55 protein-coding genes and 1 pseudogene (2 of these 56 cut by a window edge) are annotated in these 57,671 nt (G+C 43.5%); 24 read left to right on the plus strand and 32 right to left on the minus strand.

The window, feature by feature from the left end:
• From ABTQ23_RS13330 to ABTQ23_RS13355, 6 genes are all read right to left on the minus strand, one after another.
• Positions 1-135 carry the start of an NADH:ubiquinone reductase (Na(+)-transporting) subunit D gene (locus tag ABTQ23_RS13330; protein ID WP_408616230.1) on the minus strand. 498 nt of this gene lie to the left of the window's left edge, so the window shows 135 of its 633 coding nt (coding positions 1-135); the start codon lies at positions 133-135; the stop codon falls past the left edge of the window.
• Positions 128-913: a Na(+)-translocating NADH-quinone reductase subunit C gene (locus tag ABTQ23_RS13335; RefSeq protein ID WP_408616231.1), complete on the minus strand. Its 786-nt coding sequence runs from the start codon at positions 911-913 to the stop codon at positions 128-130. The genes ABTQ23_RS13330 and ABTQ23_RS13335 overlap by 8 nt, the downstream gene beginning before the upstream one ends.
• A complete protein-coding gene (locus tag ABTQ23_RS13340) occupies positions 903-2,114 on the minus strand; it encodes an NADH:ubiquinone reductase (Na(+)-transporting) subunit B (RefSeq protein ID WP_408616232.1) in 1,212 nt (403 codons plus the stop codon). The genes ABTQ23_RS13335 and ABTQ23_RS13340 overlap by 11 nt, the downstream gene beginning before the upstream one ends.
• A gap of 2 nt (positions 2,115-2,116) precedes the next feature.
• Complete coding sequence (locus tag ABTQ23_RS13345; protein ID WP_408616233.1) at positions 2,117-3,463, minus strand: Na(+)-translocating NADH-quinone reductase subunit A; 1,347 nt, start codon at positions 3,461-3,463, stop codon at positions 2,117-2,119.
• 310 nt (positions 3,464-3,773) lie between these two features.
• Positions 3,774-4,082, minus strand: a complete 309-nt coding sequence (locus ABTQ23_RS13350) for a BolA family protein (RefSeq protein ID WP_408616234.1) — start codon at positions 4,080-4,082, stop codon at positions 3,774-3,776.
• 47 nt (positions 4,083-4,129) lie between these two features.
• Entirely contained in the window at positions 4,130-4,762 is a 633-nt protein-coding gene (locus ABTQ23_RS13355) for an alpha-ketoglutarate-dependent dioxygenase AlkB family protein (RefSeq protein WP_408616235.1), read from the minus strand.
• Between the two features lie 78 nt (positions 4,763-4,840).
• On the opposite strand from ABTQ23_RS13355, the gene ABTQ23_RS13360 reads away from it, so the two are divergent.
• From ABTQ23_RS13360 to ABTQ23_RS13390, 7 genes are all read left to right on the plus strand, one after another.
• Positions 4,841-5,956, plus strand: a complete 1,116-nt coding sequence (locus ABTQ23_RS13360) for a methyltransferase (protein WP_408616236.1) — start codon at positions 4,841-4,843, stop codon at positions 5,954-5,956.
• Between the two features lie 14 nt (positions 5,957-5,970).
• Complete coding sequence (locus ABTQ23_RS13365) at positions 5,971-6,660, plus strand: YajG family lipoprotein (protein ID WP_408616237.1); 690 nt, start codon at positions 5,971-5,973, stop codon at positions 6,658-6,660.
• Positions 6,657-7,226 (plus strand): peptidylprolyl isomerase, encoded by a 570-nt coding sequence (locus ABTQ23_RS13370; RefSeq protein ID WP_408616238.1) that lies wholly within the window; start codon positions 6,657-6,659, stop codon positions 7,224-7,226. The genes ABTQ23_RS13365 and ABTQ23_RS13370 overlap by 4 nt, the downstream gene beginning before the upstream one ends.
• The gene (locus tag ABTQ23_RS13375) at positions 7,210-8,586 is read left to right on the plus strand and encodes an AmpG family muropeptide MFS transporter (protein ID WP_408616239.1); all 1,377 of its coding nucleotides are present in this window, start codon (positions 7,210-7,212) and stop codon (positions 8,584-8,586) included. The genes ABTQ23_RS13370 and ABTQ23_RS13375 overlap by 17 nt, the downstream gene beginning before the upstream one ends.
• A gap of 97 nt (positions 8,587-8,683) precedes the next feature.
• Positions 8,684-9,250 (plus strand): sugar O-acetyltransferase, encoded by a 567-nt coding sequence (locus ABTQ23_RS13380; RefSeq protein WP_408616240.1) that lies wholly within the window; start codon positions 8,684-8,686, stop codon positions 9,248-9,250.
• A gap of 103 nt (positions 9,251-9,353) precedes the next feature.
• Positions 9,354-10,241: a ketopantoate reductase family protein gene (locus ABTQ23_RS13385; RefSeq protein ID WP_408616241.1), complete on the plus strand. Its 888-nt coding sequence runs from the start codon at positions 9,354-9,356 to the stop codon at positions 10,239-10,241.
• Complete coding sequence (locus tag ABTQ23_RS13390; protein WP_408616242.1) at positions 10,241-10,801, plus strand: DJ-1 family glyoxalase III; 561 nt, start codon at positions 10,241-10,243, stop codon at positions 10,799-10,801. Before ABTQ23_RS13385 ends, ABTQ23_RS13390 begins: the two co-directional genes overlap by 1 nt.
• Before the next feature lie 4 nt (positions 10,802-10,805).
• On the opposite strand, the gene thiI is transcribed toward ABTQ23_RS13390, so the two are convergent.
• The 3 genes from thiI to pomA all read right to left on the minus strand — a co-directional run bounded on the left by thiI (position 10,806) and on the right by pomA (position 14,063).
• Positions 10,806-12,257 carry a tRNA uracil 4-sulfurtransferase ThiI gene (thiI, locus tag ABTQ23_RS13395; RefSeq protein ID WP_408616243.1) on the minus strand — a complete coding sequence of 484 codons (1,452 nt, stop codon included), beginning with the start codon at positions 12,255-12,257 and terminating at the stop codon, positions 10,806-10,808.
• A 105-nt stretch (positions 12,258-12,362) separates the two neighbouring features.
• On the minus strand, positions 12,363-13,292 hold the full coding sequence (locus ABTQ23_RS13400; RefSeq protein WP_408616244.1) for a flagellar motor protein MotB: 930 nt from the start codon (positions 13,290-13,292) through the stop codon (positions 12,363-12,365).
• A gap of 12 nt (positions 13,293-13,304) precedes the next feature.
• Positions 13,305-14,063, minus strand: coding sequence for a flagellar motor protein PomA (pomA, locus tag ABTQ23_RS13405; protein WP_408616245.1), 759 nt, complete (start codon positions 14,061-14,063; stop codon positions 13,305-13,307).
• Positions 14,064-14,335: 272 nt separating this feature from the next.
• Here pomA and xseB point away from each other — a divergent pair, with 272 nt between their 5' ends.
• Genes xseB through dxs form a run of 3 tightly spaced genes read left to right on the plus strand, consistent with a single transcriptional unit; the run spans position 14,336 to position 17,333 of the window.
• Positions 14,336-14,581: an exodeoxyribonuclease VII small subunit gene (gene xseB, locus ABTQ23_RS13410; RefSeq protein WP_408616246.1), complete on the plus strand. Its 246-nt coding sequence runs from the start codon at positions 14,336-14,338 to the stop codon at positions 14,579-14,581.
• A complete protein-coding gene (ispA, locus tag ABTQ23_RS13415; protein WP_408616247.1) occupies positions 14,578-15,468 on the plus strand; it encodes a (2E,6E)-farnesyl diphosphate synthase in 891 nt (296 codons plus the stop codon). Before xseB ends, ispA begins: the two co-directional genes overlap by 4 nt.
• Before the next feature lie 20 nt (positions 15,469-15,488).
• On the plus strand, positions 15,489-17,333 hold the full coding sequence (gene dxs / locus ABTQ23_RS13420; RefSeq protein ID WP_408616248.1) for a 1-deoxy-D-xylulose-5-phosphate synthase: 1,845 nt from the start codon (positions 15,489-15,491) through the stop codon (positions 17,331-17,333).
• Between the two features lie 36 nt (positions 17,334-17,369).
• Here dxs and ABTQ23_RS13425 read toward each other — a convergent pair whose 3' ends face one another.
• The 14 genes from ABTQ23_RS13425 to nrdR form a co-directional block, all read right to left on the minus strand.
• The gene (locus tag ABTQ23_RS13425; protein ID WP_408616249.1) at positions 17,370-18,785 is read right to left on the minus strand and encodes an ABC transporter substrate-binding protein; all 1,416 of its coding nucleotides are present in this window, start codon (positions 18,783-18,785) and stop codon (positions 17,370-17,372) included.
• A 208-nt stretch (positions 18,786-18,993) separates the two neighbouring features.
• On the minus strand, positions 18,994-19,980 hold the full coding sequence (locus ABTQ23_RS13430; protein ID WP_408616250.1) for a peptide ABC transporter ATP-binding protein: 987 nt from the start codon (positions 19,978-19,980) through the stop codon (positions 18,994-18,996).
• On the minus strand, positions 19,977-20,960 hold the full coding sequence (gene dppD / locus ABTQ23_RS13435) for a dipeptide ABC transporter ATP-binding protein (RefSeq protein WP_408616251.1): 984 nt from the start codon (positions 20,958-20,960) through the stop codon (positions 19,977-19,979). Before dppD ends, ABTQ23_RS13430 begins: the two co-directional genes overlap by 4 nt.
• Positions 20,961-20,977: 17 nt before the next feature.
• Entirely contained in the window at positions 20,978-21,880 is a 903-nt protein-coding gene (dppC, locus tag ABTQ23_RS13440; protein WP_408616252.1) for a dipeptide ABC transporter permease DppC, read from the minus strand.
• 15 nt (positions 21,881-21,895) lie between these two features.
• Complete coding sequence (locus ABTQ23_RS13445; protein WP_408616253.1) at positions 21,896-22,909, minus strand: ABC transporter permease subunit; 1,014 nt, start codon at positions 22,907-22,909, stop codon at positions 21,896-21,898.
• A gap of 72 nt (positions 22,910-22,981) precedes the next feature.
• Entirely contained in the window at positions 22,982-24,577 is a 1,596-nt protein-coding gene (locus ABTQ23_RS13450) for an ABC transporter substrate-binding protein (RefSeq protein WP_408616254.1), read from the minus strand.
• Positions 24,578-24,959: 382 nt separating this feature from the next.
• Entirely contained in the window at positions 24,960-25,439 is a 480-nt protein-coding gene (locus tag ABTQ23_RS13455) for a phosphatidylglycerophosphatase A family protein (RefSeq protein WP_408616255.1), read from the minus strand.
• A 9-nt stretch (positions 25,440-25,448) separates the two neighbouring features.
• Complete coding sequence (gene thiL / locus ABTQ23_RS13460; RefSeq protein ID WP_408616256.1) at positions 25,449-26,417, minus strand: thiamine-phosphate kinase; 969 nt, start codon at positions 26,415-26,417, stop codon at positions 25,449-25,451.
• 6 nt (positions 26,418-26,423) lie between these two features.
• Entirely contained in the window at positions 26,424-26,840 is a 417-nt protein-coding gene (gene nusB / locus ABTQ23_RS13465) for a transcription antitermination factor NusB (RefSeq protein ID WP_408616257.1), read from the minus strand.
• Between the two features lie 11 nt (positions 26,841-26,851).
• Complete coding sequence (gene ribH, locus ABTQ23_RS13470) at positions 26,852-27,319, minus strand: 6,7-dimethyl-8-ribityllumazine synthase (protein ID WP_408616258.1); 468 nt, start codon at positions 27,317-27,319, stop codon at positions 26,852-26,854.
• Between the two features lie 69 nt (positions 27,320-27,388).
• Complete coding sequence (gene ribB, locus ABTQ23_RS13475) at positions 27,389-28,498, minus strand: 3,4-dihydroxy-2-butanone-4-phosphate synthase (RefSeq protein WP_408616259.1); 1,110 nt, start codon at positions 28,496-28,498, stop codon at positions 27,389-27,391.
• Between the two features lie 4 nt (positions 28,499-28,502).
• Positions 28,503-29,177, minus strand: coding sequence for a riboflavin synthase (locus tag ABTQ23_RS13480; RefSeq protein WP_408616260.1), 675 nt, complete (start codon positions 29,175-29,177; stop codon positions 28,503-28,505).
• A complete protein-coding gene (gene ribD, locus ABTQ23_RS13485) occupies positions 29,177-30,295 on the minus strand; it encodes a bifunctional diaminohydroxyphosphoribosylaminopyrimidine deaminase/5-amino-6-(5-phosphoribosylamino)uracil reductase RibD (RefSeq protein WP_408616261.1) in 1,119 nt (372 codons plus the stop codon). The genes ABTQ23_RS13480 and ribD overlap by 1 nt, the downstream gene beginning before the upstream one ends.
• Positions 30,296-30,307: 12 nt before the next feature.
• A complete protein-coding gene (nrdR, locus tag ABTQ23_RS13490; RefSeq protein ID WP_408616262.1) occupies positions 30,308-30,760 on the minus strand; it encodes a transcriptional regulator NrdR in 453 nt (150 codons plus the stop codon).
• Between the two features lie 298 nt (positions 30,761-31,058).
• On the opposite strand from nrdR, the gene ABTQ23_RS13495 reads away from it, so the two are divergent.
• Positions 31,059-31,490 (plus strand): DoxX family protein, encoded by a 432-nt coding sequence (locus ABTQ23_RS13495; RefSeq protein ID WP_408616263.1) that lies wholly within the window; start codon positions 31,059-31,061, stop codon positions 31,488-31,490.
• Positions 31,491-31,575: 85 nt separating this feature from the next.
• Here ABTQ23_RS13495 and glyA read toward each other — a convergent pair whose 3' ends face one another.
• A complete protein-coding gene (gene glyA / locus ABTQ23_RS13500) occupies positions 31,576-32,829 on the minus strand; it encodes a serine hydroxymethyltransferase (protein ID WP_408616264.1) in 1,254 nt (417 codons plus the stop codon).
• A gap of 642 nt (positions 32,830-33,471) precedes the next feature.
• Between glyA and ABTQ23_RS13505 the strand changes: the two genes are divergently transcribed.
• Together ABTQ23_RS13505 and ABTQ23_RS13510 are read left to right on the plus strand one after the other, a co-directional pair.
• Entirely contained in the window at positions 33,472-35,709 is a 2,238-nt protein-coding gene (locus ABTQ23_RS13505; protein ID WP_408616265.1) for a hypothetical protein, read from the plus strand.
• A gap of 9 nt (positions 35,710-35,718) precedes the next feature.
• The gene (locus ABTQ23_RS13510) at positions 35,719-37,440 is read left to right on the plus strand and encodes a toxin-antitoxin system YwqK family antitoxin (RefSeq protein ID WP_408616266.1); all 1,722 of its coding nucleotides are present in this window, start codon (positions 35,719-35,721) and stop codon (positions 37,438-37,440) included.
• Between the two features lie 41 nt (positions 37,441-37,481).
• Here the strand turns inward: ABTQ23_RS13510 and metE are convergent, their stop codons facing one another.
• The gene (gene metE, locus ABTQ23_RS13515) at positions 37,482-39,767 is read right to left on the minus strand and encodes a 5-methyltetrahydropteroyltriglutamate--homocysteine S-methyltransferase (RefSeq protein ID WP_408616267.1); all 2,286 of its coding nucleotides are present in this window, start codon (positions 39,765-39,767) and stop codon (positions 37,482-37,484) included.
• A 102-nt stretch (positions 39,768-39,869) separates the two neighbouring features.
• Here metE and ABTQ23_RS13520 point away from each other — a divergent pair, with 102 nt between their 5' ends.
• Positions 39,870-40,778, plus strand: coding sequence for a LysR substrate-binding domain-containing protein (locus ABTQ23_RS13520; RefSeq protein ID WP_408616268.1), 909 nt, complete (start codon positions 39,870-39,872; stop codon positions 40,776-40,778).
• A 141-nt stretch (positions 40,779-40,919) separates the two neighbouring features.
• The gene (locus tag ABTQ23_RS13525) at positions 40,920-42,092 is read left to right on the plus strand and encodes a GGDEF domain-containing protein (protein ID WP_408616269.1); all 1,173 of its coding nucleotides are present in this window, start codon (positions 40,920-40,922) and stop codon (positions 42,090-42,092) included.
• Here ABTQ23_RS13525 and ABTQ23_RS13530 read toward each other — a convergent pair.
• The 5 genes from ABTQ23_RS13530 to bamC form a co-directional block, all read right to left on the minus strand.
• The gene (locus ABTQ23_RS13530) at positions 42,077-42,532 is read right to left on the minus strand and encodes a macro domain-containing protein (protein ID WP_408616270.1); all 456 of its coding nucleotides are present in this window, start codon (positions 42,530-42,532) and stop codon (positions 42,077-42,079) included. The two genes, ABTQ23_RS13525 and ABTQ23_RS13530, sit on opposite strands and share 16 nt — an antisense overlap.
• A 151-nt stretch (positions 42,533-42,683) precedes the next feature.
• On the minus strand, positions 42,684-44,192 hold the full coding sequence (lysS, locus tag ABTQ23_RS13535; RefSeq protein ID WP_408616271.1) for a lysine--tRNA ligase: 1,509 nt from the start codon (positions 44,190-44,192) through the stop codon (positions 42,684-42,686).
• Between the two features lie 21 nt (positions 44,193-44,213).
• Positions 44,214-45,312 (minus strand): peptide chain release factor 2 gene (gene prfB / locus ABTQ23_RS13540; RefSeq protein ID WP_408616272.1). Its coding sequence is split into 2 segments (ribosomal slippage): positions 44,214-45,236 and positions 45,238-45,312, totalling 1,098 coding nucleotides; the frame shifts between segments, so codons are not numbered across the junction.
• Between the two features lie 94 nt (positions 45,313-45,406).
• Complete coding sequence (recJ, locus tag ABTQ23_RS13545; RefSeq protein ID WP_408616273.1) at positions 45,407-47,149, minus strand: single-stranded-DNA-specific exonuclease RecJ; 1,743 nt, start codon at positions 47,147-47,149, stop codon at positions 45,407-45,409.
• Positions 47,150-47,215: 66 nt separating this feature from the next.
• Positions 47,216-48,337 (minus strand): NlpB/DapX family lipoprotein, encoded by a 1,122-nt coding sequence (gene bamC, locus ABTQ23_RS13550; protein ID WP_408616274.1) that lies wholly within the window; start codon positions 48,335-48,337, stop codon positions 47,216-47,218.
• 211 nt (positions 48,338-48,548) lie between these two features.
• On the opposite strand from bamC, the gene ABTQ23_RS13555 reads away from it, so the two are divergent.
• From ABTQ23_RS13555 to ABTQ23_RS13565, 3 genes are all read left to right on the plus strand, one after another.
• Positions 48,549-49,070, plus strand: coding sequence for a glycine cleavage system transcriptional repressor (locus ABTQ23_RS13555; protein ID WP_408616275.1), 522 nt, complete (start codon positions 48,549-48,551; stop codon positions 49,068-49,070).
• A 32-nt stretch (positions 49,071-49,102) separates the two neighbouring features.
• A complete protein-coding gene (bcp, locus tag ABTQ23_RS13560; protein ID WP_408616276.1) occupies positions 49,103-49,567 on the plus strand; it encodes a thioredoxin-dependent thiol peroxidase in 465 nt (154 codons plus the stop codon).
• Between the two features lie 95 nt (positions 49,568-49,662).
• A protein-coding gene (locus tag ABTQ23_RS13565) for an IS3 family transposase (protein WP_408616277.1) occupies positions 49,663-50,891 on the plus strand; the annotation gives its coding sequence in 2 pieces (ribosomal slippage) (positions 49,663-50,014 and positions 50,014-50,891; 1,230 coding nt in all).
• A 404-nt stretch (positions 50,892-51,295) separates the two neighbouring features.
• Here the strand turns inward: ABTQ23_RS13565 and ABTQ23_RS13570 are convergent.
• Positions 51,296-52,189, minus strand: coding sequence for an SDR family oxidoreductase (locus ABTQ23_RS13570; protein ID WP_408616278.1), 894 nt, complete (start codon positions 52,187-52,189; stop codon positions 51,296-51,298).
• A 123-nt stretch (positions 52,190-52,312) separates the two neighbouring features.
• Between ABTQ23_RS13570 and ABTQ23_RS13575 the strand changes: the two genes are divergently transcribed.
• The 6 genes and pseudogenes from ABTQ23_RS13575 to ABTQ23_RS13600 all read left to right on the plus strand — a co-directional run.
• The gene (locus tag ABTQ23_RS13575; RefSeq protein WP_093270382.1) at positions 52,313-53,203 is read left to right on the plus strand and encodes a LysR family transcriptional regulator; all 891 of its coding nucleotides are present in this window, start codon (positions 52,313-52,315) and stop codon (positions 53,201-53,203) included.
• A 221-nt stretch (positions 53,204-53,424) separates the two neighbouring features.
• A complete protein-coding gene (locus tag ABTQ23_RS13580) occupies positions 53,425-54,018 on the plus strand; it encodes a TetR/AcrR family transcriptional regulator (RefSeq protein ID WP_408616279.1) in 594 nt (197 codons plus the stop codon).
• Positions 54,019-54,134: 116 nt separating this feature from the next.
• Complete coding sequence (locus tag ABTQ23_RS13585; protein WP_408616280.1) at positions 54,135-55,034, plus strand: alpha/beta fold hydrolase; 900 nt, start codon at positions 54,135-54,137, stop codon at positions 55,032-55,034.
• Positions 55,031-55,468 (plus strand): DMT family transporter, encoded by a 438-nt coding sequence (locus ABTQ23_RS13590; protein ID WP_408616281.1) that lies wholly within the window; start codon positions 55,031-55,033, stop codon positions 55,466-55,468. The genes ABTQ23_RS13585 and ABTQ23_RS13590 overlap by 4 nt, the downstream gene beginning before the upstream one ends.
• Before the next feature lie 438 nt (positions 55,469-55,906).
• Positions 55,907-56,506 carry an FMN-binding negative transcriptional regulator gene (locus tag ABTQ23_RS13595; RefSeq protein ID WP_408616282.1) on the plus strand — a complete coding sequence of 200 codons (600 nt, stop codon included), beginning with the start codon at positions 55,907-55,909 and terminating at the stop codon, positions 56,504-56,506.
• Positions 56,507-56,859: 353 nt separating this feature from the next.
• A pseudogene (locus ABTQ23_RS13600) lies at positions 56,860-56,991 on the plus strand (thioredoxin-dependent thiol peroxidase); the annotation flags it as partial.
• Between the two features lie 57 nt (positions 56,992-57,048).
• Here the strand turns inward: ABTQ23_RS13600 and ABTQ23_RS13605 are convergent.
• Positions 57,049-57,671: the 3' portion of an AI-2E family transporter gene (locus tag ABTQ23_RS13605; RefSeq protein WP_408616283.1), read on the minus strand. The gene runs 454 nt beyond the window's last position; 623 of the gene's 1,077 nt are visible here — the last part of the coding sequence; its start codon lies beyond the right edge, outside the window; it ends in the stop codon at positions 57,049-57,051.

Below are 57,671 nucleotides of genomic sequence, written 5' to 3' on the forward strand. Positions count from 1 at the left end.
TGCCATCACAAAGGCATTTTGCATTTTACTGGTCACAGCCAAAGCCGAACAAACCCCCAACACCTGCAAGGTAATCGGGTTATTAGCAATAATCGGTCCAAAGAGAATCTTTTTGGTTTCTTTTGCATTAGCCATTGTTCAGTTCTCCTTGACGTAATTTGGCCAGATATTTGGAGTAACCCAAAGAGCCTAGCCAGAATTTCAGAGTATTTCTGACACCATTACTGGTCAACGTCGCCCCCGCAAGTGCATCGACCTGCGACGGTGCATTTGGATTTGCGCCACCTTTAATCAAGGTTAAAGCAGGCTTGTAATTAGCATCATAGAGCTTTTTACCCGGAAACTCAGCTCGCCACCCAGGATTTTCAACCTGCGCACCAAGTCCTGGAGTTTCGCCTTGTTCATAATAGATAATGCCTTTAACTGTATTGCCATCAGGTGCTACAGCTAAGAAAGCATACATCATTGACCACAAACCGCGCCCATGAATTGGTAAAATTACCCGATCGAGTTTGCCATTATCATCATGCACTAAATAAACAGTCGCATAATTTGAACGACGTTTAATCCCTGCGCCATCTTGATCCTGGCTTAAAGCCATGCTCATTGATGGCTCTTCAGCTGCTGCACGTTGATCAAACGTCACCGGATTAATTTTACTGGTCGGAACATATTCGCCGGTGTTGAGGTTAACAACTTTCGGTTCAATCCGTTTGTCATACACATCAGTGATTGATTTACCTTTATAATCAACACCTGAAACCTGCAAAATATTGGTCTGTTTATTGACCTTTTTATTGTGATCCTGCATTCCTTTGAGCCCAACTGCAGCTCCTGAGACCACAATCGAACAGATCAGGCTAATACCAATCACAACTGAAAGTGTTTTTCCTAGTGAGTCATTACCCGACATTACGTGCCATCCTCCGCTTAATATTGGCCTGAACAACGAAATGGTCAAACAGTGGTGCAAATAGGTTCGAGAACAGAATCGCCAGCATCATCCCTTCAGGGAAGGCAGGGTTAACAACTCGAATAAAGACCACCATGGCACCAATTAAAATGCCATACCACCAACGTCCTTTGTTCGTAAAGGATGCCGAAACCGGATCTGTTGCCATAAAGAACATGCCTAAAGCAAATCCGCCCATGACCAAATGCCAATATGCTGGAACTGCAAACATATAGTTAGTAGTTGAACCGATAAGATTAAACATTGTACTAATGGCCGTCATGCCAATAATGACCCCAAGCACGATTCGCCATGAAGCGATTCGCGTATACATAATGACCAAGCCACCAAGCAGCAACAAGAACGTAGATGTTTCCCCTACAGAACCTTGCATGAAGCCAAAAAATGCATCTTGCCAAGTGATTCCTGCATGCGCCAGAGCAGATACCCCACCGTTAGCGGCGACGCTTAACGAAGTCGCACCAGAAAAGCCATCAACAGCTGTCCAAACAGCATCTCCCGACATATTTATTGGATATGCGAAGAACAAAAATGCGCGGCCAGCAAGAGCAGGGTTAAGGAAGTTTTTACCGGTGCCACCAAAGACTTCTTTAGCAATCACAACGCCGAATGTGACCCCTAAAGCGACTTCCCACAAAGGAATAGTCGGAGGTAATGTCATCGTGAACAGAATCGAAGTAACAAAGAAACCTTCATTCACCTCGTGATTTCTGACCATTGAAAATAAAACTTCCCAGAAACCACCAACAATGAAAGTAACGGCATAAATTGGCACAACAAAGCAAGCGCCATAGAGCGTATTAGCGACCCAACCAGCATTAGCTCCCATCGGAACGCCAAATAGGTTCAATAACCAAGTATGCCAATCGGCAAAAGGCGACATCCCTGCGGCTATCGCATGGTTTGCTTGAGCACCAACGTTATACATGCCAAAAAACAATGCTGGAAGCAGCGCTGCCCAAACGATAATCATCATTCGTTTAAGATCAAGATTATCGCGAACGTGAGTTAAGCCTTTGGTAACTGTCCCAGGAGAATATAAAAACGTTGCCGTTGCTTCATACAACGCAAACCATTTTTCATATTTCCCACCCGGTAGGAAATTAGGTTCAATTTTCTCAAGATAATGCTTCAGACTCATGCTTAACCCTCCGCTTCAATTTTGGCTAAACACTGGCGAAGCACAGGACCGTACTCGTACTTGCCCGGACAAACAAATGAACATAAGGCCAAATCTTCTTCTTCAAGTTCCAGACAACCGAGTTGCTGAGCACTATCAGTATCGCCACTTAGCAAATCACGCAACAACATGGTTGCTAAGATATCAAGCGGCATCACCCGTTCATATAAACCAATCGGCACCATCGCTCTTTCACTACCACCGGTTGTGGTGGTCATTGCGAATTTTTTGGCGCGATTAAGATGCGAAGAAAAGACGCGAGCTAAAGAGAATTTATTACTTCCCGGTACAGCCCAACCTAAGAATTCTTTATCGATGCCCTCTTTAAGCACACTCACCTGATGGTGATAGCGACCTAAATAAGCATGAGGTCCTTCGGCTGTCATCCCGCACAAAACGCTGCCAGAGATAATACGCAGTGGGCCATCTTCACTTTTAAGCTCACCTTCGCATATTTCATCTAAAGCGGCTCCGAGCTCAGTAATAACTAAGCGCGGCTCTTTAACCTCTGGGCCAGCTAGCGAAATGACTCGTTCGGCGTCAATTTTACCGGTGGTAAACAATTTACCGAAGGCAATCACATCCTGATAATTAATCGTCCAGACTCGCCGTGCGAGGCTCACCGGTTTTAAGAAGTGAATATGTGTTCCTGCCAGACCTGCCGGATGCGGGCCGACAAAGGTTTCTTCGCGAATATTGCCAGCCTTAGCCGATGGCAATGATTGCTCGCCTTTACAGACAAATACTTCACCCTCAGTTAATTTACTAAGAATGAGCAATCCATCGGTATAGGCTTTCGCATTACGCTCAATAATCGGTTTTGCATCGGCCGCTAATGGATTGGTATCCATTGCTGTCACAAAAATGGCAGCTGGCTTAGCATCAATGGCTGGAATATGGCTAAATGGACGGCTTTTAAATGCACTCCACTGACCAGACTGAACCAGTTTATCGACAATTTGTTGCCGAGAAATTGATTCCAACTGATCCATTGTGATGGCACCGAAGTCTTTGCCAGGTTGCTCATTTTTCTTAATCACAACCGATTGTAAAACACGCCGGGCACCACGGTTAATCGCAACGATTTCTCCTGAAGCTGGTGCTGTAAAAATAATGCCGGGGTTCTTTTTGTCTTCAAATAAGACGTCGCCTTGGATAACTTGATCGCCGACTTTGACTTTCATTGTCGGACGCATACCGACATATTCTTCGCCAAGAACAGCAACGTGAGCACAAGAGACTTTATCCGTAATCTGCTGCTTTGGAGCACCAGTGATTGGTACATCCAATCCTTTTTTTATTGAAATCATACTCTCTTACACAGTTAATTGAGTCGGAAGATGAGTGATTGTTTAATGCTGGTAACAAATTCGTGACAGCCGTTAGCTATTACGATACTTAGCTTACAACCTTTTATAAAACCGCATTATGTTAGCATCAATTATCAACATTCGGCTATTATAAATCATTCATTTTAAGGGCATATTATCGTTTTAACGCTAACAAACTCCAAGAATGATTAAATAATAAACAGCTATCAACCTATTAACAATCTAATCGATTGATATCCCTGCTAAGTCTAGACTGATTAAATGAATAGTCCAGTTGATGTAAATAGGATTATTTTCCACCCACACAATTTGGTGTTTGCGGAGTTTGCTCTTGGCGTTTTTGCCACTCTTCACTGGTATAAGTATGAAGCGCTAGCGCATGGATTGGCCCTTCAAGAAGTTCTTTTAAACATTCATTGACTAACCGATGACGCGCAATTAATTTTTGGTCTGCAAAAGCCTCTGAAACAAGTGTCACTTTAAAGTGGCTTTCACTACCGCGTGGCACATGGTGGCGATGACTTTCATTTACAACCTGCAAGTAGCTAATCGCAAATTGCTCACGCAGTTTATTTTCAAGAAGTTGCGCAACAGACATAAATGTCTCCAAAGATGAATATTGAATGCATTATAAATATAGAACCCTTATTTGTCAGGAATGAGCCCTACCTCAGTAGAAGAAATATTGATCTGCCGAAATGTTAAATTGATGCGCTCACCAACGACTTTTTTAGTCCGAGCTATAGCGTGTTCATAATATTGCTGAGTCTTTGCGGCCATAATGAGCAAAGTGCCATGGCCCAAAGCCCATTCACCAACTTTAGCTTTAGAGCCCTTTTCGCGTAATAAAAAACGTCTTTCACAGCCCACACTCAGTGAGGCAATGGAGGCATCTTTTACTAATTCTTTTTCATCGTCACTATGCCAGCCCATCGCATCATTGCCATCACGATAGAGATTGGCCAACACACTATTAAAGTGAGTATCAAATTCGCGATTAAGCTGTTCTCGAATAGTACTAAGTGGCTCGCTCCAAGGCATTGGCAAACGCAGCTGTTGGCTGTAGCGATATGAACATTGCGGGTCACCAATCCAAGCAGATAACCGAGGCTCGTTAATTTCTCTGCCAAATATGCGAATACTATGTTGTTGCCAAGCAATACTGTCATGAAGACTTTGATACGGCACTTGCAACCAATTTGGATAAATAAGAAGATAACTTTCGTGATTAAGCGCTATCCGCTGTGGTTGATCCTCACTGAGACTGAGTTGTTTCATTACTTATTCCCACGCTTTTTATATTCGCATTATCAAACAGGTTCAGCTAAAATTTGCAAAAAATTTTAGACGCTCCTGATGCACCAGACCGATAACCAACAGTTCACCCCAACCATTCACATTTCACGCTACCCAAAGCAACGCAACGACACTCTTAAAGGGTACAATGGTGCCGATACGCTGCTGGTTGAGCATGTCACCCAACACATTGAACCATCACAAACGATCAGTATTTTTAATGATGATTTTGGTGCTCTCAGTTGTGCTCTTAGTGACTACCCACAAGTTTGGTACAGTGACTCCTATCTTGCCCATCAAGGCGTTCAAGCAAACCGTGCTGATAATCAACTAGCCCCAATTGCTACTCATTCGAGTATCGCAGTGCAACAACACAGTGAGGTTTGGTTGGTGAAAGTGCCAAAATCACTATCGCATCTGGAACATCAGCTGGCTAATATCTCTGAGCATGCCAAACCAGGACAACCAATTATCCTTGCGGCAATGGTCAAATATTTAAATAAAGGCGTTTTTAAATTAATCGAGCGCTATTTAGGCCCTCTTTCAACATCTTTGGCTAAATACAAAGCTCGCTTGATTTTCACTCAACTGAGTAACAAACCGACAGCAAGTCCTTATCCTAAAAAATGGCAAGCAGCGCCTTACCCTTGGCAATTAAGCGATCACGCTAATGTTTTTTGCCTTGGCAAACTCGATATTGGCACTCGCTTTTTATTAGAACACTTACCTACAGGCGAATTTAAGCAGATTATCGATTTAGGCTGTGGCAATGGTCTTTTGAGCCTAGCAGCGCTTGAGCAATGGCCACAAGCGCAGATTACCAGTTGTGATGAATCATTAATGGCAGTTGAAAGCACCAAAACAAACCTTGAGTGCAACTATCCAGGCCAACAAACACGCTATCAAGTTTTAGCGGATCACTGTCTAAGTCAACAACCAAACGAATTTGCCGATCTGGTTTTATGTAATCCACCTTTTCATCAGCAGCAAACCATCTCAACAGCCATCGCAAGAGCGATGTTTAAAGATGCGAAACGCTGTTTAATTCCAAAAGGACAACTTTGCGTGATAGCGAATCGTCATTTACCTTATTGGTCAATGCTAAAAAATAGCTTCCAGACGGTGAAGATCCTCGCTTCCAATGCAAAATTTGTTATCCTGATAGCAACTAAATAATATTTGAGGTTCTCATGTCTTTGTCAAAAATTTCCGTCATTTGGATTATGGCTGCTGGTTTCAGTTTGCTGTTATCAGGCTGTAGTATGCCCGGACAAAGTCACTCCAGTGCCCCAGTACAGGAAACGACTCATAAAAAAGAGCCAACGAGTACGAGCAAAGCAAAAGAAAAATCAAAACAAGGCAAGGAGTCTGAGCCGACTCAAATTTATTTAGACCCAAATCCTTCAGCGGGAAGCGCGCGAGCAATGCCTGGGGTGACTTTGCACTTGAGCGTAAATGATCTTCGTGCACAGCGTTTTTTACTTTCGATTCATCAAGAAGGTAAAGAGCAAGCCAAGCTTATCACCAGTGCCAATAATGTTCGCCAAGCTATCTATAAAGCGGTAGAAACCAACCTTAAAGATCGCGGCATCACTTTAAGCGATGATGCGCCAAACGACTTGATTATCGACATTGTGGCGCTTAGAAGCCAAGCCGAGCAAAAAACGCTCAGCTATGTCGCTATCGATCAGGTGATTTTAAAAGCGACATTTAAATCAGAACATCGCAAAGTTGTTCGCCAATATACAGCGAGTCGCCGTAGCACCGGAAGTCTTAAAGTTGATATTAGTCAGCAGCAGAATCAGTTAAATCAAACACTCAATGCTGTTTTAACTGGCCTATTAACCGACCACAAATTGCTTGATCAGGATAAATCATGAAACTTATCTATTTAACTTTGGCCCTTGCGCTGGCCAGTTTAAATGTTCAAGCACAAACGGTGCAGTTTGTAACCACTAAGGGCGACTTTGATGTTGCTCTGAATTGTGAAAAAGCGCCTCTAACTTGCCGAAACTTTTTGAGATATGTAAAAAATGGCAGTTATGATGACAGCATTTTTCATCGAGTGATTAAAAACTTTATGATTCAAGGCGGAGGATTTAACAAACAGGGAGAAAAGCTCAGTGAGTTTGCCCCCATTGCCAATGAATCCAATAATGGTCTGTCAAATCTTACCGGCACCATTGCGATGGCTCGCACCAGTGCCCCAGATTCAGCCACTCGGCAGTTTTACATCAATGTACATGACAATACATTTTTAGATAATCAAGATGGTCAACCCGGTTATGCCGTTTTTGGTCAAGTCACTAAAGGGCTTGATGTTGTCATGGATATTTCACAAACTCCCACCCATTTTGATGAAAAACTAGGCATGAAAGATGTGCCAGTTAAACCAATGGTGATCAAATCGATTAAGATCCTAAAGTCTGATGGATCAAACGAATAAGCAGAGCTGGACAGACAGTTTAAAACTGTACACTCAGCGACCAGTTTTACTGATGCTAAGCTTTGGCTTTTCATCAGGACTGCCCTATTTGCTAGTTTTCAGCACTTTTTCATTCTGGTTAAGAGAAGCGGGAGTGAATCGTGCTGAAATCGGGCTTATCAGCTGGGTGACACTGTTTTATGGCCTTAAGTGGCTTTGGTCTCCTTTGGTGGATCGTCTGCCATTACCATGGCTCAGTCAGCATTTAGGCCGTCGCCGCAGTTGGATGTTGCTCGCTCAAACGGGCATCGTTATCGGCCTCGTTGGCATGTCCACCCTCAACCCACAAAATTCACTCATTGCGGTGAGTTTATTTGCTTTAGTGGTTTCATTTAGCGCTGCAACCCAAGACATTGTCATTGATGCATTTCGTATTGAGTCGGCTCCCGAGCATCTGCAAGCGGCGATGGCCGCAGCTTACATGACGGGCTATCGCCTCGCGATGATCGTCTCTGGCGCAGGCGCCTTATGGTTGGCAGCTATATTTAGCTCCGCCCAAAGTTATCAGGCTCACGCTTGGCAGCTCACCTATTTGTGTATGGCGGGACTGATGGCCGTTGGCATATTAAGTTGCCTTTTCGCCAAAGAGCCTAATGTGGCCCGTCGCGGATTAACGTCCATCACCCTCGTTCGTCAGTTTCACCGCCGTGGCATGCCTCTTAGACTCGCGGGGTTCTTAGCTTGGAGCTACAGTGCTCTGTGTGAGCCATTTATTGATTTCTGGCGCCGCTATCGCTGGGTGGCTGTATTAATTTTAGCGCTTATCAGCGTCTATCGGATTGCCGATGTCGTCATGGGCGTCATGGCCAGTGCTTTTTACGTCGATATGGGTTTTAGCAAAGAGCAAGTTGCGAGCATCACCAAAGTCTTTGGTGTCATTATGACCCTACTAGGCACTGGCATTGGCGGTATCTTGGTCAACCGACTAGGAACAATGCGTATTCTCTTTATCGGTGCACTACTCACAGCTGGCACGAACTTGCTCTACAGTTACATGGCAACGCAACCCGCATCACTGGGCTTGCTGACACTTGTCATAAGTGCCGATAACCTAGGCGCGGGGATAGCCACCGCCGCGTTTATTACTTATTTATCCTCTTTAACCAATGTCGCATTTTCAGCAACCCAATATGCTTTACTCAGTTCTATCATGTTGTTATTTCCTAAATTCATCGCAGGGTTTTCTGGGTATTTGGTAAACTGGATGGGTTACAATCATTTTTTCACCTTTACCGCAATACTGGGCATTCCCGCTCTTATCCTTATCGTGCTATTAGCCAGATTAAACCTGTCGAGCTCAGTCACAAACGACAAGCGCTAACCAATTCACCCTATTTGATAGCACATACCTCCATAGACATAGCGCTTAGAACGCTTTGATAATGTATTTTTCTGTTAGCAGTTGAAGGCGTATGAATATGCGAGCATTTGATGCCATGGTCAAAGGTGAACGGTATTGGATTAATGACCCTGAGCTTGTTGAAATTCGATTTAAAACCAGAGATCTGGTAGATAAAATCAATCAGCTAGGTCCACGGGATGAGCTAGAACGCCAAGAACTACTCAGGCAACTATGTGGCCGAGTGGGAGAAGATGTCCATGTCGAAAAACCGATTCATATTGATTACGGCTGTAATATTTCATTTGGCGATCACGTATTTATTAATTTTGATTGGACAGTGCTTGATTGCTGCGAAGTTAAAATTGGTAGCCATGTTTTTATTGGCCCTCATGTCAGCTTTTACACCGCGCACCATCCGTTAGATAAGCAGGAACGAGCCAAACACATTGGCTTTGCTGAGCCTATAACCGTTGAAGATAACGTCTGGATTGGCGGTAATTGTGTTATTTTACCGGGAGTTACGCTTAAAGAAGGATGTGTCATTGGAGCTGGCAGTGTGGTTACCAAAGATGTACCCGCGGGCATGTTAGCGCTAGGAGCACCATGCCGAGTTATTCGTAAAGCCACTGACACCAAAGAATAATTGTTAAGGAAGTGACAAATCTTCTATAAATCAACAACAAATACCAACTGCAATTGCTTAACTGCTATTCTCATCCTTAGGACACAATATTTAGGAGAATACGATGCGTTGGGGAATTTTAGGTGATGGAGCTATTGGCGGTTTATATGCAGCGCATCTAGCTCATGCCGGATATCCGGTTTCGTTGGTAATGAGTAAAAAATTTGCCAACAGCCAAACACAGCGCAACCTAACTTATCGTGATGATCAAACTCAGTATCAAGTCAATTTGCCCATTGAACAAACGAGTGAACATTGCGATATTTTGCTAATCTGCACCAAGAGTTATCAGGTACACGAAGCTCTGCAAACGATTGACCTATCCCCACATTGTGAGCTACTCTCGCTACACAATGGAATGGGGCCGCAGCAGCAAATTCTCACCAACTATCCTGAAAACCTGCTCTGGGCAGGAACAACGACCCATGGAGTGGAACGCCAAGACAATCAGATTACCCATCGAGGCTGCGGCATTACCACTGTCGGTCGATATCCTAAGAATAACGACTTAGAACGAGCCCCTGCGTGGCTTGATGAGCTTAACAATGCTCTGCCAGAGGTTGTCTTTGAGCCCAACATAGAGATTGCTCTGTGGCGAAAATTGGCTATCAACTGTGTTGTTAACCCGCTAACAGCAATTGATCAGTGCTTAAATGGCGAACTGCTAAGTCCTAGCTATCAACCGGTCATTCGCGAGTTGTGTCATGAAATAAGTCAGGTTGCAAATGCTTGTCAAATACCATTAAGCTGTGGAGAAATAGAACAGTTGGTACAACAGGTTTGTAAACGTACGGCTGGCAACCATTCATCAATGGCACAAGATGTCTATCATCGCCGGCCAACGGAAATTAAGATGATTAATGGTTATGTGCTAGAGATGGCAAAACGTTATAATCTGGATGTTCCATTTAATACGCATCTTGTTAAGAATCTAACGACAGGAGAGTTCTGATGGTTAATGTCATGGTCGCCCTAGCGCCAGGAAGCGAAGAGATAGAAACAGTTTGTTTAGTTGATACACTTCGCCGCGGCGAATTTATTGTCGATTTAGTGAGTGTGGGAGATGAGCTTGAAATAACCTGCTCACGAGGTGTAACGCTCATTGCTGACAAGCTGCTCGCTGATGTGAGCGTTGATGATTACCAGCTTTTGGTCCTACCCGGTGGTGCTGGCGGAAGCGAGTTTATGCGTAACACACCAGACTTTATTGAATTTATTAAAGAGTTTTATCAGCCGCCGAAATATCTGGCCGCAATTTGTGCAGCGCCCGCATTGGTATTAAATTCCCACCAAATCTGCCCACAAGCCACAATAACGTGTCACCCAGATTTCTTTTCCGATTTAAACGAAAAATATCGCAGTGAGCAACGCGTTGTTGTTGATAACAAACACCGTGTAATTACCAGTCGAGGACCCGGAACTGCTATTGAACTTGCACTGGAATTACTTGCCCAATTCGGTAGTGAAGAGCTAGCTCGGCAAATCGCCGAGCCAATGCTATTAAAGGGATAGATGATTAGCGGTTGCGATAAACGCCAACGTTACTGTGGCCTTGTTCTTTAAGGTACAAGGCCTGTAATTTACTCATTACACCGCGCTCGCAATAGAGCAAGTAATGTTTATCTTGTTCCAATTCTGGGAATTTTGTTCCCAATTTGAAAAATGGAATATGTAAAATCTGCGCGCCATCTATTTCAAGCGGTTTGTTTTCAGTTTCTTCATCGGATCGAATATCAATCACAATCTGTTCAGCAGATACTTCATTAACTGTATCCACTTCGACCACTTGCGCACTACTTTGCCGACCGATATCACGAATATCAATCATCCGAGCTTGCTCAACGACCCGCTCAAGTACGCTGGCATCAAAGTTTGCTTCTTCGATAAGTAGTTTACTCTCGATGGCTTTCACGGTTGGCTTGCGAGAGATAACACCGCAATATTCTGGCATCGTCTCGGCAATATCGGCAGTACCAATACGACGAGCCGTATCAATGATATCTTGCTTATCACGAGCAATGAGTGGGCGGATGATTAACGTTTCAGTCACTTTGTCAATCATCGACAAGTTAGTTAACGTCTGGCTGGAAACCTGCCCGACCGCTTCACCTGTTACCAGAGCTGGAATATCGTAGTGCTGCGCCACTTTAGCCGCTGCTCGCATCATCATGCGTTTTAACACCACGCCCATCTGAGAGTCATCCACTTTGGTAAGGATCTCAGCAACGACTGGCTCAAAGTCAATAGTGACAAATTTTACTCGATGTGAAGAGCCGTATTTTTGCCATAAATAATGCGCCATCTGCTTCACACCAATCTCATGGGCAGCTCCCCCAAGATTGAAGAAACAGTAGTGAACGCGAGAGCCACGACGAATTAAATCATAACTGGAAACCCCGGAATCAAAGCCGCCAGAGATAAGTGACAACACACTTTCCTGAGTTGCAATGGGAAAACCACCAATCCCTTGATGCTGCTGCGTCACAACATACAGATGCTGATTTTCAATCTCAAGACGCACGGTGACATCTGGATTTTTAAGTTTAACCCCCGCTGCATCCGTAAACTGATTCAGTCCGCCACCGATATAACGCTCTGCTTCGACAGAGGTAAAATCATGTTCACCCACGCGGCGCACGCGAACACAAAATGTTTTACCCGCAAGTTTGTCTTTCCAAACCTGATGCGTTAGCTCATAAGCGTTGTGCAAGTCGGTGAACTCAAAACTACTCACTTCCAGAAAATGCTGAATCCCCGGCGTACATTTTAACGCTTCAACTAACGCATCACGCTTGTCAGGTTCACGGCTGGTCACAACAAGATGGTCCCAATCGCGACTCACCCGAATGTTTTCATCAATTTGATGCAGTACGTTGCGAATATTACCTTGAAGCATTTTGCTAAAACGCTGACGGACAGGTCGGCTTTTAATGGTAATTTCAGGGAATAGTTTGATAATAAATTTCATGATGGTTACGGCGCTAAAAAATTCGCGCCGATTATACACTGCCTAACGTCGAATGTGTATGTGCATTGACCAATCAATAATCGTTTTAGCCAATGCACCTAAATCTTAGTCATCGCTTAGCGGCGTGACTTGCAACTGCCGGGATTCTTTGGGTTTACCTTGCATAATACTGATTTCAACCCGCCGATTTTGGGCGCGATGTTCAGGTGTATCGTTTTTCACCAACGGATCGGTATCCGCCAATCCCCGAACAACTAACCGATTTTGGTCAAATCCTTTCACTTGAATCATCACTTGCGCCACCGACACGGCTCGCTGCGCGGAGAGATCCCAATTCGAGCGATATAACTCAGAGTCAGCAGGTTGGTCATCGGTATTGCCAGAAACCGTCACAATCCCTGGAATATCTTTAATGACTTCGGCAACTTTACGAATAATAGGCCGGAATTGTGGCTGCAAAAAAGCCGAACCAGATGGGAAAGACCCTTTTTCTCGTACTCGAATAACGATCTGCTGCCCGAGTGATTCAACTTCCAAAGCACCTTCTTTAATCTCCGTTTTAAGCTGCACGGCGATACGTTTGGCAACTTCGCTCTGAGCGGTGGTGCTTTGGGTTGTCTGTGGAACCGGTCGATTATCGGTTTGCGGCGTACGCCCACCGGTTTGCTGGCCAGATGTTCGCTCATTGCCACCCGCTTTGGAATCATCACCTTTTTGAAAATCCAGTTCAGTTTGCGTCATATCAACGGTTTGCTGCATAATGGTTTCAATTGGCGTTGGCTCTGGGCGACCAGGACGAAAGTCCATGGCGATCACCGAGGTCCCTTTAGGGATATCTTTCACTTCGAGCTGATTTTGTACCCCAAACGCATATTTCATCGAGCCTGCAATCTGCTTAAATTTCAGCACATCCATTTCTGAAAATGATAAAAGCAATACGAAAAAGCATAACAACAATGACATTAAATCAGAAAATGTAGCCATCCACGCAGGTAGACCGGGGGGACATTTGCACTCTTGCTCGTCATCATCCATAAAACCCCCTTATTACTCTGCGGCTACTTCACGTTTAGAAGTCTGCAGGTAATTTTTCAGCAAGCCTTCAATGACCCTTGGGTTTTGCCCATCCTGAATACCTAGCACCGCGTCCACAATTAGTGAGCGGTTTAACGCCTCTTCTGCTGAGCGAAGATCCAATTTATTGGCAATCGGAATCGCCACCATGTTGGCCATAATCGCGCCATACAAGGTTGTTAACAGTGCCACAGCCATGGCCGGACCAATTGCTTTTGGATCCGACATGTTTGAAAGCATCGCCACCAACCCGATCAATGTACCAATCATCCCCATCGCCGGGGCAACATCACCAATCGCTTTAAAAATACTAGAACCGACTTCGTGACGCTCAATTGCTAATGCAATATCCTTTTTCAAGGTACTACGCACCACTTCAGCATCATAACCATCGACCAACATGCCCACACCTTTGGCCATAAAGGCATTGGGAATATCTGCCTCTTCTAATGCCAAAAATCCGCCCTTACGCGCAGAATCGGCTAACTCGACTGATTTTTGAATCAACTCGTTAGGTTTATCAGCTTTGAATAAGAATGCTTTGGCTGCAATCTTTGCAGCACTTAAAAATTGGCCGAGGTTGTATTTCATTAAGACCACGAATAATGACCCGCAGATCACAATCAGAATCGATGGAACGTCCACAAACGCACCAAGGTCGCCGCCCATTACCATTGCCATCAACACGAAGGCAAAACTACCTAACAGGCCCACTAGCGTAGCTAAATCCACAGTGTCCTTCCTTTTCTAAAGATCTTCAGTGTTATTCACGACCATACAGATGTGAACGAACCCATTTATACATTATGAACAATAATCTACAATAGATATCGGTTAAGACAATAAATACTTTAACCATAGTCGCTTATATCATTATGATCCGTTCTGATTGCACCATCATGAATTTGACTTAAGTAAAATTCACATTGATTCTTAGCACCAAGACACGCGATAATTTTACTCGTGCCGCGATTCATAATTTTAGTCAATTTTCAGGAGATTCAATGGCTGCCAAAAAACCAGAAAATATGAGCTTTGAAGAATCACTCAGTGAACTGGAGCAATTGGTCAAAGAGCTTGAGCAGGGTGAACTGCCCTTAGAACAAGCCATGAAGCATTTTGAGCGAGGCATAGCCTTGGCAAATGCTGGCCAGCAAAAACTATCAAACGCTGAACAACAGATTAAAATCCTTCGCGAAAATACCCCGGAAGCACCATTAGATCAACTATCCCAAGGGGATGTTTTGTGAGTGAATCTTTACAAACAACCTTAGAAAGTTATCGCCAGCGCGTTGATGCTTTTATTCTCGAACGACTTGATTCAGTAGAACCTAATGCGCCAGTTTTGCGCGATGCAATGCGTTATTCACTGCTTCTCGGGGGCAAACGAATTCGCCCAGTATTGGTTTATTTAACCGCAGAACTCAATCAGGCGCCAACTCAACAGGTCGATTACGCCGCGGCAGCTATTGAAGCGATTCACGCATACTCACTGATTCATGACGATTTGCCAGCAATGGATGATGACCAATTGCGTCGGGGCCAGCCAACATGCCATATCGCTTTTGACGAAGCGACTGCCATTTTAGCAGGCGATGCTCTGCAATCATGGGCATTTAGCTTACTCACTCAAGCTGAACAAATTCCAGCGGCTACCCGCTTGACCATGGTACAAACACTGTCACAGGCAGCCGGATATCAGGGCATGTGCGCCGGACAATCTATCGATATCATGGCAACCGGCCAGAATCAGTCGATTAACGAACTTGAAAAGATGCATCGGCTTAAAACAGGTGCCTTAATTCGCGCAGCAATTCAATTAGGTGCTCAAGCTGGCGCAATTAGTGACAAGTCAGAGTTACAAGCATTAGATAACTACGGCGCAGCTATTGGCCTAGCATTTCAGGTACGCGATGATATTCTAGACGTGATTGCTGATACCGAAACATTAGGTAAGCCGCAAGGCTCAGATATTGAGCATCACAAAAGCACCTATCCTAGTTTATTAGGATTAACTGAAGCTGAGCACAAATGCCAAAATCTTCGACATCAAGCACTACACGAGCTGGATACATTACCCTACAATACCAGCAAACTTGCTGCGCTTGCCGATTTCATTATTCAGCGCAATAAATAGCTGTTGCCAAAAATCAATTTATGACTCTAAATATTCGTGATTATCCATTATTAGCTCTCGTTGATTACCCACAGGATCTGCGCCAGCTGCCTTTATCTAAACTTCCTGAACTTTGTCAGGAGCTACGCTCGTTTTTATTAAAAACAGTAAGCCAATCGAGCGGACATCTGGCCTCAGGGCTCGGTGTTGTAGAGTTAACCGTTGCTTTGCATTACGTGTATCAGACGCCTTTTGACAAACTAGTCTGGGATGTCGGTCATCAGGCCTATCCGCATAAAATTCTCACCGGGCGACGCGACAAGATGGCGAGCATCCGTCAAAAAGATGGATTGCACCCATTTCCATGGCGAGGCGAAAGCGAATATGACGCGCTTAGCGTTGGCCACTCAAGCACCTCAATTGGGGCAGCTTTAGGGATGGCAGTTGCTGCAAGCAAAGAGCACAAAGGTCGCAAAGTCGCAGCGATTATCGGCGATGGTGCGTTAACAGCAGGCATGGCATTTGAGGCACTCAATCATGGCGGCACCTGCCCTGATGACTTGTTAGTGATTTTAAATGACAACGACATGTCTATTTCGGAAAATGTCGGGGCGCTAAATAATTCGCTCGCCAAATTAATGTCGGGGCAAGCTTATAGCTCTTTTCGGGAAAATAGTAAAAAGCTCCTGGGCTCACTGCCCCCCATTAAAGAGCTGGCTAAACGTACTGAAGAGCATCTCAAAGGGATGGTTGCACCGGGAACTTTGTTTGAAGAATTTGGCTTTAATTATATCGGTCCAGTCGATGGTCACGATGTAATTGCTCTAGTGCAAACACTGAAAAACATGCGCGCTCGCAAAGGACCACAGTTTTTGCATGTTTTGACTAAAAAAGGCAAAGGCTATCTGCCAGCCGAGCAAGATCCTATTGGTTATCACGCTGTTTCAAAATTCGATCCAAGCCAAGAGAATCTGCCAAAGAAAACGACAACAACGTTCTCTAAAGTGTTTGGTAATTGGCTGTGCGAAATGGCCCAGCAAGACCCTAAATTGATGGGAATAACGCCAGCAATGCGCGAAGGCTCGGGGATGGTTGAGTTTTCCAAGCGCTTTGCCAATCAGTATGTCGATGTTGCCATTGCCGAACAACATGCACTCACGTTTGCAGCAGGTTTAGCGATTGCTGGGATGCACCCGGTGGTCGCAATTTATAGTACTTTTTTACAAAGAGCTTATGACCAGCTGATTCATGATATTGCCATTCAAAACTTACCCGTATTATTGGCGATTGATAGAGCAGGCGTTGTCGGTGCCGATGGTCCTACGCATCAAGGCGCATTTGATTTGAGCTTTTTGCGCTGCGTACCTAATCTCACCATTATGGCACCTTCCGATGAGAGCGAATGTCGGCAGATGCTCTATACCGGTTATAAACTCGGCTCTCCGGCTGCTGTGCGCTACCCAAGAGGCGGGGCAACCAATGCGCTATGTGACCAACCGCTACAAGAGCTGCCTATCGGCAAAGCAAAAATCCGCCGAGAAGGGAAAAAAAACGCTATCTTATGCTTTGGCCCACTACTACATGAAGCCTTAAAAGCCGCTGAGAAATTAAATGCAACAGTAGTTGATATGCGCTTTATTAAACCGCTTGATACACAATGCATTGATGAACTTGCTAAAAGCCATCAGTGTTTAGTGACACTTGAAGATAACGCCATTGCTGGCGGCGCTGGTTCTGCTGTGGCTCAACATCTGGTGCAAAACCCAACACATCCTAAGCTCATCCAACTTGGATTACCTGATCATTTTATTGCTCAAGGAACCCAAGCTGAAGTTTACGCCGAACTTGGCCTAGACAGTGCAGGTATCGAGCAACGCTTAAGCTAATAATAACGATAAAGGGCAACGATGTTGCCCTTTGTTTTACCGACTGCGATTAATTTTAAGCTCATCAAAATAGATCAATCCAAGTCGATTATTCACTGCCTTTAACGAAATTCTTTTATTCACAGCCCATAATTGATCAAGCCAAAATAATGGCTTAAAAACATACTGATGCGATAAATTACTCAAAAAGTTTTGATAGGCTGTTTTTTTCAATTCACCCGCTTGCTCATTAATCTTATCTAATTGGCTTTTATAATCTTGAATATTTGATGCGCAGTGCATCCGCGCAACATGCCCTCGGTAAGAACTTAGCATCGCTTTTAAATAGCCTGATAAATTGTTCGGCTGAGCACGAATCGAAACTAGATAAAGATCGTCACGACATTCCTCTAAAGAGCGCTCAAAATCATCATCTGATAGAACTTTGACTTTTAAATCGATATCCATACGCGCAAACATTGTTTTTAAAAGTGCCAGCGTCTGGTCAAAATCAAATCGGCGATCCTCACGACTGACAAGCGTTAACCTCAGATGCCCATCATTTTTTTGTACTGATTGCAGCAATTGATAAGCCTTTAGAGTATGAGTTTGCTTTAGCATTGATGGGTTATAAAACGCCTCATTGTGGCTTGTTAATTGGTTGGCTAACTCACCAAGCGGGGCATAAACCAGACTATAAATCATCGCATTATTGATGCCCACTGATAAAGCCTCCCGTGCTTTTTTCTGGGCCAGCCAAGAATGTTGCTGATTAAAAATGACTCCTAACCAAGCCATATTAGTCATTCGCACGGCCTCAAGACTAGATAACGCATCTAGCGCAGGTAGACGCTGCGCTGAGACATGATCAACAATATCTACATCATGCCCTTGCAACGCGCTATAACGCGTCTGTTCATGCATGATTGGGACAATTTCTAGCTCTGTGACATTGCCCTCACCACTGCTTCGCCAATAATGGGGTTTAAGTTTTAACACCGCACGAACACCACTAATATCTTCACTAATCTGATAAGGTCCCGAACCTGAAATAAGCCCATTTTTATCTTGGTTTTTTTTATTTTTAAGTTGCCAGTTCTTATCAAAGACAAAACAATAGGCAAGCTGCGATAAAAGCCCTAGATAAGGATGCGTCAAAGTAATCTCAAAGCGCGTAGACGAAATCGCTCGCACCGATTGGACCCCGGCAAATAGCTGAGCAAACTGCTGATGTTGGCGCAGCTGATTAAAGCTCCAGACGACATCCTGAGCACTAAGAGTGTTGCCAGATGAAAAGCTAACTCCCGTGTTTAAATCGAACTGATAACGAACAGCGGAAATCTGTTGATAGCTTTTCACTAACCACGGCTGGGGCCGACCAAAATTATCCATACGAAAGAGAGAGTCATATAGCAAATTGCCAACAGCAAGATTTGATAAAGAGAGGTCTTTGGGCAATTGGTGAAATCGCATTACCTCAGAGCTTCCCCAAATAATAGACTGGGCCTGAGCCGGCACGCAACTGCTCAATAAAAAAAGGATAAAAAAAGAACGCAACATGGCACAACCGCTGACGAAAAGATGAACCGTTAGTATAGCAATCTCAAACTTAACGCAGAAGTTACAAAAAAGCCCTGTTTAACAAACAGGGCTTTGAAAAAGTTGCCAGATAGAGAAGTGACTAGATACGGTCCTCTTCAACTGCATGGCAGGCAATCTGAGTATCGTTGTACCATTTGAGCTCTGGTACTTGCTCTGAACAACGCTCATTGGCGAAACGACACCGGTTATGAAACGCGCACCCTGATGGCGGATTCAGTGGTGATGGCAACTCACCTTTGAGCTTAATTTTCTCAATTCGCTTCTCTGGGTTAAGACGCGGAGTACTTGAGAGCAGCGCTGTTGTATACGGATGGCGAGGATTTGAAAAGATTTCCTCTTTGCTACCATATTCAACCACTTTACCCAGATACATCACCATGACTTGATTGGCAATATGTTCAACTACTGATAGATCGTGCGAGATGAAGATATAACTTAATCCAAACTCTTGTTGTAAATCCATCATCAAGTTGAGCACCTGTGCCTGCACTGAAACATCGAGTGCAGATACGGGTTCATCAGCAATCACAATATCCGGGTCCAACATTAACCCTCGAGCAATTGCGATACGCTGACGCTGCCCACCAGAGAACATATGTGGATATCGATCATAGTGTTCAGGGCGAAGACCAACTAGAGCCATCATTGCTCGAGCTTTTTCAGCTCTTTGAGCACGGGGCAAATTGGTGTTAATCACCAATGGCTCTTCTAACAATTGACCGACTTTTTTACGAGGGTTCAACGAGCCATAAGGGTTTTGAAACACAATCTGAATACGTTTACGCAGCTCTTTAGCCGCATGCTGACCAAGCGAAAGGATATCTTCGCCATCAAAGCGAAGCTCACCTGAAGTTGGCGCTTCAATCAATGTCAGGCTTCTAGCCAATGTTGATTTCCCGCAGCCAGACTCACCGACAACAGCTAGAGTTTTACCTTTTTCCAGCTCAAAAGAAACACCATCAAGTGCTTTAACAAGCTGCTCTTCTTTAAACATTCCCCCCTTAATTGGGTAATGTTTTTTTAATTCATGCGCCTGAAATAAAACGCTATTTTTTGCTTCGCTCACTTAGTTGGCCTCCCTGCTTCATCCAATGGCCAAAAGCATTTGACCTGCCGCTCGCGTGGTCCAATAGATTCCGGCGCTTCATTTTGACAACGCTCGCTTGCATAGGGACAACGAGGATTAAGCAAACATCCTTTAGGGCGATCATAAGCTCCTGGAACCACCCCAGGCAGTGCATGTAAACGTTCAGCACCTGCTGATGACTCTGGCAATGACGCCAATAATGCCTGCGTATATGGATGTTTCGGATATTTAAAAATTTCCGAAGATGGGCCTGTCTCAACAATCTGTCCGGCATACATCACAATCACGCGATCAGCAGCTTCTGCAACCAATGCCAAATCATGAGTAATCAAAACCATGCCCATATTTTTTTGCTGTTGCAGCTCAAGGAGCAAATCAACAATCTGAGCCTGAATGGTTACATCAAGCGCAGTCGTTGGTTCATCAGCAATCAATAGTTTCGGATTACAAGCCACTGCCATCGCAATCATCACACGCTGACTCATCCCGCCAGAGAGCTGGTGAGGATAAGACTTAATGCGTGACTCAGGCGCAGGAATACCAACCTGACGCAGCAGCTCAACAGCGCGCTGACGAAGCTCTTTTTTACTGAATTCATGATTATGAATTTTAAGCGCTTCGGTTAACTGAAAGCCAACGGTGTAGCACGGGTTCAAACTCGTCATCGGATCTTGGAAGATCATCGAAATATCTGAACCAGTAATCTTGCGTCGTTTGGCATCCGACATTTCCAGCACTTTCTGACCGTCAAGTTCAAGTTCTTTAGCGCTGACGCGTCCGGGATAATCAATCAAGCCCATAATTGCCAGCGAGCTGACACTTTTACCAGAACCTGATTCACCAACAATCCCAACTACCTCGCCTTTTTCAACATGGTAGCTAATATTATCAACAGCCCGAAACGGATGGTCCTCATCACCAAACTCAACGCTTAAGTTATTTACTTCTAATAAAGCCATAATTTATCTCGCCCTAATTAGCGTTTCATCTTCGGATCTAGAGCATCCCTGAGGCCATCGCCCATCAGGTTAAATGCCAGTACCGTGGTTAAAATCATAATCCCTGGGAAGGTCACAACCCACCAAGCTCGAGTCACATACTGACGAGCATTCGCCAACATACTACCCCATTCTGGCGTTGGCGGCTGAGCGCCCATACCAAGGAAACCAAGCGCCGCCATATCCAGAAGCGCTGATGAAAACCCTAATGTCGCCTGAATAATCAATGGCGCCAGACAATTAGGCAAAATGGTTAAAAACATTAAACGCAGCGCCCCTGCCCCAACAACTTGAGATGCAGTCACATAATCATGACTTGTTTCTGCTATCACAGATGCTCGCGTTAAACGGATAAAGTGAGGAATCGACACAATAGCAATTGCCACCGATGCATTTACCAAACTTGGACCTAAGATGGCAACAATCGCAATGGCGAACAACAGGCTTGGCACCGCCAACATAATATCGGCGACACGCATAATGATGGTATCAACAATTCCGCGCGTATAACCGGCAATCAAGCCTAATAACACACCACAGCTTAAGCTAATGGTAACGACCATGGTTCCGATAATGAGTGACAATCTTGCCCCATAAATCAGCCGCGAAAAAATATCTCGCCCAACATCATCAGTACCAAGCAGGAACTTAGAACTGCCGCCAGTTTGCCACGCAGGTGGCGTTAAAAACGCATTCTGAAATTGCTGAATAGGTGAATGTGGTGCAATCACTTCAGCAAACAGTGCGAATAAAATAATAATTACAATGTATAAAAGCCCTGCAACCGCCCCTTTATTTTGGCGAAAATAAAACCAAAATTCCTGCAGCGGTGACATTGGTTTTGGGCCATTATCCTGAATTTGAGTTTGTTCTTCAGACATGAATTCGGTTCCTAGTTATCGGGTATGTCGAATTCGAGGATTCACAATGCCGTAGATAATATCGACCAACAAGTTCACCACGATAATAATAGTAGCAATCAACAAAATACTTCCCTGAACGACTGGATAGTCACGACGAGAGATAGCATCAATCAACCACTTACCGATACCCGGCCAAGAGAAAATAGTCTCAGTTAAAATTGCCCCTGAAAGCATAATCCCGACCTGTAACCCAATGACAGTAACAACAGGAATCAACGCATTACGCAGAGCATGAACAATGATCACCCTCCAAGGTGCCATCCCTTTTGCTCGAGCTGTACGGATATAATCTTCACCAAGCACTTCTAGCATTGATGATCGAGTCATACGCGCAATCACCGCCATTGGAATAGTTCCCAACACGATGGCTGGCAAAACTAAATGGCGAAGCGCATCTATAAATGCCCCCGGCTCACCGGAGAGCAAGGTGTCGATCATCATAAATCCAGTCGGCTGGTCAATCCAGAAACGAGCTTCATCTAAGCGCCCGGATACTGGTGTCCATCCCAACTGAACAGAGAAAAACAAAATGAGTAACAATGCCCACCAGAAGATTGGCATTGAGTAACCAGCCTGGGCAACAGCAATCACCCCGTGGTCAAAAATAGTGCCTCGTTTTACCGCTGCGATAATGCCTAATGGCAAACCGATTACAATAGCGAAAACAACTGCAAAAATAGAAAGCTCCATTGTTGCCGGGAACCGCGATGCAAACTCGCTTAAAACCGGCTGATGATTTACCAAAGAGAAACCTAGGTCTCCATGGAAAATTCCAATCACATAATGGAAATACTGAAGATACAGTGGTTGATCAAGCCCCAACTGGTGCATCATCTGGGCATGTCTGGCCGCTGATATCCCACGTTCTCCGGCCATAATTTCAATGGGATCACCAGGGATCGCATGAATTAGCGCGAACGTTAAAAGTGTAATACCGATAAAGGTCGGCACGACCGCTATCAGTCTTCTAAAAATGAACTGCAACATAAATAATAAATCTAGGCTAAAGCCCCTGATAGGAGGGCTTCGAATAAACGAAGCCCTGTAAAATTTGACTAATTAGTTATCTAAGGAAACACCATAGAAAATGTGTTTGCCAAATGGATCAACTTTATAGCCATGGACTTCTTTACGGATTGGTTCATAAACAACTGAATGCGCAATAGTTACCCAAGGAGCTTGTTGTTTAAAGATAACCTGTGCTTTTTCGTACAATTTAGTACGTTCAGCTTTATCTGAAACGCGAGCAGCTTTCTGCACGATTTCATCAAATGGTTTGTAACACCAGCGACCATAGTTTGAGTTGCCAACTGCTTCACAGCTGAGCAATACATTCAAGAAGTTATCTGGGTCACCATTATCACCAGTCCAGCCCATCAGAATGGTATCTGCTTCGCCCTGACGAGCACGTTTGAGGTATTCACCCCATTCGTAACTTTTAATTTTGGCGTTCACACCAACTTTTTTCCAGTCAGCCTGAATCATCTCAGCCATACGACGAGCATTTGGGTTATATGGACGTTGTACAGGCATTGCCCAAAGAGTTGTGTTGAAGTGGCTTTCACCCGCTTCTTTTAACAGCTCTTTTGCTTTGGCAGGATCATATGGATAGTCTTTAACTTTGTCGTTATAAGACCACATTGTTGGTGGGATTGGGTTTTTAGCAACCTGCCCTGCACCTTGATAAATTGCATCAATAATTGCTTTTTTATTGATAGCAAGGCTCAAAGCTTGACGAACTTTTAATTTGTCGAACGGTTTGTGAGTGACGTTAAATGCCAGATAGCCAACGTTCAAACCAGCTTGATGCATCAGTTTGATGTTTGGATCTTTGGCCATCTCTTTAAGATCTGCCGGGTTAGGGAACGGCATAACCTGACATTCGTTTGCTTTAAGTTTTGCATAACGAACAGAAGCATCAGGAGTAATAGAGAAAACTAAACGATCAATTTTTGGAGCGCCGCGCCAATATGATTTATTCGCTGTATAACGAATAACGGAATCTTTACGATATGCCACTTTGGCAAATGGGCCAGTCCCAACAGGATCTTGGTCCAATACTGCAGGAGTACCTTCTTTTAGCAGTTTATTTGCTTGTTCTGCTGAGAAGATTGACGCAAAGTCCATTGCCATATCAGCAAGGAATGGTGAGTTTGGCTGGCTTAATTCAAATTTAACGGTGTACTTGTCAACTTTGGTAATTTTTTTAATCAAAGTATCCATACCCATACCATCGAAGTACTCGTAGCTGCCGCCGGAGACATCATGATATGGATTTTTTTTATCTAACATCCGTTCAAAACTAAATACAACGTCGTCCGCATCAAAATCGCGAGTTGGTGTAAATGTTTTATTAGATTGGAATTTTACGCCTTTGCGCAAATGGAATGTATAGGTTTTGCCATCGGCAGAAACGTCCCAGCTAGTTGCCAGACCAGGTTCAATTTCAGTGGTACCACGTTTGAATTCAACCAGACGGTCGAAAATGGTCTGAGAGCTGGCATCAAAGGTTGTCCCAGTAGTAAATAACTGTGGGTTAAACCCTTCAGGGCTAGCTTCTGAACAGTAAACCAAAGTCTTAGTTTTAGCTTGTACGCCAGTTGCCACAGCACTTGCAAGCAGTGCCACGGACAATAGTCCTAATCCTTTCTTCATATTAGCTCCATTGAACATCACTGTCAGTAACGGTCGAAACCGTCGTCCGTTCAACATGTTGTGTATTTGTAAGCGCAATTATCTTTATAATTAATTTACGTTTGATCACGCATAACGATAATCCGCACATCCCTATAATTAACTACTAAAATATCAATAAACCAGACATTTTAGTAGCAGTTGCTAAGTTATTACGTTTAACCAAATCTGTAAAGGGAAAGCAGCACATTATCTATATAAAAATTTGAGAAACAGAATAATTGGGCTGTATTTATATAAAAACAACTATTTTATCAACAAGTCGCGTTACAAATGTAAAATTAATAAAGGAAAGATGTAGCCATAATATGGCTACAAAATAGAACATTCTAAAAAGAGTAAATTACAGGCAGGAGAATAAAATTAGCTGGATGATCCAAGCCATAATACCGGCTAGGACATCGTCGATCATAATGCCAAAACCACCTTTGACATGCTTGTCTAGCCAACGAATCGGCCAAGGTTTGGTAATATCAAAAAGGCGAAACAGAATGAATCCAGCAATAGCAGATGGCCAGCTAATCGGCATCGCAATCATCGTAATGCCCATACCGATAAACTCATCCCAAACAATACCGCCATGATCATGAACGCCCATTGCTCGGCTGGCCACGTGGCAACTATAGATACCGACTAAAAAACCGACAATCAAAAAGCATAGATACCCCCACAATGGTAACCACCACGATAGTAAAACCATCAGAGGCAGAGCAGCTAGAGAGCCAAATGTTCCGGGAGCTTTTGGTGCAAGTCCACTGCCAAAACCAACCGCCATCAGATGCATGGGGTTAGAAAGTGATAAACGTTTTAAATATTGATCCATGAAAGACCTTTAGCTTGAGCGGAAATGATCCCAGCTGTACGCACCACCTAGGTGATAATCTTCTTTGCCCTGATAGAGGCTAACAGGTTCATCGCCAGCGACCAGCTGACCAATACAGTGATAGTGCACACCGCTATATGAAAGCGCGACTTCCAATGCCCCTTTGTTTTCTTCTGGGACGCTAAAGCACAACTCATAATCTTCGCCACCGCATAGCGCTAGAGCAATAGCCTCTTCGGGTGAACACAATGATTTAACGACTGGATGAATAGGAAGTTGTTCAACTTGAATTTTAGCGCTGCAACCAGACGATTTCGCAATATGACCTAAATCGGCCAATAAACCGTCTGAGATATCAATACAACTACTCGCGACACCGCGCAGACCATAGCCACTGAGCACGCGCGGCTGTGGATAATAATGTAGATTTAGCAAAGTATCGCGCTGTTCATTGGTTAATTTTTGCAGCCCTTGCAGATGTTTTAACCCAAGAGCTGAGCCACCCAATAACCCCGTGACATACACCCAATCACCCACTTGCCCATGAGAGCGAGTCAGCGCTTGCCCCATTGGCACCACGCCGTGAGCGGTAATTGTCAAACTCAATGGACCACGCGTGGTATCACCGCCGACTAAGGTGACATTGTAATACTCTGCTAGCTCAAAAAAACCTTCGCAAAACTGTTCCATCCAGGCCATACGTGCCGAAGGCAGCGTAATCGCAAGAGTGGCCCAACGAGGCTCGGCCCCCATGGCAGCCAAATCACTTAAGTTCACCGCCAATGACTTATGTCCCAAGGCATTGGCGGGAATATCTGCGAAAAAGTGAATTCCTTCAACCAGCGTATCCGTTGTCACAACGAGCTGATGATTCTCAGGAGGTGTGATCAAAGCCGCATCATCACCAATTCCTAAAACAACATCAGGTCTTTTTGCTGATTTTGCAAAAAAACGCTCTATAAGCTCAAATTCGCCCATTAAAACTTACTTTTTCAACTCTTGCAGATGGAAATATTTGTCCAGAACACCGTTCACAAATTTATGACTGTCATCGGCGGCAAAAATTTTCGCCAGCTCAATGGCCTCATTAATCGCAACTTTCGGTGGTAAATCTTTACACTGAGTCAGTTCGTACATACCGATTAACAAAATAGCATGATCCACTAGATCTAACTCATCTAAACGACGAGCTAAACAGGGTGACATCGATTGATCCAGTTTTTCATGATGAACCGCAACACCTTCGATCAGCTGTTTGAAATAGCTAACGTCGGCTTTACTCATATCTTGCTCGGTCAAAAACTGATGCTCGATATTATCGATATGATCGCCAGTCATCTGCCACTGATAGATGGCCTGGGTGGCAAATTGCCGGGCTTTCCGGCGCGCTGATGGTTTCAAACTGAGACTCCTTAACCAATCGCTTTCATGACGTTAATCATTTCTAAGGCACTTAATGCGGCCTCTGTACCTTTATTACCGGCTTTGGTTCCGGCGCGCTCTACAGCTTGCTCAATCGATTCAGTTGTTAAAACACCAAAAGCAATTGGCACATCATATTCAAGCATCAGATGCCCTAAACCTTTATGACATTCGTTAGAGACAAGTTCAAAATGATAAGTGCCGCCGCGAATAACTGTACCTAAAGTAATAATGGCATCGAATTTACCTGATTTGGCAAATTGTTTCGCCACTAGCGGAATTTCTACGGCACCGGGGACTTTCGCAACTGTGATATTTTCGTCTTTAACTTGGCCCTGACGTTTTAATGTATCAATAGAACCTGCTAACAGACTCTCATTAATAAAGCTATTAAAGCGGGCGATCACAATGGCGATTTTGGCTTCAGGGGCCGGTACCACTCCTTCGATCACATTCATAATTTAACCCTAACTAATCCCAAATAATAAAAAGCGCGTTATTCTACCACACTACGGGTAGGTTGTAAGTTAATGGCTCACCAACTCAACGACTTCTAGACCAAATCCAGATAAGGCATGATAGCGTTTAGGGGCACTCATCAAGCGCATCTTCTGTACGCCTTCACGGATCAATATTTGTGAACCTATCCCGACATTACGTGAAGCCCGTTGATTCTGCTTCATTTTTGGACTTAATCCTTGTTCTTCTTGAGCATAACGCTCCAGTCGGTTTAAGACCGCCAATTGTGGCTCGGTTTCATTGATCAGCACCAAAACGCCGCCTTCTTGCCCCAATTGGCTAAGCGCTTCATCAAGCGGCCAACTCATTTGACCGTCCCGAGTACTACCAAAAAGATCATGCAGCGGATCATGTAAATGCACACGAACTAAAGTTGGCTGCTGCGGGTCAATATTACCATGGCGCAACGCATAATGGATTTGACCGGCAATAGTGTCTCGATAAGCCGTTAAAACAAAATCGCCATGTTTAGTTGGTAACTGGCAACGCTGAACCTGTTCAATCGTTGTTTCTTGGATGTTGCGATACTCAATTAAATCAGCAATTGTGCCTAATTTTATATCATGCTGCTGGCAGAACTTTTCTAAATCATCACGGCGTGCCATTGAGCCATCTTCATTTAAGATCTCAACAATCACCGCTGCTGGCTCAAAACCTGCTAAGCGCGCAAGGTCAATCCCCGCTTCAGTATGCCCTGCCCGGCTCAACACGCCGCCTTCTTTGGCCATCAGCGGGAACACGTGACCGGGCATCACAATATCTTCACCGCTGGCATCAGCTTTCACGGCCGCCTGAATAGTGGTCGCACGGTCAGCTGCTGAAATGCCAGTTGTCACCCCTTGAGCCGCTTCGATTGAAACGGTAAATGCTGTGGAGAATTTCTCACTGTTATGGCTGACCATCAGTGGCAGACTTAACTGCTGGCAACGCTGCTCAGTTAATGACAAGCAGATAAGACCACGTCCGTAACGCGCCATAAAATTGATGGCCTCTGGGGTTATTTTTTCTGCGGCAATAATCAAGTCGCCTTCATTTTCACGGTCTTCATCATCCATCAGAACCACAAATTTGCCAGCGGCGATGTCATCAATAATGTCTTTAATCGGACTCAATGCCATGGTGTTATAACCCTCGAGATAATGATAAAAAGCCACATTCAGCTAATTTTTCTTTAGTTAATGTCTGGGCGCTGGTGTCTGCTTGTCCAGCGCCTTGTAACAGACGTTCCAAGTAACGGGCAACGACATCAACTTCTAAATTGACTTGGCTGCCTTTTTTCCACTGACTAATAGTCGTCTGTTCAGCGCTATGAGGAATAATGGTTAATCGAAACTGATTTTGCACAAGTTCATTAACGGTCAAGCTAATGCCATCTACCGTAATCGAACCTTTCTCTGCGATATATTTACTAAGTTCAACAGGAAATTCCAGCCAGATATCAATACCATTGCCCTGATGACTAATTGATTTCACACAGGCTAAACCATCCACATGGCCGCTGACCATATGCCCACCGAAACGACCATTCGCTGCCATCGCTTTTTCAAGGTTCACACTTGATCCAACTTTCAGTTTCCCAAGGCTCGAGCGAGCAAGTGTTTCATGAGAGACATCTGCACAAAAATAGTTTTGCGTAAACTCAACGACGGTTAAACAGACACCATTAACGCCAATGCTATCACCCATATGGACATCGCTCATATCAAGCGTACCCGTGGCGACTTTAAGCTGAACGTCAACGGAGCGCCGACGTAATCCCTGAATAGTTCCTTGAGCTTCAATGATTCCAGTAAACATTACAATATGGCCTCTTGTGGCTGATATACGAACTTCAAGTCTTGACCAATCTGTCGCATGGTTGTCAGCTTCCAACGTTTTGCTTTTGATAATTCAGTTAGCTCAGCGATTTGCAACATAGCTCTAGCACTATCGCCTAAAGTCACGCCAGCTTGATAGATAATCAGTTCATCCACCAGCTCGGCACTTAACAGCGCCCCACAAACCGTGGCTCCGGCTTCAACCCAGAGATCGTTAATTTCAAGTTTAGCCAAAGCAAACAGCATCTGTTCTAACCAGTTTTCAGCAGGCTCTACTAACAATGTTTCGCCAACCTCTTGTGCTACCGCTCTGTCAACCACCCGAATCACCCGCCCTGGCAGTTGAAACAAAGGTTCATCACCGGTTAATAGTTGTCGGCGATCGATAATCACGCGAATCGGCTGACGAGGTTGTACGGGCAACAGTTCAGCCAATGAACCTAATTCATTGACGCGAACATTTAATGAAGCATTGTCAGCCAAAACCGTTTGCGCTGTTGATAATATCGCGTGGCTAACCGCCCTTTCACGTTGCACATCAGAGCGAGCCAATGCGCCTGTAATCCACTGACTTTGACCGTTAGCAAGAGCGGTGCGGCCATCTAACGATATCGCAGTTTTTAGCCGAACGCGTGGACGATTCAGCCGCATTCGCAGCAAAAACCCCGGATTAAGCTGTTCTGCTTGAGCTTCTAGCAAACCGCTTTGAACATTCACTCCGGCTTGTTCAAGCATTAACTTGCCACCGCCTGCCACTTTTGGATTTGGATCGCGCATTGCCATCACAACCCGAGCAACTTTTGCTTCACTCAGCGCTTTGGCACAAGGTGGTGTGCGGCCATAATGGCAGCACGGCTCTAATGTGACATAACAGGTCGCGCCCTCAAGAGCGAAGCCATTAGCGCGCGCATCAGCCATGGCATTAACCTCTGCATGGCCTTGACCGGCTTGATAGTGATAGCCTTCGCCAATAATCTGATTATCCTTGACTAATACGCAGCCAACATTGGGATTAGGAGCCGTAGTAAAACGCCCTTTGGCCGCAAGTTTAAGCGCTCGGGCCATATAAAAATAATCTAATGCGGAAAAATCATCCATTACAACCTCGGTTTAAGGTTTTTCCAAACGAGCAATTTCTTCACCAAATTCACGAATATCTTCAAAAGAACGATAAACAGAAGCAAAGCGAATATAGGCAACTTTATCTAATTTTTTCAATGCTTCCATCACCAGATGACCAATCAGTTTTGCCTGAACTTCGCGCTCACCAGTTGCTCGTAACTGGGATTTTATATGGTTAATGCTCTGCTCTATTGCTTCAACGCTTACTGGCCTTTTTTCCAGTGCTCGAGCCATGCCAGCTCGCATTTTATCTTCGTTGAATGGTTCTCTAGAGCCATTACTTTTAATCACTTTCGGCATGACTAATTCAGCCGTTTCAAAGGTCGTAAAACGCTCGTGGCAATGTAAGCATTCACGACGACGACGAACCTGATGACCTTCGCTCACTAAACGTGAATCGATCACCTTCGTATCATTGGTATTACAAAATGGGCAACGCACGGGAGTTCTCGATTTAGGTTGAATAATAATTCCATTTTACCTAGAAACTGCGCTATCTGTCGATGTTTACTAAAATTTTACCCAATTTTGGGCAGAGCACTCGCCATTTCGGTGCATATTTGGTTTAAAAAAATACACTTAGTAAAAAAATAGTTAAATATTTTTAAACAATGTTTTTAGCACAATGATCTTGTTCCACTGTGAAGAATTTGTCAGATTCTGCAACGCATAATCACACTCTGTCATCATTGACGTCTGACAGAGATAACAGCAAGAAATATTAAACAGAGAAGATGGCATGTCCTTGTACAAAAACTTGTTAAAAAGCAATGCGGGTATCGCACCATTATTTTTACGCCTGCCTGTCGGTATTATTTTAATGGCTCATGGAAGCCAGAAATTATTTGGCTGGTTTGGTGGTTATGGTTTGCACGGCACAGCCAAATTTATGGCATCGGTTGGGTTAGAACCAGGCTTGCTGATGGCAGCTCTCTCTGGTGGCGCTGAATTCTTTGGTGGATTGTTCTTATTTTTAGGACTACTGACTCGACCTGCTGCATTTTTTGCAGGGTTTACCATGATTGTTGCACTGTTTTCCGTTCATATTAGCCACGGATTATTTTTATCAAATGGTGGTTTTGAGTATGCATTAGCGCTGGGCGCGGTATGTGTGTCATTACTTATCAGCGGTTCAGGTTATCTGGCCATCGACCGTTATTTGTCTAAATAACTATAAATTTTTTGTATTCGCATCTCATAAAAAACGCAGCCATTGGCTGCGTTTTCTTTATCGATGCTAAATCTAGACTATCCGATTAAGCGTAAACAGGAAACTCTTTACACAGTTCAATCACTTTAGCTTTAACTGCATTGATATTCTGTTCATTTTCCAGATCATCTAATACATCACAGATAAGAGAAGTGAGGTACTTAGCTTCTTTCACACCAAAGCCACGACGAGTCATTGCTGGAGTCCCAATGCGCAAACCAGAAGTCACAAATGGTGAGCGAGGGTCATTAGGAACAGAGTTTTTATTTACTGTGATATTTGCTTTGCCTAGTGCTGCATCGGCATCTTTACCGGTAATGTCTTTATCGATTAAATCCAGCAGGAACAGATGGTTTTCAGTGCCATTAGAGACGACTTTATAACCACGTTCTTGGAAGACTTTCACCATCGCTTTCGCATTATCTAAAATACGTTGCTGATAGCTTTTGAACTCAGGTTCCATTGCTTCTTTAAAAGCAACTGCTTTAGCTGCGATAACATGCATCAATGGGCCACCTTGACCACCAGGGAATACCGCAGAATTGAGCTTTTTCTCAATCTCTGGGTTGGCTTTAGCAAGGATCAAACCGCCACGAGGGCCAGCTAAAGTTTTATGTGTAGTGGTGGTGGTAACATCGGCAATCTGCACAGGGTTTGGATATAAACCAGCAGCAACGAGCCCTGCAACATGAGCCATATCGACAAACAGATAAGCACCAACAGAGTCTGCGATATCACGAAAACGCTGCCAATCCACAATCCCTGAATATGCTGAGAAACCAGCAATAATCATTTTCGGTTGATGTTCTTTTGCCAGAGCTTCAACTTCTTCATAGTCAAGCTCGCCAGTATCGGCTTTAATGCCATACTGAACAGAGTTATAGATTTTGCCAGAGAAGCTTACTTTCGCACCATGAGTCAGGTGTCCACCGTGGGCAAGACTCATCCCAAGGACTGTATCTCCAGGTTCGAGCAGTGCTTGGAAGACAGCAGCGTTAGCCTGTGAGCCAGAGTGTGGTTGAACGTTCGCATAATCGGCATTAAACAGCTCTTTAGCACGTTCAATTGCCAGAGTTTCCACAACATCCACGTATTCGCAACCGCCATAATAACGTTTGCCAGGATACCCTTCTGCATATTTGTTGGTTAACTGTGATCCCTGAGCCTGCATTACTCGAGGGCTGGTGTAGTTTTCCGAAGCGATTAATTCAACGTGTTCTTCCTGACGACGAACTTCTGCAGACATGGCTTGCCACAGCTCCGCATCATAATCAGCAATATTCATATCGCGCTTAAGCATCAGTTTCTCCTGGCTCTATCAAAAATCATGGGGGGTATCTCTGTTAAGAGATATTTTATAGCATCGCATCCTTGCCGGCGACACCGTTATATCTAGAGATATGAATGATTCCCCAAATTGACGCTAAGCTCAACCCTTTTTAAGAAAGTTTTGCGAAAAAATTAAGGTCATTGTTTGCAGCTAAACGCTTATTTTTCACAAGCCTATCAATGACAAGATAAAATCGCTGTTCTCGCTATTGATATAGCCAAAAATTTTTATCACAAAGAGCCTAATAATTTCATGTATCAAGCAAATTAATCATTGTTAATTTTATAAATAAAAGCTGATAAACTCGATTCTGCAAAAACGCGACTGATTGGATATTGTTATTAGGCGATTAAATATATTGACATGATTGATGTATGGGCAGCCGTTATTTTTGTTATGTGACTTATGAAACTCCAATAAAATAAATCGTTGTTAAAACCTATTTATCAATTAAGACTCAAGCAGTTAGTTAATATCTATTGAATTACCAGGCAAGCTTTTCTAATCCACTTATTAATGATGATTACACTAATTGCATTGCGTAATGCCATTTGAGGTCAAGCCAATCAGCACAAATTTGGATAAAAATAGATACTAAGGGATAAGTAGTTAATGAAGTTTAAATGTTGTTTTGCGCTGTTAATCAGCGCTGTACTTATCACTGGATGCGATAAAAGCACGGGTGATGCGGTTAGCTTTTCACCCAAAGTTGGGGATACTCATACATACAATATTCATACCGCTATACAGGCCAAGATAGCTGGCCATACCTCCCGAGTTGAACGGATTGTCAGAGCAAACTATAAACTAGCACAAAACAAAGACAACCAGCTTAAGTTCGACCTTGATTTTGACTACTACCGGATGCATTTTCCAGGTAGATCAATGGATATTAGCAGCGATGAAATCAGTGATGGCGGGAGTGAAAAAATACGCCGCATATATGCCAGTGGCTTTGAGCTAATATTCGATAACAAAACCCAGCAATTAGTTGATTTTTACGTCAAGAACCAAAAGCTTTGGCAAGATCTAAAAAAACGGGCAACCCCAAACCAACTTGAGTTATTAAAAAAAGGGTTCTATCAACCCGGATTTATTGACAGCATTCCAGCAAAGGTCAATGCCAAAGTAAGCATCCACTTACTTAATGACCAACAGGTTGAATTGACTGTTGATAAAGTAACAACTACACAAATTTTTGCCCATTTTGAAACCGTTCATAACGCAAAACCAGAAGAACAATCAGCCCCTGCCAAGGGTCAAAAACAATCAGCTAAACAAATTTACGGTGAAGTGATTCTAAACCGGCAAAGCACTTGGATTGATTCCATGACCATTGTCCAAAGCCAACCCATTGAACGCTATGGCTATCACGGCAAGTTAATGCTTTATACCTCCATTGAGAGCAAATCGTTTGCCAGAGCGCCAAGTCGTGGTGATATCTATGATGAGCCAATCTATTTTGATTATTCTAAAAACACGCCTAAAACAACAATCAAAAATAGCCAACCGCTGGCTTATGCTCAGGGAAGTTTTGCGCCTCAATCGAGCTCTAATTACCAGCTCATCTATAGCTATCCATTGGTAGATAGAAACACCGCTGGCAAGGTGACACTTAGCGATATTCAAGCATTTGATAAACAGGGTTCGCCTTTAAATATCCATTACTGGACGCTCTATCATCGTCTGTTACAAAAAACAGGCATCAATGCGACCCTTGAATATAACTTAGCGCCTTTAGGCTGGGCACAATCGGGGCAGCAAAAGCCACAAATTAGTAGTTTTAAAGCTACCGCAAACTTTTATCCGCGCACACTCACCACCCAAAACGTCCAGTTACCTGACGACAAACCTAAAACAGTTACCGTAGGTCAGCTTAAAATTACGATGACGCCACTTGGCAAAAAAGGTAGTTATTTAGTCCATTCAGCACCATCAGACAATCGTAAGCTATTAGCTTTTTTCAATGGCTTGCAAGGTAAAATGACCTTCTTAAGAGATAAGGATTTACCCGAATGGTTAGGCGATGATGGTTATCGATTATTTAATCAAGCCAGTTACCCTCACTCATCTGATTTTAAACTTGAGTTAGCAGCTTCAGTGAAAAATATTACGTTTAATGTGGCAACCACTCAGACCAAGCCGAGCCAAACTCGTTCGATTAAATTTATTACACCTAAAGCGTATTTTGCTAACCCCTATAATCCTGTGCCTTTAATGGGAAATAACGAAAACATGGGGACGCCCATGAACAAAAATCTAGCATATTCACAGATAAAAATTATCCAAGATCAGGGGCAAAGTTTAGCGCTAGAGATGCCAAAAGAGCTTGCCTCAGTATGTCATCTCACGATTCAAAAAGGATTTACACTTAACAATCATCCCATACAGTGGCAACGTCAACCGAGTAACAACGACAGTGATGATGGCATTGCTCGCTATCAACTCACAACCGATGATGGCATACGCCGCTATTTTTACGGCCATCAGGTCAAAACTGCAATTCATTGCAGTGCACTACCACATTGGCAGGAAATTAAAGACTTTAAGACCAATGATAAGGCGCCTTGGTTAATTGACATCGCCAGCCTTGGTAAAGATTTTAGTTCGAGCCAATCCGCCCAAAGCGTTAAAGAAAATTTTCACTTTTTGGATAGCCAAGGACGCACCATCGCTATTTTAAGTAATAATACTCCTCAAATTCTAAAAGGTGACGATCCCCTATCCGATGCGTTGGTCGATAACAAATGGCTTCGCTTAAGCTCAGTGCCTGAAAAAGTATTTCATCTTGGACTAACTTCGCAAAGTTACGACCAAACTTGGACCACTCACTTCGCACCGCTGCCTTAAGGAATTGTCATGTTGAAATTAAACGCTATCTTGGTGGCGCTCCTTATCAGTCTGGTGAGCGTCAACGTCTTTGCCAAAACCACCTATTTGGATAAAGACTGGAACCCAACGACAAAAGAAAAAGCAAAGTTCTATCAAGCAACACCTGAAAAGCTAAAATCAGAACCAGGTTGGAAAGAGAGGGTTTATTTTGCCAAAAATAATCAGCTCTACTTTGAGGGAAAAACCATTCAAGCGGAGATCAACAGCACCGCAATTGGCCCATATAAATATTATTATGATAACGGCCAGATACAAGGAACAGGAGCCCGCGACAGTCAAGGTAAGGCACACGGTGAGATAAAAGTCTTCACAAGAGATGGCAAACTCATCAAGTTATTTCACTTTTACCATGGCAAATTAACTGGTGTTGGCAAGGAATTTTACCCACGTTCAGGAAAACTCTACAGCATCGAGCATTATAAAAATGATAAGTTAAATGGCGAGGCTAAGTATTACCACCAAAACGGCCAGCTAAGCGCCCTGATACATTTTATTGATGGCAAACGCCATGGCGAAGTTAAACAATACAATGATAAAAACCAGTTGGTTGCCATTTTAAACTACCAAAACGGTAAGTATCAGGGAGAAAATAAAACTTTCTACAACAATGGTAAACGCAGAAGTATTACTTTTTATCGACACGGTCAACGCGAAGGGACTTGGAAGTTTTACGCCCCCGATGGCCACTTAACAGCAAAAAGCACCTACCATAAAAACATTAAGCGCTCTGAGCAATATTTCAAAGCAGATGGCACATTGCTTCGCGAGAGAAAATACAATCAACGCAAGCAAAAGATCTATTCTGCCCACTACAGCGATGGTAAAAATGACTACCAAACTCAAACTTGGTCATTTGACGCTAAAGGGCACGCAACTGGCCAGGTCAAGCGCACCTATACTCAAGGCAAGCTTGCCCAATTACTGAACATAGACTCTGGGAAAAATTCTACCTTACACGAGCGATACGACTCACAAGGAAACCTTACTTATCACGAGAAAAAAATTAATGGGCATCTGGATGGTCGCTATTTTTCAAGTGAATACATTCAATACGCTAACAACCTAAAATTGATTATCGAAGCGTTCTACCAAGATGGTCAACACGAAGGTAACTATAAGAAAACTATCAGTGATGGCTCATTGGCAATTATTGGTCAGTATCACCAAGATAAAAAAGTGGGTGCGTGGTCCGTTAAAAAAGGAAATAGCCTTAAAAAGCAACACTATGATAATCATGGTCAACTTGATGGAACCCAAAAAGAGTTCTACCAAGACCAGCTTATCAAACTTGCGCATTTTAGCCATGGCCAACAAATTGGACTGTATGAAGAATTTCAAAACGGCCAGATTATAACCAAAGGACACTATCGAAGCGGCAAACGCAATGGCCCGTGGCAACTTCAAAAAGAACATACAGAGAATATCTTAACTGGCAACTATAACAATGGTGTTGCTGTTGGCCAGTGGCAAGAACATAGCAAAGAAGGCTATCTGTTAGGGAGCGGCCAATACAACCGAGAAGGAAAGCAGCAAGGAAAAGTCTATCAGTTTAACCGCCAAGGAATGTTAATCAAATTGCTACAATTTAAAGATGGCAAACGAGATGGCAAGCAGCTCATTTTTAATGACAAAGAGCACAAACTTATCCCTAGTTTTTATGATAATGGGACGCTAACAACCGCGCCTTAACTAAAATTCCCCAGCAACATTGCTGGGGAATTAACATTTAATTAGCTGTTTTTGAATTGTTCGCGTAATTTGCGAGCAACATCGACCATCACTTGCAGTGAAGCGAGCGTTTCTGGCCAATCACGCGTTTTCAGACCACAGTCAGGATTCACCCACAACCGCTCAAGTGGAATTTTCTCACTGGCTAAAATAAGCAATTTCTCCATCCACTGCGCCTTTGGCACAACGGGGGAATGAATATCATACACTCCGGGGCCAATCTCATTGGGATAGTTAAAATCTTTAAAAGCATCCAACAGCTTCATCGCAGAGCGAGAGGTTTCAATCGTAATAACATCGGCATCCATCTGGGCAATCGATGCAATTATGTCGTTGAACTGGCTATAACACATGTGCGTGTGAACTTGAGTTGCATCATCAGCAATACTGGCGCACAAACGAAAAGCTCGAACGGCGCGATTCAAATACTCGAGCCATTGCGAACGTTTCAATGGCAATCCTTCTCGAAGGGCTGGTTCATCAATCTGAATAATATTAATCCCAGCTTTTTGCAAATCATCGACTTCGTCACGAAGAGCCAATGCTATCTGATCAGCAACGTCTGCTCGCGCAATGTCACTGCGCACAAATGACCACCCCAAAATAGTCTGAGGCCCGGTGAGCATGCCCTTAACTGGTTTATCTGAGCGAGACTGAGCATAGGTACTCCAACGCACCGTCATCGGCTCGGCGCGGCTAACATCACCATAAATAACAGGTGGTTTAACGCAGCGCGTTCCATAACTTTGTACCCAACCATATTGGGTTTGACCGACGCCGTTAAGATAAGGAGCAAAATACTCCACCATGTCATTGCGCTCAGGTTCGCCATGGACCAGAACATCGAGTCCCAACTGCTCTTGACGGCGAATCACCTCATCAATCTGACCGGCAATAAACGCATCATATTCAGCTTGGGTAATATCACCTTTAACAAAAGCTGAGCGTGTTGCTCGAATATCTGAGGTTTGTGGGAATGAACCAATGGTAGTGGTTGGCAACAGCGGTAGCTTCAAACTCTGATGTTGAATTTTTGCGCGTTCTGGATAACGATTAGCACGATGAAAATCATCTTCAGTTAATCTGTCAATCCGCGAGCGAACCGCTGGATTGGTAATACGTAATGACTGAGCCCGGCTAGCGACAACCTGCTGACTCAGTGCCAAATAATAGCGGTCAGTTTCATCGATTTTATTATCTAGGTGATGACCTAATGCCACAAGTTCAGAGAGTTTCTGTTTGGCAAAGCTCAACCAACTTTTAAGCTCGCTGTCGAGCTTGTGCTCACGCTCTAAGTTAACTGGCACATGTAACAAACTACAAGAGGGTGCAAGCCACAGATTATCACCTCGAGAGCGATTCACAGGCTCTAAGATATCAAGCCAGTAGTTTAAATCGCTGCGCCAAATATTTCGCCCATCAATCACCCCAAGAGAGAACACTTTATCAATTGGCCACTGGTTTAATGCAGCATCTAACTGCTCCGGTGCACGAATCAAGTCCAGATGAATACCACTTACAGGCCATTTTGCAATATCAGATAATGGTATTGAGATAGAGCCAAAATAACTGGTTAACAGTAATTTGACCGGGCTTTGCCCCAATGTTTGGTAAGCATCAGCAAACGCTTGATGCCAAGCGGGCTCTAGTTCTAGAGCAAGAATCGGTTCATCAATCTGTACCCAATCGACACCTTTTTCAGCAATCTTCGCCAACAATTGCTGATAGCCTTTAAGCAAAGCAGGCAAGAGCAACAATTTTTGCTCGTGTTCAAACCGTCCCAAATAAAGAAATGTTAAAGGCCCTGTCACCACCGCTTTAATGGGTAGCGACTGCGCCTTAGCTTCGTCAATTTGTTCCAACAACGGGCTATGACCTAGTTCAAACTGTTGATTAGCCTCAAATTCAGGAACCAAATAGTGATAGTTAGTATCAAACCATTTTGTCATCTCTAATGCGGCTTGGTTACCCTGCTCATTACTTGTGCCACGAGCTAAGTTAAATAATTGGGTTAATGCCGATGCATCTTCATTATGCCGATGGCGAGACGGTACAACACCAAAAGTCAGCGCCAACTGCAAAATATGGTCATACCAAGCAAAATCACCTACAGGGAGCAGATCGATACCAGCAGATTGTTGTGTCTGCCAATTTTGCTGGCGTAACTGCTGACCAATATTTTTAAGCTCAGACTCATCAATTTTCCCTTGCCAGAACTTTTCAATCGCTCGTTTTAATTCACGGTCTTCACCAATTCTTGGATAACCTAAGTTGTGTAGTATTGCCATAACGCCCTCTTTGGATGGATAGATGTTTAGATGGCTATAACTATGACATCATGCTAACATGATTAAAAATCATTTTTTTCATAATTAACATGAGTAAAATTGATGATAGAAATTCGCCATCTTCGAACATTGCAATCTCTGGCCCAATCAGGCTCTGTCAGCCGGGCCGCCGAACAGCTTTACATCAGCCAATCTGCTCTGTCTCATCAGATCAAAGAATTGGAGCAACGCTTAGGCTGTACCCTATTTATTCGTAAAACAACGCCCCTAAAATTTACAAAATCAGGTCAACTGCTGTTAGAACTAGCCAGTGACCTACTCCCTAAAATTTATCAAGCCGAGCAACGGCTTAATAATCAAACGGATATTCCACCTAATGAATTATCTCTGGCACTGGAATGCCACAGTTGTTATCTGTGGCTATTGCCTGTGTTAAAAGCTTTTTCAAAACAATGGCCAAATATTCATGTGGAGCTAATCAACGAACACCCGTTTGATGCCCTCAGTGCGCTGCAAAGTGGTGAGCTGCAATGGGTTTTAACAGCTAATCCGCAATCGATGGAGCAAATCAATTATCAACCACTATTTCATTATGAAACTGTAGCTGTTTGCCGAGGCGGCCACCCTTTAACAAAAGAACCTTTTCTTAAACCCAATCAGCTAAGCCAGGCTCAGCTGATTACTTATCCAATCGCCGAGCAGCGTCTTGATGTGTTTAGTGAGTTTCTACAGCCAGCAGGTGTAAAACCCGCAGCGCTTCGCTATACTCGCCACCCGTTGATGATGCTTCAACAAGTTAGCCAAAGTGATGAACTTGCAGCGCTTCCTCGTTGGGTCGTTCAAGAACTCGGTCAAGCATTGGATCTTAAAATGCTTAATTTAGGGGAGCAGGGATTATGGCGCACAATGTATTTAGCTTATGTAAATGACGCAAAGCCATGGACAGTAAATTTTATCGAGCAAACCCGAAAACTGACACAAAACTTTGTTGGGATCAAAAATACCCTTTAATTTTCATAACTAAACCAAGGGGTTCATAATATGATTTTTATTAGTGGATATTTTATATAAAATAGCGATTCATCTTTCCCAGAACGACTAAAATAACCATTAGTTAGTCAAGACGAACACTATTTATAAGTAGGCTAAAATTTGCTGCACATTGATATTTCCACACTGTTAATTATGGACATTGTGCTCGGCATTGTTTCCAGCTTGGTTCTAACATTACTGCTGCGCTCCACAGAACAATGTCCCGGTGTCATGTTGTGGGTTTTAGGCCATTGGTGCGTTTCGATTGGTTTACTTTTTCTTTTTGCCAGATTCTGGATTCCAATGCCTGTTAGTGTTTTACTTGGCAATAGCATTGTCAGTCTTTCCATTGCATTTTATACATTTGGATTTTATCGTTACCACTCACTGAATATCCGCAAATTGTCCCTCGCTATTTTTAGTTTTCCCGTGATTACGTTTATAGCCATTGGTATCGCCCTATTAGAACATGCCACTTTTACTCAACGAGTTATTCTGGTTGATATTTTAATGATGGCGCAAATTTCGATTACTATTTATTTGTGTTTCATGCGGTTAGAGAAATTTGAGAGCGCCAGAAAATTTTGGGCCATATTGCTCAGTATGATGTTTGTAGGAGTAATTATTCGCACTATTTTAAACCTCCTAACGAGCCATACTCAATTTCTACAAACTTATAATTGGTCCAATGTACTGATGGTCATTCTCGAAACGACTTATCTATTTGCAGCCGCAATATTTATACCTGTTATCGCAGCCCAAAAGCTGCAAAATCAATTGCTGCAATACGCTAACCATGATGAAGTGACAGGGCTTTATAATCGCCATGCTATGTACAAATATGCCGATCTCACCATGACGAGCGTCCAACATATTCACGGCCATCATGCGTTTTTAGCCCTGATTGACATTGATCACTTCAAAAAAGTAAATGATCAGTACGGGCATCTTATCGGCGATAAAGTGCTACGACTGATAGCCGGATTGATTGACTCAATTACCCGTGAACGTGACTTAGTTGCCCGTTTTGGCGGCGAAGAATTCTTAGTATTACTGCCTGATCAAACGCCTGAGCAAGCGCTGACATGGGCCAATCGCACCTTAAAAACGATCAGTGAACACCCGATTGTCGTTGAGGACCAGCACCTTTTTGTCACAGTTAGTATCGGTCTTGCTCAACTCTCAGAGCCGATTCGTACCTTTGACGCGCTCATCGAGAAAGCCGACTGCGCACTTTATCAAGCAAAAGATGAAGGGCGCAATTGCGTGCGCTTATATCAGGCCACTTCATAACGAATCAGGGTGTGATCTTCGCCTTCGAGCTGCTGATCGATAATTTTTTCCAGTAACTCCCAGTTACCACCACCGCGCCCTGCGCCAATCAGTGGATAAGCAATACGCAAGTTATGAAAATGCTGCTTAACTTGCGCAAACACAATCTGCAGCGCTTCGTAATCAACGTTACCATCGCCCACATGCCCATACTGGGTATATGCATTTACAACCGTGAACTGATGGCCATTGCGCTCAATTAAAGCACTGGTAAATGTACCAAGCTTATTGCGATCCCCAGGAGTGGTGTCCTGGTCGGCCATATAAGCTTCAGGAAAGTGTTCTTTTATCGTTGCTGCAATGCCATGGCTCATATCATTAAAGCAATTACAGCCATGCACAATCACATCGAATTTGCCTTGTTCAGCAAGTGTGATTAAATCGCCATCCATAACCTTCATTGTCTTAACTCTGTTGGTAAATTACTGTTAATAACAACTATAGCTACAAACATTTTCACCTGCTCATAAAACCGATTCCACTGGAAAATTTATATAAAAAAACCGAAGCCCTAAAGCTTCGGTTTGTACATCACAAATGCTAACTGAGAAATTAATTCTCTTTATTTTGTGGGCGCAATGCTGGGAATAACACAACATCACGAATGGTATGACTGTCGGTAAATAACATCACCAATCGGTCAATCCCAATCCCCTGACCTGCTGTTGGTGGCAGACCATGTTCAAGCGCTGTGATGTAGTCATCATCGTAGAACATAGCTTCATCATCACCTGAATCTTTTGCTGCAACCTGTGCTTTAAAGCGTTCAGCTTGGTCTTCAGCGTCATTAAGCTCTGAGAAACCATTGGCAATTTCACGTCCACCGACAAAAAATTCAAAACGGTCAGTAATGAATGGATTTTCATCGTTACGCCGAGCTAATGGCGAGACTTCAGCTGGATACTGAGTAATGAAGGTTGGCTGAATCAGTCGATGTTCAACGGTTTCTTCGAAAATTTCAGTCAACAGTTTACCAGCGCCCCAATACGATTCGATTTCAATACCCATTGCTTTAGCAATCGGTTCCATAATCGAGCGATCTTGAACTTTATCGTTATCTAACTGCTGAATGGCTTCGTTATCAGGGTTAAATTGTTTAACTGAATCCAGCATTGATAAGCGCGCATACGTGCTGCCAAAGTTAAACTCTTCTTCGCCATATTTAACAACGCTGCTACCCAATACTTGTTCTGTTACCGATTTTAATAATGCTTCGGTTAAGTCCATTAGATCATGGTAATCAGCATAGGCCATATAGAATTCCATCATTGTGAACTCTGGGTTATGCCGAGGAGATAAGCCTTCATTACGGAAGTTTCGGTTAATTTCAAACACTCGTTCAAAACCACCAACCACTAAACGTTTCAGATACAACTCAGGCGCAATACGTAGATACATATCAATATCCAGCGCATTGTGATGAGTGATAAATGGTCGCGCTGAAGCACCACCAGGAATGGTCTGCATCATTGGTGTTTCAACTTCGATAAAATCACGCTGAGTCATAAACTGACGAATCGCAGCAATCACCTGAGAGCGAACTTTGAATGTCTGACGAGACTGCTGGTTTACAATCAGGTCAACATAACGTTGGCGATAACGCTGTTCTTGGTCAGCTAAGCCATGGAATTTTTCTGGCAGTGGACGCAAAGATTTAGTCAGCAGCTCAAAGTTATCCATCATCACATAGAGTGCACCGCGACCTGATTTGTGCAGCTCACCTTTCACACCGATGATATCACCAATATCTAGCCCGCCGAGTGCTTTAAGCTCTTTTTGAGTATCCTTAGAAGCATAGGCTTGGATCTGACCGGTCATATCCTGAATGACAATGAACGGACCACGCTTGGCCATTACTCGACCGGCGATACTGACAACCAGGCCCAGCTCTTCAAGCTCTTCGGTGGTCTTATCGCCGTGCTTTTCTTCTAAGCGTGCAGCGTAGCTATCCCGACGGAAATCGTTAGGATAACCATTCGATTTACCTAATTTACGTAACTCGGTCAATTTGGCCCGACGTTCAGCAATTAGCTTATTCTCGTCATGTACCTGTTCAGTCATTCTTTAACCTTTATCTTCTCTTTACAGCCCTGATTTAAGGCTAGCTTCAATAAATTTATCTAAATCGCCATCCAACACCGCTTGCGTATTGCGATTCTCGACTCCCGTGCGCAAATCTTTAATCCGTGAATCATCTAGCACATATGAACGGATCTGACTGCCCCAACCAATATCTGATTTGGTTTCTTCTTTGGCCTGTTTTTCAGCATTTTTCTTCTGCAGCTCAAGCTCATATAACTTCGCTTTTAACTGCCGCATCGCCTGATCTTTGTTTTTATGCTGCGAGCGATCATTCTGACATTGTACAACGGTATTGGTTGGTAAATGGGTAATTCGCACCGCTGATTCAGTTCGGTTGACGTGCTGACCACCCGCTCCAGATGCTCGATAAACATCAATACGCAGATCGGCTGGATTAATATCTACTTCAATACTGTCATCAATTTCCGGGTAAACAAACGCCGAGGCAAATGATGTATGGCGCCGACCACCTGAATCAAACGGTGATTTACGCACTAATCGATGCACACCAGTTTCGGTACGCAACCAACCATAGGCATATTCGCCTGTCACTTTAATTGTGGCGCTTTTTATACCAGCGACTTCACCTGCCGACTCTTCAATCGCTTCGGCTTTAAAACTATGAGCTTCACACCAGCGCAAATACATCCGCAGCAACATGGCTGCCCAGTCCTGAGCTTCGGTACCACCAGAGCCAGACTGAATATCGATGTAGCAGTCACTTTTATCCATTTCACCGGAAAACATTCGATGAAATTCTAATTTTTCCAGCTGTTTTAACAGTTCAGATGATTCAGACTCTGCTTCTTGAAACGTTTCTTCATCATCCGCTTCTACCGCTAATTCAACCAATCCTTCCACATCATCAAGCCCCTGTTCTAGGACTTTAATAGTATTAACGACTTCTTCTAACGCCGCGCGTTCTTTACCCAGTTTCTGAGCTCGCTCTGGCTCATTCCAGACATCTGGTTGTTCAAGTTCCCGGGTAACTTCTTCTAAACGCTCACACTTACTGGCGTAGTCAAAGATACCCCCGAAGCAGTTCGGTACGCTCTTTAATATCGGCGAGGGTATGATGAATTGCATTGACTTCAAACATAATTGCTTTCACCTGTCGTTAGGATTTACTAAAGGGCGCTAATTTTACCTAATTGTGCGGGAAATAAACATACTTAGATTGGCTCTACCATTGATTATTCGCTCGTGGCATCGAGTTTATCTAACAACTGAACTAAAAGCTGCACATTGCGCCGACCACGAAATTCATTAATATCTAATTTATAAGCCAGTTGTACTTGCCGAATGCTTTGGTCCGGCCACACATTGCGATCGATATTAAATGCAATGGCGTCTAGCGTTGGCCCACCACTGACTGGTTGAACTGTCATTTTTAGATGATTTTGTCCAACGATGCGCTGCTCTAACAGCCAAAATAGCCCATCAAACAAAGGCTCATTAAAGCCTTGGCCCCAGGGACCGGCTTTTTGCAATAACTGCGCAAATTCTAAAGAGAAGAAATCACCAGGAAGTTCCCCATCTGAGAGTAAGGAACCCGTCAATTGCGCCGGTTTTATCCACTCGCTTGCTACCTGTTCTAACTGCTCGGCAAAAATCTCAAAGTTCGATTTTGCCAAAGACAAGCCAGCAGCCATTGCATGGCCACCGAATTTTTCTATGAGCCCAGGGTTTAAAGTATCGATTCTCTCCAGCAAATCTCGCATGTGTACGCCGCTGATTGAACGTCCAGAGCCTTTAATCGTCTTTTCATCGCTATCAGCAAACGCAAATACGGGCCGATAGTATTTCTCTTTAATGCGTGAAGCAACCAGCCCAACGACGCCCTGATGCCAATCGCTCTGATAGAGCGCCAGCGCATTGGGTAAATTATCCTGTTCAAGCGAGAGTTTGGCGACGCTTTGCTCGGCCTCTTGCTGCATGCTTTGCTCAATCGCTTTACGTTCTTGATTAAGCTCATCCATCGTTGATGCCATGGGGCGCGCTTGAAAGAGATCGTCACTAACGAGGCATTGAATACCAAGACTCATGTCATCCAAGCGTCCAACAGCATTCAATCGCGGACCTAATGCAAAGCCAAGATCACTGGCCGTTAACGATGACTGATTTCGACCAGAGACTTCAATCAACGCCTGAATACCAGCGCAGCAGCGCCCTGCGCGAATGCGTGATAAGCCTTGATGAACTAATACTCGATTATTGTGATCAAGCACCACCACATCAGCAACTGTTCCAAGGGCAACTAAATCAAGATGCGTGGCCAAATTTGGCTCTGGATAATTGGCAAAAAAGCCTGTCTCACGTAATTTCGCGCGCAAAGCACACAATAGATAAAAGGCAACGCCGACCCCGGCTAAATTTTTACTGGGAAAATCACACTGGGCTAAATTTGGGTTGACGATAGCCGCAGCTTTTGGGAGTTCACTGCCCGGCAGATGGTGGTCGGTAACAATCACTGGAATATTAGCATCATTTGCCGCAGCAACACCGCTAATAGAGGAGATGCCATTATCAACCGTAACGATTAATTCCGCCTCACGCCCTTTCGCGAGCTTAACAATTTCAGGGCTCAGTCCGTAACCATATTCAAACCGGTTTGGCACCAGAAAATCAACCTGCGTAAAGCCCATAGAGTTAAGCCCACGCAACATTAAAGCCGTGCTGGTAGCACCATCACAGTCAAAATCACCCACAATCACAATCCGGCGCTTTTGATAAGCGAGCAATAACTCTACTGCCGTATCTAAACCATTAAGACGTTGCCAAGGAAGCAATGCCTTTAAATTGCGTTCTAACTCATCGCTAACGCTTACGCCTCGGCTTAAGTAGATTTGGCGAATGATTTGCGGAATTTCTGGGGGAAGTTTGCCTAATTCGGCAACCGATAAAACGGGACGACGAACTAATTTCACATGGTTCATAACAGGCGCATTGTATGTTGTAGTGATAACGGCCAGAGTTGGCCGCCATCAAATGTGTGATAATAATTACGGCTGAGGTTTACTCATTGTCGCAAGTAGATGTTTCAGCGCCGGATAGATTTTATTGAGTCGAGCCGGAGTTAAAACGCCATCCTCATCACTGATAGTGATCTGAGTATTGTCGCCATTACCACCAATGGTCAGATAATATTTATCCTCAGCCAGTTGAACTGGTTTTACCCCATAGTCAGCAAGTGTGCTGCTAGATGGTTGGTCATAATCGACGGTCATTTTACCCGCTTCTGAGACAAATCCAGTGACTTTAAAGCCCAAGACTGGCAGTGCTTTTTCTAATGAATGAATCGTCTCTGGTACCGGCGCCTTAGCAATTAAGGTAGCAACCCCGTCATTATTTTGCATCTGCAAGTCAATCGGGCGCATCGATGCAAGATTATTTTCTGATTTAGCGCGTTGAATGGCTCGAGCTTTTTGTGCGTGCTGAACATTCGCCACGAAAGCGATCACCCGGTTGAGCTCTTCAACCTCAATGCGATGTTTAATTTGATTGCTCAGCTGGTCGTATTCACGTGGATCTCGTTGGTAAGAAACCAGATGAGGAATCAGCGTGACTGAACGGCCACTTTTTAAGACGTTCAGCTCATAATTAAACTGGCTCTGATAAACAATATCCTTACTGTCAAAAAAGCCATTATCAATATGATGTTTCTCGGTCAGCATGCCTGAGCTAAATGTCAGTGGATTTGCTTTTTGCTGTACTAAATTTCCACCGAAATGATGAGCATACCCTTGTAAAATGGTCACCATCCACTGCTGCGTTTGTGCTTTTGACGACGCTGATGGGCGCTCAAACACATACGAGGGCTGCTGATTATTCATTTGCAGTTCGCCGGAGACCAGACCAATAATTTGCTCTGGTGGCTGAATGTCTACTTTACTACCAACCAAGTGAGTATATGGATACTGCGCTTTGAGCGGTGGGATCTCATAATCTTGGGCTATCTGCGGTTTAGGATACTGTGCAGGAACCACCAGAGGAGCCGAAGTTTTGGCATTTAAATAATCAAATCCGTGCAATGCCCGACCAGGGTGATTATTAGAAGAACACGCGGATAACCATACTGATACGCTGCCAACGATCAATAGTTGGATTCGAGAAGAAACAAACAATGGGGCGACGCTCCAATCAAGAATTTTATAATCTGGCCAGTAGTCTACTGACCCGGTGCGATAAACTCAAGGTTTGAGCACTAAAGCTCTGAGGCTTATCGCGAATAATCGAAGTTTTCTCAAACCAAGTGCACAAATTGTTCAATGCTGGAAATCCCCTATGGTTACGAGTATGCTCAAGTGCATATAGGGGCAATAGATTTTTAAGTTTATGGAGCATCATTTAGTCGTAACTGCAGTCGGTCGAGACAGACCCGATATTGTCAATCAACTCACGCGCCACATCAGTGATTGCGGCTGCAATATTGTTGATAGCCGTCTGGCTTTATATGGTGCGGAATTTACGCTCATTATGTTAGTGTCAGGCAACTGGAATGCCATTACCCGCATTGAAACCAGTTTACCGCTGAAAAGTCAGGAGCTGGAACTTGTGACTGTGGTCAAACGCACCACTGAACACGATCAGCCCAACTACTCGGCTCGCGCCCATTTTAAAATAAAAATTAAAGATAGCGCTGGGATCATTCGTCAATTTACTCAGTTTATTTCAGATCACGGTTTAGCGCTGGTGTCATTACGCTCGCAACTAAACCATCAAATACTTGAGCTTGAAATGATTGCTTACATCAGTGATGAGCAAACCATTAGCCAAGATAAAATGCGTGAGCAATTTGAAACGCTCTGTAACAAACTCTGTACTGAATCTGCTGAGTTTCAAATTTATCCACAGTAATAAAATAGTCCCAAACCTTAAGGAGTTTTGAGATGCCAACGATTAAAGAAGGTGAAACAGCCCCCGAATTTACGCTACTCAATCAAGATGGCGAAAGCGTTAGTTTGGCTGATTTCAAGGGGCAAAAAGTACTGGTTTATTTTTATCCTAAAGCATCCACACCCGGTTGTACCATTCAAGCTTGTGGCCTTCGTGATAGCAAAGAACAATTAGATGACTTAGGGGTTGTAGTCTTAGGCATTAGTCCTGATAGCCCGAAACGCTTGATTAACTTCATCAACAAACAGAGCTTAAACTTTACATTGTTAGCTGATGAAGACCACGCTGTGTGTGAGAAATATGGTGTGTGGCAGCTGAAAAAATTCATGGGACGAGAAAATATGGGCGTGGTTAGAACCAGTTTCTTAGTCGATGAATCGGGTAACATTGAGCATATATTTGATAAGTTCAAAACCAAAGATCACCACGAAGTGGTTTTAAACTACTTAAACAAATAAGCCTTGATGCTAAAAGGCGCAGGCGCGAAACTCTCGCGCCTTTTTTATTCAATATGTCTCGTCCTGAAATACGTTGACATAAAGAGGACTTCTTTATGACAACCCCAACCCATTCACCCCGTAAACGGACGCAGCGCGATTACACCTTGGCCTTTAAATTGGGCGTTGTTGAACGCGTCGAAAAAGGCGAAATGACTTATAAACAAGCACAAGCCCGTTTTGGCATCCAAGGTCGCTCAACTGTACTCGTTTGGCTTCGAAAACATGGTAGACTGGATTGGTCGAAACCATTTCAGCATCCCCTTATGCCTCATTCAAAAGAAACACCAGCCGAAACTATCAAGCGTCTTGAACGTGCGTTAGCCGAAGAGAAACTGCGGAACAAAATTCTCAATGGCATGGTCGATATCATGGACAATGAGTACGGTGCAGGCCTCAGAAAAAAGTACTTATCCGGTTTATCTGGCAAGCCAAAACCAAAGGTGAAATAAACCTGGCAGCCGCTTGTCGAGCGACCGGGATTTCACGGCAATCGATTTATCAAGCGGTTGAGCGAATGGCGAGCCGACGAGCAACATTATCCGTCATCAAAGATTGGGTCCTGTACTGGCGTAGATTCATGCCGAGGTTAGGGACACGTAAGCTTTATACGTTGATAAAACCAAAGCTGGTTGACCAGGATATCAAACTGGGAAGAGACGGGTTCTTTGCCTATTTGAGAAGTCAGGGTTTGCTCGTTAAGCCCAAAAGAAGCTTCACAAAAACGACGGACAGTAAGCACTGGATGAGAAAATATCCCAACTTGCTGAAAGAAGGAAGGCAACCTCATGCTGCGCATGTCCTGGTCAGTGACATAACGTATGTTGAATCAGACCAAGGCGTGCACTATCTATCGCTGGTCACCGATGCCAGTTCACGTAAGATAGTCGGTCATCATTTAAGCAAAGACATGAAGGCGGATAACGTGGTGAAAGCGCTGCAAATGGCGGTGAAAGATAAGCGCTATCTTGGGAATGCTGTGCATCACTCAGACCGAGGCGTACAGTATTGTTCAGCCGTCTATCAGAATGTGCTTCAGAAGAATCGAATTCAGCCATCAATGACGGATGGGTATGATTGCTACCAAAATGCGTTAGCCGAAAGAGTGAATGGAATACTGAAGCAGGAATTTTTAATCTACCGGTGTAAAACACTGGCCGAGCTGGCTAAACTAGTCAGAGAATCAATAGCGATATATAACGAACTAAGGCCGCACTTGAGTTTAAATATGGAAACACCCAATCAGGTGCACAATAGAAAAGGCCAGCTACTGGAGCTGGCCTAAAAACTGTCAACCTATTTTAGGACGGGTCATGTGGTTAAGACGGTCTGCTGCTATGCCGGGACTGCTCCAAGTTTTGAGACAGCCCACCCACACGACCTATACGTTATTTCTGCCTTGAAGTGGGCTCAGTCAATAGTACTTTGTTCAATGAGCCTTCTAACTTCCCCTTTAAAGCCATTTATTTATTACTGTTGGGGTTTGAGGCGTTCACGCTTTTCGATTCAAAATCCACTAACAGGCTGATTTTTTTAGGTATATGTATCCTAGGGTAGATAGATAAATAATTCCCTAGAAATGAGTTACGTCAAGTTGCAAAAACTTAAGCTAGTCTTCCTTCATCGTTTAGCTAAATCAATTTAAGAACCAAAGCCACAACACACTAGTAAGCAGGTGCGTCTATCACATTAAAGCCTATCCTCGAATATCACCCGCTCATTATTTATTAAGTTTTTTACAAAATCGCGATAACTTTTTAATGGGCGACCTAAGAGTTTGGTTAAATGCTCCGTATCGCCTGCTTGAGGGATCATGCCATAACCTACATAACGCTCTGCCATCAAGCGCATTTCATAAGCACTCCACTTGGGCATGATTGTCTCCATGTATGATTCAAATCCACTCGGGTCATCACCACCATATTTGATGGTTTTACCCAATTCTTCAGACCAAATAGCCGCGATGTCAGTGCCGCTTAGTGTGTCTGGGCCAACAAGATTTAAGGTTTCAACCGGAAGTGTCGTTTCGGCTTGGTCTCGACGGATTAATTCGAGTGCAGCTATCTCAGCAATATCGGTAACATCAATCATTGCAATTCCTTTGCCGCCAATAGGTATTGGATAAACCTCATTGTTAAAAATGACCTCCTTTACCCTAACATCATTATCGATAAAATAAGCTGGTCGCAAGATAGTTGCACTAAATCCTTGTTCTTTCAGCATTCTTTCTGCTCCATATTTCACCGTAAAATGAGGTACGTTAACGGCTTTTTCGGCATCAAATACGGAGAGATATACGACTCGATCTACACCAACTTCTTTGGCTATGTTTAAAGTGATAAGTGCTTGGGTAAATTCGTCACCAGTTACAGCGTTAAGTAGGAACAGAGTTCGAATGCCAGTCATTGCTTCTCTAAGTGAATCAATATTAAGTAGATCACCTTTAACCACCTCTACCATTTTAGAAAATGACACTTTTGAAGGGGATCGGGTTAAAACTCGAACGTCCATGTTACGTTGTAGTAATTGTTCAACGATTTGTTGGCCCACGCGGCCAGTCGCCCCGGTTACGAGAATGGTCATAATGTGTTCTCCGAATTATTAATTAGGCAGTATTGTCTGCTGACAATTGAAATATTAGGCGTTTCTTTTTTAATTATATAGATAGTAAAATTGGACAATATGTCTCATGGATGGAACGAAATTATGGACTTACTTGCGCTTTCAGATTTCAATTTAGTCGCTAGATACGGTGGCTTTAGCAGTGCTGCACGTGCTACAGGACGCCCAAAAGCAACTTTATCAAGACGTGTTGCTGAACTTGAACATAGTCTTCAACTCAGGTTATTTGAACGTGGCTCTCACCGACTCAAATTGACCGAAGAAGGAATGGTCCTCTATGAACGAACAGGTGTTTTGCTAACAGAATTAGATGAAACTGTTTTGGCCATTTCGTCCAGATCGAGTCAACCTCGTGGACGTTTGAGAGTTAGTGCTCCATTACTATTTAGTCAACTTGTAATGGGGAAGCTGGCCGCTGAGTTCTCATTAAAATATCCGGATGTACAATTAGAGGTGACCTCAGACGATCATATCTCCGATATGGTCGAGGAGGGGTATGATCTGGTAATTAGAGTTAACCCTGCGATAGATGAAAACTTATATGGCCGCAAGTTTTTGCAGGATAAACTCGTAGTGGTGGCAAGTACTGAGGTAAAACGACCATCCAATAATCAAGCTGTTCCGGTCGTAATACATGGCTCCGGTAAACAACCCGATATGTGGAATTTCATTTCAAACGGCGAGAAAATAAATCTACGAGTTATTCCAGTATTACGGCTTTCCTCCATGATTATGATCCGTGATGCCATATGTGCTGGAGCTGGAGTTGGAATGCTTCCTCTCTCACTAATAGATAGAGAACTAAAGTCAGGTAAATTGATTCGATGGGGAGAGGCTCAAACAGCCGATATTTCCTTGTGGGTACTGTATCCATCACGTCGATTACTTAATGCCAGAGTCAAGGTATTTTTAGAGCATTTGCAAGCGGCATTTCCATTGGGGCAGCCAGAAGAACTCGTCGCCTACCTTGATTAGGATGTCCAAGGGAGGGGGGATGCTCCCCAAGTCGAATTTAGACAAATTTAAACTTCAATTTACAGACTGAATTGGAGGTTTCCTCGTGGTGATTCACTGATAAAAATAATAATACTGATTATTCCCGATAAAGTTTTTATTGAAGATAATTTTTCAAATTCTCTTCAATAGGAAACGATCATTCCCTATTATGAGTTAAATTCGAGTTCAGGGTGCCATTGATGACAGCATTACCAAGAAGACCAAGAACGTTTGATACTGACGTTGCGTTAGCGAATGCAATTAACGTATTCAGCACTAAAGGTTACAACGGGACATCTATCAAAGACTTGAGCGAGTCACTCAATTTGACTGCTGGGAGCATTTATAAAGCGTTTAAAGATAAACGAACGCTGTTTATGAAAGCGTTAGATTACTATAAAGATCAAAGGTATACGTTAAGTCAGGTTCGAATTGCTCAAGCAGACTCTGGTAGGGAAAAAATTCGTAATTTATTGAACGGCTATGCACATGACAGCTTGGGTGAATCGGGTCAAATCGGCTGTATGGTGGTTGCTACAGCGGTTGAATTATCTAGCGAAGACAGTGAAATAAAGCAGAAAATCAATAGACTATTTGACTCGGGGATAAAAACGATTCGTGAACTTATCATCCTTGGTCAACAAGATGGGTCGATTTCGATGGCTATTGATCCAGATAAAATGGCTCAAACAATCCACAGTATTACTCAAGGAATGCGGGTGATTGGAAAAGTGAATGTAGACAAAAGTCATTTGGAAAACATTGTTTCCACATCAATGAGCCTACTTGATTAATAAGTAGTGCGTTCACCTAAATAACTTTCAATTTTTCAATTGGCTATCCAATTTATTGTGTAGCCATAATTTTTACGTAATTAGGAAACGAACGTTTCCATAATGGGGGGGGTAATATGCAAAATATTAAATTTGACGAGCAACTGTTTTGGCAACAATTTTCTCATGGGGTGGTAAGAACACAAATGGGACGGCTGCACTATGTATCAGGAGGACAAGGCCCCACGGTATTATTGTTACCAGGATGGCCGCAAAGTTGGTATGCGTGGCGTTATCTGATGCCAGCACTGGCTAACTCAGGTAAACGAGTAGTCGCCCTTGATCTTCCAGGAATGGGTGACTCTGATCATCCAACCGAAGGATATGATTCAACGACTATTGCCCTAATATTACACTCAGTGATTCAGAGTCTCGCTTCAGAAGAAAAAGATGGTATCGAAATCATCGCTCATGATGTCGGTGCGTGGATGGGCTATGCACTTGCTTCAGACCACCCTAATTGCGTTAAAAAACTGGTATTAATGGATGCTGCAATACCGGGGCTTAGCACTCTACCCAGTGGTGAACTGACAGATGAACAAGTCATGCGTACTTGGCATTTTGCTTTTAACCGGTTGAGTGATCTTCCTGAAATTTTGCTTAAAGATCGTGAAGAACCCTTTCTAAGATGGTTGTTTTCAACCAAAGCTGAATTCGGTTGGATGATAGATGAAAAGGCGCTTGCAGAATATGTTCGTGTTAATCGTCTTCCTGGAGCGCTACGCAGTGCGCTAAGTTACTATAAAAATGCGTTCTCCAAGCAGGATATGGCGATAAATAAATTACGCTCAGAGAAGCAATTGTTAATGCCTGTATTCGCAATTGGTGCACGATATGGTGTCGCTGATTTGCTGTATAATACATTATCTCCAATGTGTGCTGATATTCGGGGAGAGGTAATCGAAGGTGCTGGTCACTATTTGCCAGAGGAAAGCCCCGAGCACCTTGAGGCTGTGTTAAAAGAGTTCCAGTCATGAATGTAATCAGTGTTGTACTTGCGCTTTTCGCAGGACTAATGCTACCAGTTCAGTCGTTGATGAACGCTCAGTTAGCGAAAGGCTTGCACTCTAGTTTATGGGCAACCGCGTTTTCTGGTGGAATATTAACTATCATTCTCTCGTTGATCGCATTCATGACAGCGGGGGGGTTACCGATGATTAAAGAAACAATAGCGCAGCCTTGGTGGGTGTGGCTAGGAGGCATTTGTGGATGTGTTGTTTTATCAGTATCCGCGATCGTTGTTCCACAACTTGGTGCGGCGAAAATGGTTGCCTTTATAATGGTAGGGCAAATTTTCAGTTCCTTGCTGATAGATCGATTTGGTATGTTTGGTGCTAATATTGTTGAAATTGAGCCTACACGAGTAGCCGCACTCATTTTCCTTATGATTGGTGCAAGTCTATTAGCGTGAGAAAATATTCCTCATGTATATTTCCTCACTGCTCCTAAGCCGTTGACGAATTTAATGGTTTAGGAGCGATAGCTATGATGCGGCTACCGAAATATCTATATATTGCGATAGATGAAGTTATCCTCCTTTATCTAATTTAGAAAAATTGCTAAAACGAAACTGTCCAGCTTTATCTGGGCTGGCACAGTTATGCACCTTTCCTTCTCAGCGTGAAAGTGCACTCAAAATCTGCTGTTGTACGTTTGCCTTACCTGTAGTTACAAGAGGGAGTGTCGTTGTAAGCTTTTTAAAAGCTATACGTCATTTTGTAATCTAATGCCAATACCGCTCATTAACCTATTGATTATAAATTAAACTTTTATTGAAGATGCTGCATGATAAGAGTATGAAAAGTCGGCTAAAAACCGTATAACAAGCGTTAGCTGCCAAAGGACTAGAATGCACATTCCCGAAAAATGGAAAATATATTCCAACACAGAAATGCACAACTTTATTAAAGAGTATAGCTTTGCTGCTGTCATATCTAATGATTTAGAAGCATCGCATCTCCCTTTATTGCTTAAGGAAAATGAGGGGGAAAATGGCACACTTTATGGTCACTTTGCCAGAACAAATCACCACTGGAAAGCTGCTAACGGAGCCAAGGTTTTAGTGATTTTTTCTGGTCCACACTCATACATTTCACCAACTTGGTATGAGACTTCTCCAGCAGTACCAACTTGGAACTACAGTACAGTCCATGCCACAGGAATAATTCAGCTAACGGATCAGGAAACAACTCTGACAACACTTGATGAAACCGTGAAAAAATATGATCCTAATTTAACTATTCCAGAGGGCTTTAAATCAAAACTTAGTAAAGGTATTGTTGGTTTTAAAATCAACATAGAATCGCTTCAAGGTAAAGAAAAACTAGGGCAACATCGCTCAACAGAAGATCAGCTTGGGGTTACATCGGCTTTATCAAAAACAGAAAGCCTTCAAAGCCAATTACTTTATCAGTACATGCTTAACAGGGGCGTTGGTATCGGCAAGTAACAAACGATCAAGGTGTCAAACATACTTTTCCTAATCTGACAGAAACGATTTAGGGTAATAGTTCTAACGCGTTTCTGTCCACAAATGAGTTATAGGCTCAGAATCATGCTTGTGATCACCGAGCGATTCTGTCGCAATGAAAATCAGCCTCATCTTATAACATCGCCTAAACTTTTTATGACAAGTTCCCGCTTCGAAAAGCGTCAAAAATAGCCCAATTTACAAAAAAATATGACAACTGCTATAATTAGGGTTCAAACAAGAAATTTATTAACTTAACTCATTGTTAAAGATAGACTTTATTAAGAATCGTCAAAATTTATGTCTTAGCATATTTCCAAGGGTGGGAAGTCATGGGACGAGAAAATATGGGCGTGGTTAGAACCAGTTTCTTAGTCGATGAATCGGGTAACATTGAGCATATATTTGATAAGTTCAAAACCAAAGATCACCACGAAGTGGTTTTAAACTACTTAAACAAATAAGCCTTGATGCTAAAAGGCGCAGGCGCGAAACTCTCGCGCCTTTTTTATTCAATACGTTTATTCAATAAGTTTTTTATCGGTATTAGCCGTATCCGATGGCCAAGCGTTGAGGACAGCTTTGACGAGTGTTGCCAACGGAATGGCAAAGAATACTCCCCAAAAACCCCATAAACCGCCAAATAAGATCACCGCAATAATAATTGCTAATGGATGCAAATTAACGGCTTCAGAAAAGAGCAATGGCACCAGCAGGTTCCCATCGAGCCCCTGAACAATCAGATACGCCAGCATCAGATATCCAAAATCAGCCGTTGGCCCCCATTGAAATAGTGCGACCATGGTCACCGGGACAGTTACCACGAAGGCGCCGATATATGGGATCAGCACCGACAAGCCTACCGCAACACCGAGTAAAGCTGAATAGCGCATTCCCATCACAAAGAAAACCAGATAAGTCGCAATGCCCACTACGATTATTTCAATAGCCTTACCGCGCAGATAATTGGTAATTTGCTGATGCATTTCATGCCATACTTGGCCGACAAGAATTCGGTTTTTAGGTAAGAAACGCGAAGCTGAACGGATCAATCGGTGTTTATCAGCCAGTAGAAAGAACAGCATCAAGGGCACTAAAATACAATAAATCGCGAGTGCTGCCAGACTAATTAGAGAGCTGATTG

The organism is Celerinatantimonas sediminis (assembly GCF_046054195.1).
Taxonomy (GTDB): Bacteria; Pseudomonadota; Gammaproteobacteria; order Enterobacterales; family Celerinatantimonadaceae; genus Celerinatantimonas.

Excerpts from the sequence above, each read along its gene's own strand:
- ABTQ23_RS13335 (WP_408616231.1), bottom strand. The coding sequence starts at position 913 with ATGTCGGGTAATGACTCACTAGGAAAAACACTTTCAGTTGTGATTGGT.
- ABTQ23_RS13340 (WP_408616232.1), bottom strand. The coding sequence starts at position 2,114 with ATGAGTCTGAAGCATTATCTTGAGAAAATTGAACCTAATTTCCTACCG.
- ABTQ23_RS13345 (WP_408616233.1), bottom strand. The coding sequence starts at position 3,463 with ATGATTTCAATAAAAAAAGGATTGGATGTACCAATCACTGGTGCTCCA.
- ABTQ23_RS13350 (WP_408616234.1), bottom strand. The coding sequence starts at position 4,082 with ATGTCTGTTGCGCAACTTCTTGAAAATAAACTGCGTGAGCAATTTGCG.
- ABTQ23_RS13355 (WP_408616235.1), bottom strand. The coding sequence starts at position 4,762 with ATGAAACAACTCAGTCTCAGTGAGGATCAACCACAGCGGATAGCGCTT.
- ABTQ23_RS13360 (WP_408616236.1), top strand. The coding sequence starts at position 4,841 with ATGCACCAGACCGATAACCAACAGTTCACCCCAACCATTCACATTTCA.
- ABTQ23_RS13365 (WP_408616237.1), top strand. The coding sequence starts at position 5,971 with ATGTCTTTGTCAAAAATTTCCGTCATTTGGATTATGGCTGCTGGTTTC.
- ABTQ23_RS13370 (WP_408616238.1), top strand. The coding sequence starts at position 6,657 with ATGAAACTTATCTATTTAACTTTGGCCCTTGCGCTGGCCAGTTTAAAT.
- ABTQ23_RS13375 (WP_408616239.1), top strand. The coding sequence starts at position 7,210 with ATGGATCAAACGAATAAGCAGAGCTGGACAGACAGTTTAAAACTGTAC.
- ABTQ23_RS13380 (WP_408616240.1), top strand. The coding sequence starts at position 8,684 with ATGCGAGCATTTGATGCCATGGTCAAAGGTGAACGGTATTGGATTAAT.
- ABTQ23_RS13385 (WP_408616241.1), top strand. The coding sequence starts at position 9,354 with ATGCGTTGGGGAATTTTAGGTGATGGAGCTATTGGCGGTTTATATGCA.
- ABTQ23_RS13390 (WP_408616242.1), top strand. The coding sequence starts at position 10,241 with ATGGTTAATGTCATGGTCGCCCTAGCGCCAGGAAGCGAAGAGATAGAA.
- thiI (WP_408616243.1), bottom strand. The coding sequence starts at position 12,257 with ATGAAATTTATTATCAAACTATTCCCTGAAATTACCATTAAAAGCCGA.
- ABTQ23_RS13400 (WP_408616244.1), bottom strand. The coding sequence starts at position 13,292 with ATGGATGATGACGAGCAAGAGTGCAAATGTCCCCCCGGTCTACCTGCG.
- xseB (WP_408616246.1), top strand. The coding sequence starts at position 14,336 with ATGGCTGCCAAAAAACCAGAAAATATGAGCTTTGAAGAATCACTCAGT.
- dxs (WP_408616248.1), top strand. The coding sequence starts at position 15,489 with ATGACTCTAAATATTCGTGATTATCCATTATTAGCTCTCGTTGATTAC.
- ABTQ23_RS13425 (WP_408616249.1), bottom strand. The coding sequence starts at position 18,785 with ATGCGATTTCACCAATTGCCCAAAGACCTCTCTTTATCAAATCTTGCT.
- dppD (WP_408616251.1), bottom strand. The coding sequence starts at position 20,960 with ATGGCTTTATTAGAAGTAAATAACTTAAGCGTTGAGTTTGGTGATGAG.
- dppC (WP_408616252.1), bottom strand. The coding sequence starts at position 21,880 with ATGTCTGAAGAACAAACTCAAATTCAGGATAATGGCCCAAAACCAATG.
- ABTQ23_RS13445 (WP_408616253.1), bottom strand. The coding sequence starts at position 22,909 with ATGTTGCAGTTCATTTTTAGAAGACTGATAGCGGTCGTGCCGACCTTT.
- ABTQ23_RS13450 (WP_408616254.1), bottom strand. The coding sequence starts at position 24,577 with ATGAAGAAAGGATTAGGACTATTGTCCGTGGCACTGCTTGCAAGTGCT.
- ABTQ23_RS13455 (WP_408616255.1), bottom strand. The coding sequence starts at position 25,439 with ATGGATCAATATTTAAAACGTTTATCACTTTCTAACCCCATGCATCTG.
- thiL (WP_408616256.1), bottom strand. The coding sequence starts at position 26,417 with ATGGGCGAATTTGAGCTTATAGAGCGTTTTTTTGCAAAATCAGCAAAA.
- ribH (WP_408616258.1), bottom strand. The coding sequence starts at position 27,319 with ATGAATGTGATCGAAGGAGTGGTACCGGCCCCTGAAGCCAAAATCGCC.
- ribB (WP_408616259.1), bottom strand. The coding sequence starts at position 28,498 with ATGGCATTGAGTCCGATTAAAGACATTATTGATGACATCGCCGCTGGC.
- ABTQ23_RS13480 (WP_408616260.1), bottom strand. The coding sequence starts at position 29,177 with ATGTTTACTGGAATCATTGAAGCTCAAGGAACTATTCAGGGATTACGT.
- ribD (WP_408616261.1), bottom strand. The coding sequence starts at position 30,295 with ATGGATGATTTTTCCGCATTAGATTATTTTTATATGGCCCGAGCGCTT.
- ABTQ23_RS13495 (WP_408616263.1), top strand. The coding sequence starts at position 31,059 with ATGTCCTTGTACAAAAACTTGTTAAAAAGCAATGCGGGTATCGCACCA.
- glyA (WP_408616264.1), bottom strand. The coding sequence starts at position 32,829 with ATGCTTAAGCGCGATATGAATATTGCTGATTATGATGCGGAGCTGTGG.
- ABTQ23_RS13505 (WP_408616265.1), top strand. The coding sequence starts at position 33,472 with ATGAAGTTTAAATGTTGTTTTGCGCTGTTAATCAGCGCTGTACTTATC.
- ABTQ23_RS13510 (WP_408616266.1), top strand. The coding sequence starts at position 35,719 with ATGTTGAAATTAAACGCTATCTTGGTGGCGCTCCTTATCAGTCTGGTG.
- metE (WP_408616267.1), bottom strand. The coding sequence starts at position 39,767 with ATGGCAATACTACACAACTTAGGTTATCCAAGAATTGGTGAAGACCGT.
- ABTQ23_RS13520 (WP_408616268.1), top strand. The coding sequence starts at position 39,870 with ATGATAGAAATTCGCCATCTTCGAACATTGCAATCTCTGGCCCAATCA.
- ABTQ23_RS13530 (WP_408616270.1), bottom strand. The coding sequence starts at position 42,532 with ATGAAGGTTATGGATGGCGATTTAATCACACTTGCTGAACAAGGCAAA.
- lysS (WP_408616271.1), bottom strand. The coding sequence starts at position 44,192 with ATGACTGAACAGGTACATGACGAGAATAAGCTAATTGCTGAACGTCGG.
- recJ (WP_408616273.1), bottom strand. The coding sequence starts at position 47,149 with ATGAACCATGTGAAATTAGTTCGTCGTCCCGTTTTATCGGTTGCCGAA.
- ABTQ23_RS13555 (WP_408616275.1), top strand. The coding sequence starts at position 48,549 with ATGGAGCATCATTTAGTCGTAACTGCAGTCGGTCGAGACAGACCCGAT.
- bcp (WP_408616276.1), top strand. The coding sequence starts at position 49,103 with ATGCCAACGATTAAAGAAGGTGAAACAGCCCCCGAATTTACGCTACTC.
- ABTQ23_RS13570 (WP_408616278.1), bottom strand. The coding sequence starts at position 52,189 with ATGACCATTCTCGTAACCGGGGCGACTGGCCGCGTGGGCCAACAAATC.
- ABTQ23_RS13575 (WP_093270382.1), top strand. The coding sequence starts at position 52,313 with ATGGACTTACTTGCGCTTTCAGATTTCAATTTAGTCGCTAGATACGGT.
- ABTQ23_RS13580 (WP_408616279.1), top strand. The coding sequence starts at position 53,425 with ATGACAGCATTACCAAGAAGACCAAGAACGTTTGATACTGACGTTGCG.
- ABTQ23_RS13585 (WP_408616280.1), top strand. The coding sequence starts at position 54,135 with ATGCAAAATATTAAATTTGACGAGCAACTGTTTTGGCAACAATTTTCT.
- ABTQ23_RS13590 (WP_408616281.1), top strand. The coding sequence starts at position 55,031 with ATGAATGTAATCAGTGTTGTACTTGCGCTTTTCGCAGGACTAATGCTA.
- ABTQ23_RS13595 (WP_408616282.1), top strand. The coding sequence starts at position 55,907 with ATGCACATTCCCGAAAAATGGAAAATATATTCCAACACAGAAATGCAC.